The sequence below is a fragment of the Umezawaea sp. genome (assembly GCF_057122925.1).
Genome location: NZ_DBNGPQ010000126.1, coordinates 57,672 through 113,903 on the forward strand (window position 1 = coordinate 57,672; position 56,232 = coordinate 113,903).

Consider the following 56,232-nt stretch of genomic DNA (forward strand, 5'->3'; position numbering starts at 1 on the left):
CCAAGTGGATCGACTACAACAAGTACGTCGACGAGCTGTCCTACGCGCAGGCGTTCCGCCAGCGGGCCGTGCAGGCGGGCTTCGACTCGGGCGTCGGCATGCTGATCGACACCTCGCGCAACGGCTGGGGCGGCACCGCCCGTCCGACGGGCCCCGGCCCCACGACGAGCCCCGACGCCTACGTCGACGGTGGTCGCATCGACCGCCGCATCCACCTCGGCAACTGGTGCAACCAGAAGGGTGCGGGCCTCGGCGCGCGTCCGACGGCGGCTCCGGCCAGCGGGATCGACGCCTACGTGTGGGTCAAGCCTCCGGGCGAGTCCGACGGCGCGAGCAAGGAGATCCCGAACGAGGAGGGCAAGGGCTTCGACCGCATGTGCGACCCGACCTACGAGGGCAACGCCCGCAACGGCAACAGCATGTCCGGTGCACTGCCGGACGCGCCCCTCTCGGGCCACTGGTTCTCCGCCCAGTTCCAGGAGCTCATGAAGAACGCCTACCCGGCGCTGTAGTGACCTGAACGACCAGCGGATGCCGTCCTCGTCCCACGCGAGGGCGGCATCCGCCGCTTCACCTCGATCCGGTGGTCGACCCGCGCCACGTCAGGCGACCGCGCCCCTGGCGACGGGCCCGCACCCCCTGACCGACAGCACGACGATCAGCACGCCGCTCAGGGCCGTGCGGGCGTAGACGAGCGTGACCGGTTCCAGCGTGGCCGGTGCGGTGAACTGGGAGAGGACCAGCCCGCCGTAGCCGAGCACCAGCGCGACGCCGAACCGGCGCGCGTTCTTCCACCGGCGCGCCATGACCACCCCGAGCACGCCGGTGCAGATCCGCAGCAGCGGGTCCGTGGTGTCGAACGGGAAGATCGGGTGGAACGCCGTCACCAGGTGGAAGAGCCCGACCGCCAGCGCGATCCACTGCAACCTCCCGAACGGGACGGCCTTCCGCGTCTTCCGCAGGTTGGACCTCGCCACGACGCCTCCTCGCGGATCGTTCGAAGAGTCGCAGCGCACCACCTTTCGCCGCTCCCGTCCTGGGATACCCGCCCGGACGGGCGCGAGTCCACCCGGCAGGGCGAACTCCGAGCGGGTTCCGTCACTGTCCGCTCAGGACGAACAGCGGAACCCCCGGTCGTGCACGGGTCGTTGAGGGGTCGATGACCACTTCGGACCCGACCGTCCTGCGCTTCCACGTCCTCGGCGACTCGCTCGCCGCGGGCGTCGGCTGCACGCGCGCCGAGGAGACCCTCGGCCACCGGCTGGCCCGCGCCCTGCGCGCGGCCGGGCACGGGGTCGACCTCCGTGTGCTCGCCGTGTCCGGCGCCCGTTCCGCCGACCTCGCCGCCCAGGTCCGCACCTCGCTGTCCGCGGGCGTCGACCTCGCCCTGGTCGTGATCGGCGCCAACGACCTCACGTCGTTCGTGCCGAGCGCGGTCGGCGCGGGCCTGGTGCACGACGCCGTGGCCGCGCTCCGCCGGGCGGACGCGCGGGTCGTCGTCGCCACCGCTCCCGACCTGGGCGTCGTCTCCCACGTGCCGCCCGCCTACCGCGGCCTGGTGTCGTCCATCAGCGGTCAGTACGCCGGTGCCCAGGGCGACGCCGTGCGGCGCGCGGGCGGCGTCGTGGCCCCGGTCGGCGCCCAGCTCTCCGCCCGCTTCGCGGCCGACCGCTCGCTGTTCTCCGCCGACCGCTTCCACCCGTCCCCCGCCGGCTACGCCGTGATCGCGTCCGCGTTGGAACCCACCGTGACGGCGGCGGCGGAGCACCGCCTCCCGGCGCGGTGAGCCCCCGGCGACGGGCGGTGACGGAGATAGCACCGATCGGCGCGGAAGGGAACAAGCGGCCAGGGTAGATTTCCGGTGACCCCTGTCAGCGACAGATCGGATGGACCACGCATGACCGCCGCCACTCCGGTGGACACCTCGCCGTCGGCCGCTTTCCGCGAAGCGAGCAGGCGCCGGACGTTCGCGGTCATCAGCCACCCCGACGCGGGCAAGAGCACGCTCACCGAGGCGCTCGCGCTGCACGCGAGGGTGATCTCCGAGGCCGGTGCCGTGCACGGCAAGGCCGGCAGGCGCGGGGTCGTCTCCGACTGGATGGAGATGGAGCAGGCCCGAGGCATCTCGATCACCTCGGCGGCCCTCCAGTTCTCCTACGGCGACGCGGTCATCAACCTGCTCGACACCCCCGGCCACGCCGACTTCTCCGAGGACACCTACCGCGTCCTGTCGGCCGTGGACTGCGCCGTCATGCTGCTCGACGCCGCGAAGGGCCTGGAGCCGCAGACGTTGAAGCTGTTCGACGTCTGCCGCCACCGCGGCATCCCGGTGATCACGTTCATCAACAAGTGGGACCGGCCGGGCCGCGACGCGCTCGACCTCTGCGAGGAGATCAAGCAGCGGATCGACCTGGAGCCCATGCCCCTGACCTGGCCCGTGGGCGAAGCGGGCCGGTTCCGCGGCGTCCTCGACCGCGCCGACGGCAGCTTCATCCGCTACACCAGGACCGCGGGCGGCGCCACCGCCGCGCCCGAGGAGCGGATCGAGCCGTCCCGCGCCCTCCAGGAGGAGGGCGAGGACTGGACCCACGCCGTCGAGAGCGCCGAACTGGTCGACATCTCCGGCGGCGAGTTCGACGTGGCCAAGTTCTTCGACGCCACCGCCACCCCGGTCCTGTTCGGCTCGGGTGTGCTGAACTTCGGCGTGCGCCACCTGCTGGACCTGATCGTGTCCCTGGCGCCCCGCCCCACCCCCAGGCACGACGTGAACGGCGAATCCCGCCCGCTGAACTCCCCGTTCTCGGCGTTCGTGTTCAAGGTGCAGACCGGCATGGACAAGTCCCACCGCGACCAGGTCGCCTTCGCACGAGTCTGCTCGGGCGTCTTCGAACGCGGAATGGTCGTCACCAACGCCACCACCGGAAAACCGTTCGCCACCAAGTACGCCCAACAGGTCTTCGGCCGGGAACGCACCACCTTGGACGTCGCCTACCCCGGCGACGTCATCGGCCTCATCAACGCCTCAGCCCTCCGGGTGGGCGACACCCTCCACGCCGGAAAACCGGCCGTGCGCTTCCCCGGCCTCCCCAGCTTCGCCCCGGAACACTTCGCGGTAGGCCGCCTCACCGACCTGAGCAGGGCCAAGCAGTTCCGCAAGGGCGTGGACCAACTGGCGCAGGAGGGCGTGGTCCAGGTCCTCACGTCAGACCGCCGAGGCGACGGCGTCCCGGTATTCGGCGCAGTGGGCCCCATGCAGTTCGAGGTAGCGGTACACCGCCTACTGGCAGAATTCGGCTGCGTGGTCAAAATGGACCACCTCCCGTACACGATGGTACGACGAATGCCAGACCCAAAACTGCGCTCCACGATCAACCTGGGCAACCGAGGCGAATTCCTCACCAGGGCAGACGGCGCAGAACTGGTGGTGTTCAACGACCAAACAGCACTGAACGTAACCCTGCGGCTCAACGAGGGCTTGGTCCTGGAACCACTGGTAGCCGGCACCACCTGACCAACCAGGCCGAGGGCGGGGCCGGGCCCGGGCCGGAGGGGGCTGGGGCTGAGGGCCAGGCTGGGGCTGGGGCTGGGGGCCAGGCTGGGGCTGGGGGCCAGGCTGGGGCTGGGGCTGGGGGCCAGGCTGGGGCTGGGGCTGGGGCTGGGGGCCAGGCTGGGCTGGGACCGGGCTGGAACTGGAGCTTGGCCTGGGACCGGGCTGGGCGGCGGCCAGGCCGGAGCTGGAACCGAGGCCGGGGCCGGGGCCGGACTGCGACTGGAACTGGAACTGGAACTGGAACTGGAACTGGGACCGGTCAACAAACGGGACCGCAACCAGGAACGGGACCGCAATCGGGAACGGGACCGCAATCGGGTCAGCAGTCGGGACCAACCAAGGCGAGCCGCTGCCTTCCCTAAACCAGTGGCCGATTTTACTTGGGGGATTTGACCCTTACCCTGGTAGATCGGGCAGGTTGACACCACCTGCCCTTTAGCCCGATCAAAGGGTCAAATCGAGGGGCCCCAAGTCAAATCGGCCACCCCCGCCGGGACTTGCAGCCACCCCAATCCCCGCTGAACCAGCAGCCACCCCATTCCCCCACTAAAACCAGCAACCACCCCGCCAAAACCAGCAACCACCCCGCTGAAACCAGCACCCACCCCGCCCCCTCGGAACCAACACCCCCAGACCCACCCGAAAACCAGTTGCCCATCCCCACCAGCCACACCACCATGACGCCCATGGATCAGTAAGTGGCACCACGTGGAACCAGCCGGGTCAGAGGCAACTCCCCGTCTCCTCCACGCACCTCCCCCACCCCGCGACGAGATCACCCGTCGCGCGACCAGGCGTGCCCGTTTCCGCCTACCCCTGAGCCACCTGATCCGACGGGGACCCATGTCCAGCACCCGACCCACCGACCGCAAATCCCTCTGGACCGTCAGGCGACAAGCCCTGCCCACCATCCTCAAACCCTGCCCGGCGTGCGACTCCACCCGCCACCACCCCACGGGCAAGTTCCGCGTCAACGCCAACGGCAAGCTCCTGGACGTCTGGCTGCTGGTCAACTGCGACCGCTGCGGCCGGACCTCCAAGGTCCCCGTCCACGAGCGCGCCCACGTCCACTCCCTCAACCCCACCCACCTGAGGGCGTTCGAGACCAACGACAGGTCCGCGGTCGACCGCCTGGCCGCGGACCCGACCCTGGCGACCAGGAACCAGTACCGCCTCGACTGGACCGACACCTGGTACCTGGACACGGACACGCAGTTCTACGACGTCACCGACGGCACCCCGCTGGAGGTGGTGGTCCGGTTCGAACTCCCCGCCCCCATCCGGGTGGAGAAGCTGGTCACCGCCGGGCTCAACACCACCAGACCCACAGCCAGGAACCTGGTCGCGGAAGGCCACCTCCACCTCCCGCTGCCCCTCCGCTCCAAGGCCCGAACGGACTTCACGTTCCACCTCACCCCACCGAACACCCCACCGAACACCCGACCGAACACCCCGCCAACAACTCCACCGAACACCCCGCCAGACACTCCACCGAACACCCCGAACAGGGGCCGCTAGGGGTCGATCCCGCACCCACCGGGCACGGACCATGGACCACGACGGAGGTGATCCCCTTGACCGCTCAACCACACACGGTGCTCCCGGCCCACCTGGGCCTGCCGGAACTCCGGATCGGCGCGGCCAAGGTGGACGAGGCCGCGCGCCAGCTCTTCGGCGTGGTCACCCGGACCCCCTTGCAGCACAACGCCCGCCTCTCCGCCAAGACCCCCGGCCAGGTCTGGATCAAGCGCGAGGACGCGCAGCCCGTCCGCTCCTACAAGCTGCGCGGCGCCTACCGGCTGCTCGCGTCGCTGGAGGACACGGCCACCGGCGTCGTGTGCGCCAGCGCGGGCAACCACGCGCAGGGCGTGGCCTACGCGTGCGCCGCGCTGGGGGTCCGGGGAACCGTGTTCCTCCCCGGCACCACACCGGCCCAGAAGCGGACCCGGATCGCCGCCATCGGCGGCGAGTGGATCACCATCGCCATCGCGGGCGACACCTACGACGACGCCCGGGCGGCGGCGGAGCGGCACGCGAGGGACACCGGGGCCGTGGTGGTCCCGGCGTTCGACGACCTGCGGACGCTCGTGGGGCAGGGCACCGTCGCCGTCGAGATCATGGCCCAGCTGGGCCGGGTCCCGGACCGCATCGTGGTCCCCGTCGGCGGCGGCGGGCTGCTGGCGGGCATGGCCACGTGGCTGCGGGCCCGGCACAGCGAGGTGGAGCTGATCGGCGTGGAACCGGCGGGCGCGGCGAGCATGGCCGCCGCGCTCGACGCCGGACGTCCGGTGACGCTGCGCGACCTGGACACGTTCGTGGACGGCGCCGCCGTCCGGCGGGCCGGTGACGTGACGTTCCCGATCGTGCGGGACAGCGGCGCGCGGCTGGTGTCGGTGTCCACGGCCGCCGTGTGCGTCGAGATGCTCGACCTCTACCAGGTCGACGGCATCATCGCGGAACCCGCGGGCGCACTGGCGACCAGCGCGATCGGGCGGGCGCTGGACGGCGACACGGGCGGGCTGACCGTGTGCGTCGTGTCCGGCGGCAACAACGACGTGACCCGCTACCCCGACGTGATGGAGCGGGCCTCGCTGGAGGCGCCCTACTTCTCCAGGTAGCCCTTGCTGGAGTTGCTGTACGTCATGCCGCTGGACTCGCCGGAGCACAGGCAGCGGCGGAGGTTGCCGCTCGCGGCCATCGCGGTGCAGTAGCGCAGCGCGACGGGGTCGTGCGTGGCCACCGGGTGGGGGCACACGGCGCACGCCGCGTCGGTCGTGGAGTCGGAAGGGGTCGCGTGCACGTCGGCCGTTGGCATCTGCCCGGTCCTCTGCGTCGTCTTACCTGGTCCGGCGGCCGGGTCGGTGCGACCACGGCGCGGAAGGGTCGCGGTCCCCGGCGGACCGGGGTGGTCAGGGGCGACGGCCCTACGCTACCCCGCCCGCCGGGAACGGACACGATGTGGTCCCGGTCACAGTGAGAACCCGTGAGCGCGTCGTCACCGTCTGGCCCGGCATGACCATCACGAGCACCTCGATCGGAGCCGTCGCGGCACTGGCGGCGGGCCTCCTCACGGCGGTCGCGCCCACGGCGTCGGCCGCTCCCCCATGGCTGACCTGGTCGTCCTGCCCGGACGCCACCGAGGCCGACTGCGCGACCCTGACCGTTCCCGTGGACTGGAGCAGGGAGGGCGGCCCGACCGTCGACCTCGCCGTGGCGCGCCGCCCGGCCACCGATCCCGCCCGCCGCATCGGCGTGCTGGTGGTGAACCCCGGCGGTCCCGGCGGGTCGGCGGCCGAGTTCGCCAAGGAGGCGCCCTCGACGTTCAGCCCCGAGGTCCTGGCCCGCTTCGACGTCGTCGGCGTCGACCCGCGCGGTGTCGGCGACAGCAACCCGATCCTCTGCGACACCTCCGCCACCGGCGTGCCCTACCCGACCGGCAGGCCGGACACGCCGGAGCGCTTCGCGGGGCTGGCCGCGTTCAACCGCGCCGTGGCCGCCGACTGCCGGGCCAGGACCGGGCCCGTCTTCGACCGGGCCGACGCGCGGAGCGCCGTGCGCGACGTCGACGCCCTGCGCGCCGCGCTCGGCGAGCGGAGGATCAGCTACTTCGGCGTCTCCTACGGCACGCTGTACGGGCAGGAGTACGCCGAGCGCTTCGGCCACCGGCTGCGCGCGATGGTGGTCGACAGCGTCGTGGACGGCAGCGCCGACCTGTCCGGCCTGATGCTCCAGGGCGCGCGGGCCGCCGAGGACGTCTTCGCCGAGTTCGCCCGCTGGTGCGGCGCCACGCCGACGTGCGCGCAGCACGGCCGGGACGTCCCTGCGCTGTTCGACGCGCTGCGGGGCAGGGCGGAGCGCGGTGAGCTGCACGAGCCCGGCGCGCCCGACGAGCCGCTGGAGGTCGACCAGCTCGTCGAGCGGACCGTGCGCGCGGGCTACGGCCCGAACTGGGACCTGCTCTCCGCCTACCTCGCGGACCTGGAGGCCCAGACCGGCGCACGGACCTCGCCCGCGACCGACGGCGTCGGCGCGTCCGCGGTCTCGCGCAGGCCGCACCTCGCGGTGCTGTGCGAGGACTTCACCGGCCACCCCACGTCGGCGGACGACGTCGTGAGGATCGACCGCGAGGTGCGCGGGGCGGCGCCGGTGGTGCGGGCCGCGCCGATCTGGAACCGCGCGCTGACGTCGTGCGTCGGCTGGACGGGTCCGGTGCTCAACCCGCCGGGACCGTGGACGCCCCGGCACGCGCCCCCGGTGCTGATGCTCAACTCCCTGCACGACCCGTCCACCGGCCACGAGGGCGCGGTGACCGCGTGGCGGCAGTCGCGCGGTGCCGCCACGCTGGTGACCTACGAGGGCACGGGCCACGGGGTGTACACCCGCACCGACTGCACCCGCGCCACGGCCGACGCCTACCTGCTGGACCTGGTGGTGCCCGCCGACGGCACGCGCTGCCCCGCCGCCGGGTGAGCCCCGCGCCGCGCCGCGACGCGGGGCGACCGGCGGATCACCCACTCGGCGACGACCACGTTGACCACCCAGCCCGCGGCCATCAGCAGCGTCCTGGTGTCCTCGCCCGGCACCACGCCCGCGACCACCCAGGGCAGGTGCGTGAACACCTGCGTGCCCGCGCCGAGGCCGATGGCGTAGCCGCGGACCATCCACGCGCGGTGCGCGGGGAAGTCCCGCCGCCGCACCGCGAGGAAGCCGAGGACGATCGCCGCGGCCATGGCCGTGCCGAACACGAGCCGCAGCGGGGTGAGGAGCGCGCCGTCGCCGGGCGGCTGCGGGTAGACCAGCGCCATCCACAGGCCGGTGAGCGCCGCGACGAGTCCGGCCGGGACCAGGACCCGGCCGGACCGGCGGTGCCAGGCCCGGTGGCGGGCGCGGAAGCCGGGCGCGAACTGGAAGGCGCCCAGCACGCAGAACAGCGTCGCGCCGACGATGTGCAGCACGACGGGCAGCGGCATCGCGACGAAGCGCTCGTTGGCGGACGTGACCTCCGCGCCGCGCGCCAGTTCGGTCACCCGCACGGCACCCGCCACCGAGGGCACCAGGGAGAGGAGGATCAGGGACGCGGGGACGAGCCTGTCGGCCCTCGTGGTCGTCATGGGTGAATCCTGACGACGGCGGGCGCGCCGATCATCGGTGGAAAGGCCGGAGCAGACCTGGTCCGGAGTACCGGGCGGCGCTAGTACTTTCGGTCGGGACCGCCCCGGACGCGGTTCGTCTCGTAGGCCCAGATGGCGATCTCGACCCGGTTGCGGACCCCCAGCTTCGCCATCAGGCTGGCGACGTGGGTCTTGACGGTGCTCAGCGTGATGAACAGCTCGTCGGCGATCTCGCCGTTCGTCCGTCCGCTCGCGACGGTCGCGAGCACCTGCTCCTCCCGCTCCGTCAACGGTTCCACGGGCTGCACCGGCGGCGCGGACGGCCCGCCGTCGGCGAAGGCGCTCAGCAGCCGCGCGGTGACGCTCGGCGCGATCAGCGCGTCGCCCTCGGCCGCGGCGTGCACGGCCTGCGCGAGCAGCGCGGGCCCGGCGTCCTTGAGCAGGAACCCGCGGGCACCCGCCCGCAGCGCCGCGTAGACGTACTCGTCGAGGTCGAAGGTCGTGATGACGACGACCGCCAGCGGTTCGGCGACGGTCGGCCCGGCCAGCAGCCGGGTGGCCTCGATGCCGTCCAGGTCGGGCATCCGGATGTCGAACAGGCACACGTCGGGGCGGAGCCGCCGGGCGAGGTCCACGGCCCGCCGCCCGTCGGCGGCCTCGCCGACGACCTCGATGCCGGGCTGCACGTCGAGGATCATCCTCAGCCCGGTGCGGACGATCTCCTGGTCGTCGGCCACGACCACGCGGACGGTCACGCCGGGACCCCGGTGCGCGGGAGCACTGCGGTGACGGTCCAGCCCCGGCCGGGGTTCGGGCCCGCCTCGCAGGTGCCGCCGAGCAGCCCGGCGCGCTCGGCCATGCCGATCAGCCCGTAGCCCGGCGCAGGGGACGCGGGGCCGGTGTCGCCGTCGTCGCTGACGCGCAGCCGCACGGACGTCGCGTCGGCGGCGACGCGGACCTCGATGCGGGTCGCGTGCCGGGCGTGCCGCCGGGCGTTGGTCACGGATTCCTGGGCCAGGCGGTAGATCGCGGTGCCGACCGACGGCGGGAGGTCGTCGACGTCCCCGACGATCCCCACGTCGACCGCGGGACCGGAGCGCGGTCGGCCCGCGAGCCGTTCGAGGTCGGCGACGCGGGGGTTGGGCGTCCGTTCGGCGGGCAGGTCGCGGCGCAGGACCCGGACCATGGCGCGCATCTCCACCAGCGCGGTGGACGCCTCGGACTCGATCAGCCTGAGCGCGTCGACCGCCGCGTCCGGGCTCAGCGCGGCCGTGGCGATCCCGGCCTGGGCGCGGATCGCGATGGCGGAGACGTGGTGCGCCACGGTGTCGTGCAGGTCGCGCGCCAGCCGTTCGCGCTCCACCAGCTTCACCTGGTCGAGCATCCGCGCCCGCGCCCCGGCCCGGTACCGCACCGCCGTGCCGAGCGACCCGGCCGTGAACGTCACGAGCAGCCCGGCCACGCCGTCACCGGGGCTGGTGTGCCCCAGCGACACCGCGAAGGCCACGTGCGCGAGGATCACCGCCAGTCCGATCACGGCCTCCCGCCCCGACCCCCAGCGGAACAGGGCGTAGACCAGGATGAGCAGGAACGCCATCGTGTAGGACTCGGGCGGGTGCCCGTCGGTGAACAGCGGTGCCAGCCCCGTGACGACGAAGGCGACCGCGAACACCGGCAGCGGGCTGGTCCGCCGCCACAGCAGCGTCGGCACCAGCGCGACGGCGAGCGCGACCGCCACCACCCGCCACGGCGAGTCCGGGCGCAGGAACCCCTCCGCGACGGCGAGCGGTACGAGCACGCCCACGAGCGCCCAGTCCCGCCACACCCTCCCTGGGGCGTCGGACGGACGGGGTTCGCCCCACAGGGAGCGCAGGAGTTCCACCACGCGCCGATCGTAGAAGGGCGGCGACCGTTCCGGATCAGTCCGAAGTACGGTTCACGGTCTCGCGGGCCTCCTCGATCCACGCGAGGTCGGCCTCGGCGCGGTTGATCGCGAAGTGCGCGGTGAGCGCGCGGACGGACCGCTCGACGCCGCCCGCGAGCAGGTCGCGGCAGAAGTCGAGCGTGTGCCGGACCTCGGCCTCCCACCGGTCGAGCTGCGCCAGCAGGTGGTCGCGGCTGGTGTGGTGGCCGAAGTAGAGCTGGATCTGCAACGGCTGCCTGCCGTGCTCGGTCACCGCGTCGAAGCCGTCCAGCCAGGCGCGGAACGCGAGCCGCCCCGCCTCGGTGGCCGTGTAGACGCTCTTGTCCGGCGCTCCCGCCTGGGGCACCACCACGACCGTGGCGTGGCCCCGTTCGACGAGCTTGGGCAGCTCGGCGTAGATGTGCGAGCGGGTGATCGGCCAGAAGTACGCGACCGCCCTGGACGCGCGGGCCCCCAGCTCGTAGCCCGAGGCCGGGCCGTCGAGCAGGAGTCCGAGAACGAGGTGACCACCGGTGGACATGGAGCGAGTATAGTCCAGACTTGACTAGTGAGGAGTTGACTATGGATCCCCAGGACGCCGTCAAGCAGTACGTCCACGCGTGGACCCTGACCGACGAGGCCGACATCCGGTCCGCGCTGGCCGGGTGCTGGGCCGACGACGCGAGCTACACCGACCCGAGCACCGACCCCGTCGTGGGGGTCGAGGGGCTCACCCGGCACATCCTCGGCTTCGCCGAGCAGTTCCCCGACGCCACCATGGCGCCGACGAGCGGCCTGGACGCGCACCACGGCGTCGGCCGGTTCACCTGGCTGCTGTCGTCGCCGACGTCCCTCGTCGCGGACGGGGTCGACCTCGGCCCCGCGCTGCCCGGCCTCGACTTCGTCGAGTTCGCCGAGGACGGCCGGATCCAGCGGGTCGTCGGCTTCTTCGGCTGACACCGGCCGGGGGCGCGGTGCTCCCCGGCGGCACCGCGCCCCGGACCCGCCGCCGCACCACTCCCCTGCGCCGTACAGCCGATTGATCGCCCCGTGGCGGGTGCGCGACCCTGCTGTCATGTCGGACCACAACGGGTGTCGGCGAGCCCTCGCCGCCGACGAGGACCGGGACGGCGACCGGTGACCGGCGGGTACGAGGTCGTCGACGACGACCTGACCGGACACGCCCGCACGCTCGACGGCGTCGGGGACGACCTGGAGGCGGCGCTGAGCGCCGTGGAGCGGGTGAACCTGACCGCCGACGCCTACGGGGCCGTCGGCAGGCGGTTCGTCCCGGTGGCCGAGCAGGTCGCCGCGGCCTGGTGCGACGCCGTGCGCACGAGCGTCGTCGAACTCCTCCAGGCCGCGAAGGACGTGCGCGGCACGGTGACGACGCACCAGCGGGACGACGGTTCCGGTGCGGCCCGCTTCGGCGACGACCCACCGGCGGTCACGTCGTGACCAGCGCCGGGCTGAACGGGCTGGACGCGACCATCCGGCCGGTCGAGGACCTCGCGGCGGCGGGGCTCGGCCGGCTCACCGGGTACGTCCAGCCGTTGCAGGACGCCGTGGACCGCATGAGGGGCAACGCCGCCGTGGTGCGGACCTTCACCGACGCCTGGACGACGGCCGCCGAGAGCGTCCTGGGGACGGCGGAGCGGCTCACCACCGCGGTGGGCCGGGAGACCGCGCGCTGGCACGGGGACTCCGCCGACGGCTACCGGGGCAGGAGCGCCTCCACCGCCGCCGCGCTCCAGGACGCGGCGACGCTCGCGGCCGGGCTGGGCGAGGTGTGCCTCTCGGCGGCGGAGGCCGTCGCCGGGGCGAGGAGGGACGCGGGCGGCCTGCTCGCGGACCTGGTGCGGCGGCTGATCGACTTCGCCAGACCGGCGGTCGCGGCGGAGGGCGTCACGACGGCCGTGCTCGCCACGGCCACCTCGATGGTCGACGCCTGCGCGGGTCCGATCGCCGAGCACGAGGAGCGCGCGGGAACCGCGCTGGCGCGGGCCGAGTCCGCGCTCCTGGCGCTGGTGACGCAACCGAGGACGCGACTGGCCACCCGGCCCGACCACGACCCCGAGCGGGAGACGCCCCCGCGGACCCGGATCAGGCCCGCACCGTGGGAGCGCCACCCCTCCTACGACGAGATGGCCCCGGACCAGCGCCACCGGCTCCAGGAGGCGATGAGGGACCGGACCGCGCACGTCGGCAGGGCCGAGCCGCTGAGCACCGTCAACATCGAGCAGTCCCTGCGCGGCGGGCCGCCGGGCACCAGCCCCGGCGTCGCCCCGGACCCGTCTGAGGTCGCGGTGACGTTCGCGGACGACCGCGTGCGCGCGGCGCGCGACGTCCTGAGCATCGACCCGACCGCGGCGACCGCGGCCCAGGACGTCGACAACGCGCTGCTCAGGCTGTCGCCGTTCACCCGGCTCGGCGACTCCACCACCGCCGAGCTGTGGATCCAGGTCCCCAACGGCACCGGCACCGACGACCTCGGGGCCCTGCACGGAAGGTTGACCGTGCCCCAGGAGGGCATCAGGGCCCACTTCCGCGACCAGACCGGCAGGGTCCTCGGGACGTTCGGCGCCCCCTGACGACCGGTGCGGGCGCCGGGCGCCCGCACCGGTCGGCGCTCAGCGGCGGTACACGCCGAACTCGTAGAGCGCGTAGCCCCACGCGGTGCCGCGCTGCGTGGCGTTGACGCGGACGTACCGGGCGGACGTGGCGACGGGCACGTCGTCCGCTCCCCCGTCACCGGTCGTGGTCGCGAAGACCGACCTCCAGGTGTTCCCGTCGTCGGAGACCTGGACCTCGTAGGCCTTGCCGTACGCGGCCTCCCAGATGAGCTGGACGTGGTTGATCGCGGTGACCGAACCGAGGTCGACCCTGATCCACTGCGGGTCGCTCCAGTCGCTGGCCCACCGGGTGGTGGCGTTGCCGTCGGTGGCCCGCTCCGGCGGGTACGGCGCTCCGTCGCCCACCTGCTGGTAGGACGACGCCGTGGTCGGCTTGCCCTGCGCGACGTTCGTGCCCTGCACCGGCGGGGCGACGACGCGGAACGACTTCGTCTCGATGCCGATGTTGCCCTTGCCGTCCCTGGCGTACAGGTACACCTTCCACACGCCGAGCATCTGCGGCGCGGTCACCGTGAACGGGCCGTTGCCGGTGAACGCCGCGGAGATGATGCCGCCCGCACCGTTGATGTACTTGCTGTTCAGGCCGATCGTGTAGCTGATCGGGTCGCCGTTGGGGTCGCTGACGCTCGCGGACAGCGTGAACGTGCCGCCCGCGGGGACGTCGGTGGTGCGGCTGAGCGCCATGTTCGAGATGACCGGCGGGGTGTTGGCCGCCGCCGCGCCGCCGTACATCTGCCGGACCGCGTAGTAGGACAGGCGCTTCTCGCCGTTGGGGATCAGGTTGAACCACACGCCGCCGAAGTCGCCCTCGGTGCCGTAGTGGAACAGCGTGGCGCCCAGCGCGACACCGGTGTGCCCGGTGACGCAGTTCCACGCGCGGGTGTAGCCGTCGCGCTTCTGCACGTCGGTCGGCTCGGTCGCCACGCCGTTGGCGTCGTTGGGGACCTCCCACTCACCGGCCGGTCCGCCCTCGGTGACGATGTAGGGCTTGGTGTAGCCGCCGCTGATCCAGTCCTGCCGGACGTTGCACACGGCGTTGTAGGCGTTGACCGAGTACAGGTCCAGGTCCGGGGCGTTGGCCTTGAGGTAGGGCCACGCGCCGGTCCAGGCGTCGGTGTTGGTGACGGGGTGGTTCGCGTCGATCGCGTGGATGGCGCGCGCCGCGTCGTTGACGAACCGGGCGTAGGCGTTGCGCTGGTTCTCCAGCTCGGTGCCGGAGAAGCAGTTCCCCATGCCGAGGATGGACTCGTTGCCGACGTTCCACATCAGGACGCCCTGGTGGCCCCTGTACTCGGTGACCCACCGCTGGATCTCCGAGAGCATGGTGGCCTTGTAGGCCGAGTCGGTGACGTAGTTGACGCAGCCGCCGCTGCCGGGGCCGCCGCCGGGCTGGAGCCAGAAGCCCGCCATCACCTTGATGCCGTTCGCGGCGGCGGCGTCGAACAGGGCCCGGCTGGTGGCGTCGGTGCCCCAGGTGCGGATCGTGTTGGCGCCCATGGCCTTCAGGTCGGGCATCCGGGCCGCGGCCTCGGAGACCGGCGGCCCCCAGGTGAGGCCCTTGACCACGTACGGGGCGCCGTCCACGGAGAGCTGCCAGTTGCCCTGCGAGCCGGTCACCCGCGTGACGCCGGGTCCGCCGGGGTTGGGACCGGTCGTGCCGGGCGTGCCGCTGACCTGGAACTCCCACAGGGAGTAGCCGTAGCCGCCGACGCGCTGGGTGCCGAGCACCCGCACGTACCGGCCGGTGCCGGTGACGGCCAGCGTCTGGTTGCCGCCGCTGCCGGTCGTGGTGCTGTAGACCGACCGCCAGTCGGTGTCGTTGTCGGAGACCTGGATCTGGAACGCCGTGGCGTAGGCCGACTCCCAGCGGAGCACGACCTCGCTGATCGTGGCGGTGGACCCGAGGTCGACCCGCAGCCACTGCGGGTCGCTGAACGCGCTGCCCCAGCGGGTGCCGGGATCACCGTCGACGGCGGCGGAGGCGGGCGTGCCCGCTCCCTCGCTCGACGACGCCGTCACGGGTTTGCCCTGCGACAGCAGGGTCGCCGCCTGGGCCGGGTTCGCCGTGACCACCAGGAAGCCCAGGAACAGGGCGACCAGTGCGGCCAGTGCGACGGGACGGGTTCGCCTGCGCTGCGGGGACGCGTCGGGCGGGTGGGTGCGCATGACATCTCCTACCTCGGTGGGGACCGCGCCGGGATGAGCCGCCCCCTACCCGCCGTGGCGGGCAGCAGTGGGAGAGCGCTCTCCGGTGAAGCACGAGTGTTACGAGTAGATGTCGACGCTGTCAAGCTCGCGACCTGCGAAATTGTGTTCCGGTACGACGAATGGCCTGCAACGGACCCTTGACAGCGGATGATCGGGGTCACATCCTACGGGAGAGCGCTCTCCAAGATTGGCGCTCATGCTTCGCGCCGCGACCCTGCGGCGTTCCTCTCCCTGCTGGAGGACCCGTGCTCCGCAAGCTCTCGCTCCTCGTGGCCGGCGCGCTCGCCGCGGCCACCCTGACCACGGCCGGATCGGCGGCCCAAGCCGACGAGCTCGTGACCCACCACGAGTTCCAGACCAACTGCTCGGTGACCAAGCGGGCGCCGGACGACCCGATCATCTTCCCCAACCTGCCGGGGGCGTCGCACGACCACTCGTTCGTCGGCAACAAGACGGTGAGCGCGAGCACCACTCTCGCCTCGCTGGTCGCGGCGGGCCCCTACAACACGTCGTGCGTCAACCCCGACGACCTGTCCGCGTACTGGTTCCCGACGGTCTTCAAGAACAACCAGGCCGTGCTGCCGATCGGCAAGCAGGTCATCTACTACAAGAGCGGCATCCTCGACTACCGCGCCGTCCGGCCGTTCCCGCCGGGCCTGCGGTACGTGGTGGGCAACGCGAACGCGTCCCAGGAGGAGTTCCGCACCGCCCCCGGCGCCGTCGAGGGCTGGGAGTGCGGCAACAGCTTCCACAACTGGGACTTCCCGGCCAACTGCATGGTCGGCAGCCAGGCCAACATCCGCTACCAGGCCCCGAGCTGCTGGAACGGCCGCGACCTCGACACGGCCGACCACAAGAGCCACATGGCGTACCCGGTCAACGGCGCGTGCCCGGCCGGCCACCCCAACCCCGTGCCGATGCTGGAGTTCAAGATCGCCTTCCCGGTGGACGGCGACATGTCGACGGTCCGGCTGGCCAGCGGTCGCGGCTACACCTGGCACTACGACTTCTTCAACGCCTGGGACGCGCCCACGCTGGCCGCGCTGGTGAGCCACTGCATCAACGGCGGTCTCCAGTGCGACCCGAAGGGCTACGACCTCTACAAGCCGAACCGCGGGCAGGCGCTCGGCGACGACTACCGCCTGCCCGGCAGGCCCTGACCGTCCCTTGTGGACGAATGAGGACCGGCGGGAGAGTGCCCCGCCGGTCCTCGGCCACGACGGTGGCGGTCTGGTCCGCGGAAGCGGAGTATCGGGGTGACACCCCCGACGCAGAGGCGGCTCGCACATGGCTGACGACTGGATCGGCTCGCTGGACGACCTGGTCGGCAAGCTGTTCGGCGGTCTGGGCGGCGGCGAGCAGTCCGGCCCGTCGACGCGGCGGACCGACCACTTCGGCCGCGACCTCACCGCCGCGGCCAGGGACGGGCAGCTCGACCCGGTGGTCGGCCGCGACGACGTGATCGACGAGGTGCTGGAGGTCCTGTCCCGGCGGACCAAGAACAACCCCGTGCTGATCGGCGATCCGGGGGTCGGCAAGACCGCGATCGTCGAGGGCATCGCCCAGCGCTTGGCGGGCGGCGAGGTGCCCGCCACCCTGGAGGGAAGGCGGCTGGTCTCGCTGGACCTCGCGGGCATGGTGGCCGGGTCGAAGTACCGGGGCGAGTTCGAGGAACGGCTCCAGGGCGTGATCGACGAGGTGTCGGCGGCCAACCGGATGGTGGTGCTGTTCCTCGACGAGCTGCACACCGTCGTCGGCGCGGGCAGCGCGGAGGGCGCGCCGATGGACGCCGCGAACATGCTCAAACCGGCGCTGAGCAGCGGCAGGCTCCAGGTGGTCGGCGCGACCACGGTCGAGGACTACCGGCGGCACATCGCGAAGGACCCGGCGCTGGAGCGGCGCTTCCAGCCCATCCTGGTCAACGAGCCGTCGCGGGACGAGGCCGTCGCCATCCTGCGCGGACTGCGGGCCCGCTACGAGAGCCACCACGGCGTGCGCGTGACCGACGAGGCCCTCGTCGCCGCCGTGGAGCTGTCCACCCGCTACATCGCCGACCGCTTCCTGCCGGACAAGGCCGTCGACCTCCTCGACCGCGCGGGCGCGCGGGTCCGGCTGCGGGAGAAGTCCGCCGCGCCCGACCCGCTGGGCGTGCAGCGGCGGATCGACCACCTGGAGCGGGAGGTCGAGGCGGCCGGGGACGACCACGGCCGGGTCCTGTTCCTGGAGGACGAGCTGGCCCGCGCGACCGCCGACCTGGAGACCGCGCGCGCCGCGATGGCCGACGCCCCGAGCGTCGACGCCGACGACGTGGCCGAGGTGGTGTCGCGCAGCACCGGCATCCCGGTCTCCCGGCTCACCGAGGCCGAGCGGCACCGGCTGCTGCACCTGGAGGAGCACCTGCACCAGCGGATCGTCGGCCAGGACGAGGCGGTGGAGGCCGTCTCCGACGCCGTCCGCCAGGGCCGCGCGGGCCTCAAGCACCCGGACCGCCCCGTCGGCTCGTTCCTGTTCCTGGGCCCGACCGGCGTCGGCAAGACCGAGGTCGCGCGGGCGCTCGCCGAGGCGCTGTTCGGCTCGCGGGACCGGCTGATCCGCTTCGACATGAGCGAGTTCTCCCAGCAGCACACGGTGACCCGGCTGACCGGCGCGCCGCCCGGCTACGTCGGCTACGACGACGCGGGCCAGCTCACCGGGGCGGTCCGGCGCACCCCGTACTCGGTGCTGCTGCTCGACGAGGTCGAGAAGGCCCACCCGGACGTCTTCAACACCCTGCTCCAGGTGCTGGACGCGGGCCGGTTGACCGACGCGCAGGGCCGGACGGCCGACTTCGCCAACACCGCGATCATCATGACCAGCAACATCGGCGCCGAGCAGCTGCTGGCCGCGGCCTCGTCCGGCCGTCCGGCGGAGGACCTGCGCGAGCCGCTGATGGCGGCGGTCCGCCGCTACTTCCGGCCGGAGTTCCTCAACCGCCTGGACGAGGTGATCCTGTTCCGCGGCCTGGACGCCGACCAGCTGCGGCAGATCACCGGGCTGCTGCTGGAGGAGACCCGCCTGCGCCTGCGCGAGCAGGACATCACCATCGAGGTGGACGAGCAGGCCGTCGACTGGCTCGCCGCCCGCGGCTACGACCCCGAGCACGGGGCCCGTCCGCTGCGCCGCACCATCGGCCGCGAGCTGGACCGGCGGCTGTCCCGCGCCCTGCTCGGCGGTGAGCTGCGCGGCGGCCAGCACGTCGTCGTCAGCGTGGTGGACGGCGCGCCGACCCTGACCGTCACCGATCGGGGGGACCCGACGCCGTCGTGATCACCGGCCGGGTCCGGGAGCTCGGGGTAGCCTCGGGTCCTCGACGTCGACCGCGCAAAGGTGGCCGCCCGTGCTGGAGCGCCTCATCGACAAGGTTCTCGGTCTGCCCGCGGCGCGGGTGCCGAAGCCCGTGGTCACGAGGGATCTGGTGATCCCGATGCCGGACGGTGTCCGGCTGCTGGCCGACCGGTACCGGCCACCGGGCTCCGACCCGCTGCCCGTGGTGCTGGTCCGCTCGCCCTACGGCCGCCGGGGGGTGATGGGGGCGCTGTTCGGCGCGGCGTTCGCCCGCCGCGGCTTCCAGGTCGTGGTGCAGAGCGTGCGCGGCACGTTCGGCTCCGGCGGCGAGTTCCGGGCGTTCCGGCAGGAGGGGGAGGACGGTCTGGCGACCGCGGCGTGGCTCCGGGAGCAGCCGTGGTGCGACGGCAGGCTGGCGATGGCGGGCGCGAGCTACCTCGGGCACACGCAGTGGGCGGTCGCGCCGTACCTCGACCCGCCGCTGGAGGCGATGTGCCTCGGCGTGACCGCGTCGGAGTTCACCACGGCGTTCTACCCCGGCGGGGTGCTGGCGCTGGACAACATGCTGTCGTGGTCGGCCACGATCGGCAGGCAGGAGGAGCGCTTCGCCGCCCTGCCGAACCCGGTGCGGGCCAGGCGCACGCGCGCGGCGATGGCGCACCTGCCGCTGCGCACGGCGGACGTGGCCGCGATCGGCAAGCCGGTGCCGTTCCTGCGGGACGTCACGACGCACGCCGAGTCGCCACTGGACTGGGCCGAGACCGACCACAGTGGACGGCTGGCCGAGCTGGGCACGCCGACGAGCATGGTCACCGGCTGGTACGACCTGTTCGTCGCCCGGCAGCTCACCGACTTCACGGCCCTCCAGGCGGCCGGGGCCCGCACCAGGCTGACCGTCGGCCCGTGGAAGCACGGTGAGCCCGCGAGCGTCCGGCCGATGATCGCCGACCAGACGTCGTGGCTCGCGGCGCACCTGCTCGACGACCGCGCCCAGCTCCACCGCGCGCCCGTGCGGATCTTCCTCCAGCGGGCGGGCACGTGGCTGGACCTCGATCGGTGGCCACCCGCCGAGTCGAAGCCGAAGACCCTCTACCTCCAGTCGGTCGGCGGGCTGTCCGACGACGAGCCGGGTGACTCGCCGCCGGACTCCTTCACCTACGACCCGGCCGACCCGACGCCGACGGTCGGCGGCCCGATGCTCAGCGGTGAGGCCAAGCAGCACGACAACCGGGCCGTCGAGGCGCGCGCCGACGTGCTGGTCCACACCGGACCCCCGCTGGAGCGGGACCTGGACGTGATCGGCGAGGTGACGGCGACCATCCACGTCCGCACCTCCACGCCGCACGCCGACGTGTTCGTGCGGCTGTGCGACGTGGACCCGCGCGGCGTCTCGCTCAACGTCTGCGACGGCGTGCGGCGGGTGTCCGGTGGCGAGGGCGTCCAGGAGGTCGAGGTCGCCCTCGACCCCACCGCCTACCGCTTCCGCCGCGGCCACCGGGCGCGGGTCCAGGTCGCGGGCGGCGCCTTCCCGCGCTTCGCCCGCAACCACGGCACCACCGACCCCACCGCCGACGCCGTCACCACCGAGCCCTGCCGGTTCGAGGTCTTCCACGACCCCGAACGCCCGTCGAGCATCACGCTGTCGGTGTTCGGCTGACGCCACGCGCCCGTCACCCCGGCGTCGTGCCCGGACGCCGGCGAGCGCTCCTGGACGCCGAGCGCGCTACCGGACCACGCGGTGGCGGAGGTGGACGACCCCCGAGGCGAACGTGCGGGTCTCGACGAGTTCGAGGTCGACCTTGCGCCCGTGCGGGGCGAAGTACGGGGTGCCGCCGCCGATCAGCACCGGGTGGACCCTGGCCCGGTACTCGTCGATCAGGCCCAGCTCCTCCGCCTGCGAGGCGAGGGTGGGGCCGCCGATCCCGATGGGGCCCTCCCCCGGCTCGGCCCGCAGCCGCTCGACCTCCTCCGCCAGGCTGCCGGTGGCCAGGCGGGCGTTGCCCCGCACCTCGGACAGCGTCCTGGAGAACACCACCTTGGGCAGCGCGTTCCAGAGTTCGGCGAACTCCAGTTCCGCGGCGTCGAACGCGGGTTCCCGGTCGGTGTCCTCCCAGTAGAGCATCGTCTCGTAGAGCCGCCGTCCCATCAGGTGCACGCCGAGCGCCCGCACCTCGTCGGTGGCGAAGCGGAAGACCTCCTCGTCGGGCACCGCCCAGTCGATACCGCCGTCGGGTCCGATGACGAAGCCGTCGAGCGACAGGGCCAGCGAATAGGTCACGTCACGCATGGGAAATCCTCCTCAAGGGGTTCGACAGTATGACCCGCGACCCCGGAGGAACTCATCGTCGCCGCGTCACACCGGTCGCGCGCTCGGGCTGACCAGTCCGGTCTCGTACGCCACGATGACGGCCTGGACGCGGTCGCGGAGGCCCAGCTTGGCGAGGATGCGGGCCACGTGCGTCTTCACGGTGGCCTCCGAGAGGTGCAGGCGGGTGGCGAGTTCGGCGTTGCTCAGGCCCTCGGCGAGGTGCCGCAGCACCTCCAGCTCGCGCGGGGTGAGGGTGGACAGGTCTCGGTGCGGTGCGGCGGTGCCCGCGTCGCGGCCCGCGAACCGCTCGACCAGGCGGCGGGTGATGGCGGGGGCGAGCAGGGCGTCGCCGGAGCGGACCAGGCGGACCGCGGCGACCAGGTGTTCGGGCGTGACGTCCTTGAGCAGGAAGCCGCCCGCGCCCGCGGACAGCGCCGCGTACACGTAGTGGTCGAGGTCGAACGTGGTCAGGATGATCACCCGCGGTTCGCCCTCCGCGCCGGTCAGGATGCGCCGGGTGGCCTCCAGGCCGTCCATCTCGGGCATCCGCACGTCCATCAGCACGACGTCCGGCCGGGTGCGGCGGACCGCGTCGACGGCCTCGGCGCCGGTCGTCGCCTCGGCGACCACGTCGATCCCGTCGGCGGTGAGGATCATCCGGAAACCGGTGCGGACCAGCGTCTGGTCGTCGGCGACGACGACGCGCAGGGGGGTGGTCACGTCGACTCCAGGGGGATCAGGGCGGTCACGCGGTACCCGCCGAGCAGGCGCGGTCCGCTCCGCAGGGTGGCACCGTAGACCGCGAGGCGTTCCCGCAGGCCGATCAGGCCCCGCCCGTTGCCGGTGGCCGCCGCGGCGGACGGGGTGCCGCCGGTGTCGGTGACCTCCACGCTCAGGGTGTCGGCGCCGTAGTCGACCGCGACCGAGGCGGACGCGCCCGAGGCGTGCTTCACCGTGTTGGTCAGGGCTTCCTGCACCACCCGGTACGCGGCCAGCTCGACGCCCGGCGGCAGCGACCGCCGCTCCCCCGAGACCGCCAGCTCGACGGGCAGGCCCGCGTCCCGGACGCGCGCGACCAGCGCCTCCAGCTCACCGAGGCCCGGCTGGGGTGCCAGCTCGCCCGGCGCGTCGGCGTCCGGTGTGAGCAGCCCCATCACGTGGCGCAGCTCGGACATCGTCGCCCGGCCGCTCGCCTCCACGGCCAGCAGCGCCTCGCGGGCCTGGTCGGGCGCGGCGTCCATGACCTTGCGTGCCGCGCCCGCCTGGATGACCATCACGCTCACGTTGTGCGTCACCACGTCGTGCAGCTCGCGGGCGATCCGGGCGCGTTCGGCCTCGACCGCGCGGCGCTCCGCCTCCGCCCGGTCGCGCTCCAGCGCCAGGACCCGCGCCTGCCCCTCCTCGGTGCGCAGCTTCCACGTGCGCATCCCGTTGGCCGCCACGACGATCGGCACGAGGATCAGGAACGGCGCGTACTCGTTCGGCACGACCGGCAGGTCCGTGTCGGTGAAGGCGCCGACCACCAGCACCGACACCAGCACGCCCGCCAGCGTCGGGACCCGGTAGGGGCTGTAGGCGGCGGCGGTGTACGCGGCGATGACGCAGGCGTAGAAGACGACGCGCGGCGTGCCCTCGGGGGTCAGCACGGCGGCGAACAGCACGGCCCACAGCACGGCCAGCGGGTACCCGCGGCGGTGGACGAGGGCCAGCGCCGCCAGCGCGGCCAGCACCGCCGCCCAGATCCTGCCGTCCGACGGCGTGTCGCGCACCAGCACCGCGCTGCCGAGGAGGGAGGGGTGGGGCTTCGGCGCGTCGCCGCGGTTGAGGGCGTACTCCACCGTGACGACGCCGACCACCAGCGCCAGGCCGACGTCGAACACCCGGCCGCGCGTCGTGGGCGCGGGCGGCGGCCCGCTCGGCCGGGTCCACGCCCGCAGCAGGTCCACCGCCCTCGTCCTCACCGGACCATTCTGGCCGACCGGCCGAGGCCGGGGCATCCTCCGCCGGACCCGCCCCGCCGCACCGCCGGACTACGCCTCGGGGATGACGCGCGACCGGCTCGTCCCAGCTCGGTACCGGAAATGGCCCGCTGTGCGGACTCGCCGCGACCCGCCGCGCTCCTAGCGTCCTCCGGGCCCGGTACGACACCTCCTGGGGAGCCACCGATGACCACACCGCTGATCGACCTGCACGACGTGAGCCGCGAGTACGGCGACGGGCCGCCCGCCCTCGACGGGGTGTCGTTCTCCGTGCGGGCGGGCGAGGCCGTTGCGGTCCTCGGCCCGTCCGGCAGCGGGAAGTCCACGCTGCTCAGCCTGATCGCGGGCCTGGACCGGCCGAACACGGGCACGGTGACCGTGGCAGGCGTGCGGGTGGACCGGCTGGGCGAGGCCGCGTCGGCCCGCTACCGGCGGGCCGCGGTCGGCATGGTCTTCCAGTTCTTCAACCTGCTCGACGACCTGACCGTCGCCGACAACGTCGCCCTGCCCGCCCAGCTCGCGGGGACGGACCGCGCCGAGGCGTCGAGGAGGGCGGTCGAACTGCTCGGGAAGCTCGGCGTCGACGGGTACGCCCGCGCCTACCCCGGCAGGCTGTCGGGCGGGGAGCGGCAGCGCGTGGCGGTGGCCAGGGCGCTGGTGAACCGCCCAGCCCTGCTGCTGGCCGACGAGCCGACCGGGGCGCTGGACACGGCGTCCGGCGAGGACGTCGGCGCGCTGCTGTCCGAGCTGAACGCCGACGGCCAGACCCTCGTCGTGGTCACCCACGACCTCGCGCTGGCCCGCTCGTGCACGACCCGCACGATCAGCCTGGTCGACGGCCGCGTCGCCGAGGACGTCACCGCCGGGCCAGCCCGATGAGCGCCCTGGGGAGGGTGGTCCGCTCCGGGGTGGGCCGCGGGCGCGTGCGCACGGTCGTGGTCGGCCTCGCCGCGGCGGTGGCGGTGACCGCCTCCGTGCTCGCCGGGTCGCTGCTGGTGGCCTCCAGCGCGCCGTTCGACCGGGCGTTCGCGCAGCAGAACGGTCCGCACCTGGCCGTCCAGTTCGACGCGGGGGCGACCACGGCGGCGGCCCTGGAGGCGTCCAGGACCGCGGCGGGCGTCACGGCGGCGGCCGGACCGTTCCCGGTCGTCCCGGTCTCCCCGCGGCTCGACAGCGGACCGAGGGTCCCGCCCATGACGGCGGTCGGCCGGGCCGAGCCCGGCGGGCCGGTCGACGCCGTGGCGCTCGTCGAGGGCACCTGGGTCACCGGTCCCGGCCAGGTCGTGCTGTCGGCCGACTTCCGCACACCGGACGTCCTGGACCGCACGCTGCGGTTCCCCGACCTCCCCGGCGCGCCGGAACTGGAGGTCGTCGGCGTGGCCCGGTCGATCAGCCGCACCGCCGACCTGTGGGTGTGGCCGGACCAGGTCGCCGCCCTGACCCCGCCCGGCACGGCGGGCGGCTTCCAGGTGCTCTACCGGTTCGCCGACGCCGCGACGGCCGAGCAGGTCGACGCGAGCAGCGCCGCGGCCGTCCCCGCGCAGGGGCGGACCGGGTCGCGGTCGTGGCTCGCCGCGCGGCGGGACGCGGTGAAGGAGGTCGCGCTGTTCGTCCCGTTCCTCGTGGCGTTCGGCGCGCTGGGGCTGGTCATGTCCGTGCTCGTCGTCGGCAACGTGGTCGCGGGGGCCGTGGCGTCCGGTCTGCGGCGCGTCGGCGTCCTCAAGGCGCTCGGCTTCACGCCGGGCCAGGTCGTGCGGGCGCACGTGGCGCAGGCGTTGGTCCCGGCGGCCGTCGGGGCGGCGTTCGGCGTGGTGGCGGGGAACCTGCTGGCCGTGCCCGTGCTGGCGGAGACGAGCGAGGTCTACGGCACCACCGTGTCGCCCGTCGCGCCGTGGGTCGACGTCGCCGTGGTCGCCGGAGCGCTGGGCGTGGTGGCGGTGACCGCGTGGACGAGCGCGTGGCGCGCCGGACGGCTGCGCGCGGTCGACGCGCTCGCGGTCGGTCGCACGCCCGGCGTCCGCCGCGGCCTGTGGGCGGCCCGGACGACCGCGCGGCTCCCGCTGCCGCGCGCGATCAGCCTCGGCCTCGCCCACCCCTCCACCCGGCCCGCCCGCGCGCTGGCGATGCTCGCGGCGATCGTGTTCGGCACCACCGCCGTCACGTTCGCCATCGGCCTGGGGGCGTCGCTGACCGACGTGCAGGAGGCCAGGGACCACACCACCGACGTCGTCATCGGCACCGACCGGCCGTCCCCGACCGGCGCGCTGCCCGCGACCCTCGACGCGGACGCGGTCCGCGCCGCCATCGCCGCCCAGCCGGGCACGCTGGCGCACTTCAGCACGGCCCGGCGCGAGGTGGGCATCGCCGCGTTCTCCGGGTCCACCACGCTCCTCGCGTTCGAGGGCGACACCTCCCCCGGCGACTACCGGATGATCGCGGGCGAGTGGTTCGACGCGCCCGGCGAGGCCGTCGTGCCGTCGCCGTTCCTGAGGGCCACGGGCACGGGGATCGGCGACGCGGTCACCCTCGACGACCGGGGCGAGCCGCTGGTGGTGCGGATCGTCGGCGAGGTGTTCGACCTCCAGAACGACGGGATGCGGGTGTTCACCGACGCCGCGACGATCACCGACCCGGTGGTCACGAGCTTCGACGTCGGGCTGCGGCCCGGCACGGACGTCACCGCCTACCTCGACGGCCTGAACGCCGCGCTGCGCCCGCTGGGCGTCACCGCGCGGGCGGGCGAGGAGGGGTCGAGCGACGTGCTCGTCACGATCGTCGCGCTCACGGCGTTCCTCACGCTGCTGCTCATCGCCGTGGCGGGGCTCGGGGTCCTCAACGGCGTCGTGCTCGACACCCGCGACCGCGTCCACGACCTCGGTGTGCACCGGGCGCTGGGGATGACGCCGGGGCAGACGGTCGCGATGGTGCTCGCGTCGGTGGCGGTCGTCGGCGTGGTCGGCGGCGTCGTCGGGGTGCCGCTGGGCGTCGTGCTGCACGACGCGGTGCTGCCCGCGATGGGGCGGGGCGCGGGGACCGACCTGCCCGCCTCGTCGTTCGCCGTGCTCGGACCGGTCGACCTGGTCCTGCTCGGACTCGGCGGACCGGTCGTCGCCGTGCTCGGCGCACTGCTGCCCGCGGTCCGGGCCGCGCGCACCCGCACCGCGACGGCGTTGCGGACCGAGTAGCGGTCGTCCGTTCCACGTCAGCGGGAAAACCGGTTCCCAGCACGGTACTGGCGGCAATTTCTACCACGTGGTAGAGATTGTGGGAGCGCTTCCACACTGCCTCCACCGGAGAAGTCAGGAGTTGGAGATGACCGAACCCTCCGTGCAGCTGTACTCGGTCCGCGACGCGTTCGCGGTCGATCCGAACGACACCCTGCGGCGGCTGGCCGCCATCGGCTTCACCCTGGTCGAGCCCTACGGGGTCCTGGAGAACGCCGAGGTCCTGCGGACCCGGCTCCCCGAGCACGGGCTGAGCGCTCCCACCGCGCACGCGCGGCTCGTGGGCGTCGAGCAGGCCCCGGTGTTCGCCGTCGCGGCCGAGTGCGGCATCGGGGTCGTCATCGACCCGTACATCGACGAGGAGAGGTGGCAGGACGCCTCGGACGTCGCGGCCACGGCCAAGGCGCTCAACGAGGCGGCGGCCGTGGCCGCCGAGCACGGCGTGCGGGTCGGCTACCACAACCACTGGTGGGAGCTGGAGTCGCGGATCGACGGCCGCAGCGCGTTCGAGGTGCTCGCCGACCAGCTCGACCCCGCGGTCGTGCTGGAGGTCGACACCTACTGGGCCACGGCGGGCGGTGAGGACGCCGCGGCGCTGCTGCGGCGCCTCGGCGACCGGGTGGTGGCGATCCACGTGAAGGACGGCGGCCTGAACACCGACGGGACCGGCCAGGTGCCCGCGGGCCAGGGACGGGTCCCGGTCGGCGAGGTGCTCGCGGCGGCCCCGAACGCGCTGCGCGTGGTCGAGTTCGACGCCTACGACGGCGACGTGTTCGCCGGGATCGCCGCCAGCCGCGCCTACCTAGCGGACGCCGACCGGTGAGCGCGCGGGTGGGTCCGGTCGGTGTCGGGGTCATCGGCGCGGGCGTCATCAGCGACGCGTACCTGAAGAACCTCACCTCGTTCCCGGACGTGCGGGTGCTGGCCGTGGCCGACCTCGACCTCGAACGGGCCGCCGAACGGGCGGAGCTGCACGGCGTCCCCCGCTCCGGCGGGGTGGCCGCGGTGCTCGACGACGCGGAGGTCGAGATCGTGGTGAACCTGACGATCCCGGCCGCGCACGTGGAGGTCGGGCTCGCCGCGCTGGCCGCGGGCAAGCACGTGTGGACCGAGAAACCCCTCGCCCTGGACCGGGAATCGGCGCGCAAGCTGCTGGACCTCGCCCAGGAGAAGGGTTTGCGGGTCGCGAGCGCACCGGACACCGTGCTGGGCGCGGGTTTGCAGACCGCGCGGCGGGCGGTCGACGCGGGCCGGATCGGCGAACCGCGCACGGCGCTGGCGATCTTCCAGACGCCGGGCCCCGAGTCGTGGCACCCGGCACCGGAGTTCCTGTTCCAGGCGGGCGGCGGACCGCTGCTGGACATGGGCCCGTACTACCTGACCACGCTGGTGCAGCTCTTCGGGGCGGTCCGGCGGGTCACGGCCACCGCGAGCCGGGCGCGCGACACCAGGGTGATCGCGTCGGGTCCGCGCGAGGGCGTCGAGTTCGCGGTGACGGTGCCGACGTCGGTCCTCGCGCTGGTCGAGTTCGAGCGCGGCGGTTCGGCGCAGGTGGTGCTGAGCTTCGACGCCGCCGTGCCGCGCACCGGTTTCGTCGAGGTGACGGGCACGCGCGGCACCGTCGTGCTGCCGGACCCGAACCGGTTCGACGGGTCCTCCACGCTGCACCTGCCGGGCGTGGAGGACCCGGAAACCCTGGTGGCGGAGGGACATTCCGCGACCAGGGGCACCGGGGTGCTGGAGCTGGCGCGCGCGATCCGGGCCGGTGTCCCGGAACGGGCGTCCGGTGCGCTGGCGCACCACGTGCTCGACGCGATGCTGTCGATCGACGAGTCGGCGGCGCTCGGGCGGTCGGTGGACGTGACGAGCACCGTCGAGGTGCCGCCGGCGCTGCCAGACGGCTGGGACCCGCACACCGCCACCCTCGGGTAGCGGCGCACCGGCCCACCAGCGCGGGTGGGCCGGTGCGCGACCTCCGTCAGTACCGCCGGGACCACGCGCTCCACAGGTCGGCGTACCGACCGCCCAGCGCGACCAGCTCGTCGTGCGTGCCGAGTTCCACCACGAGCCCGTCCGCGACGACCGCGATCCGGTCGCACGCCCGCGCCTGGGTGAGCCGGTGCGCCACGACCACCGCGGTCCGGCCCTCGACCAGCGCCGCGGCGGCCCGTTCCAGGTCGCGGGCGCCGGAGCTGCCCGCCTCGGCGGTGGCCTCGTCGAGGACGACCACGGGCGGGTCGCGCAGCAGCAGGCGGGCCAGGGCGAGCTGCTGGACCCTGGCGGCGGTCAGCGGGTGCTCCCCCGCCCCGACCGCGGTGTCCAGGCCCGCGGGCAGCGCCGCCACCCACGCCCCGGCCCCGACGGCGCGCAGCGCCGCGTGGACCTGCTCGTCGGTGCTGCGCGGGGCGGCGAACAGCACGTCGTCGCGCAGCGAGCCTGCGAACACGTGCGTCTCCTGCGACACCACGCCGATCCAGTCGCGCACCTGGCCGGGGTCGAGGTCGCCGACGTCGACGCTCCCCCGCGCGTCCACCAGCAGCGTGCGCCCCGCCGACGGCGGGAACACCCCGGCCAGGACGCCCGCCAGGGTCGTCTTGCCCGCCCCGCTCGCGCCGACCACGGCCAGCGACGTCCCGGCGGGCACCTCGACGTCGATCCCGCGCACCACCTCGTGGCCCTCCTCGTAGGAGTGCCGGAGCCCGCGCGCCACGACCCCGACCGGTCCGGCGTGCGGCCGGTCCGGCTTCGACGCGGGCGGCGGGACGAGGGTGACGCCGACGATCCTGGCCAGCGCCGCGCCCGCGCGCTGCACGTCGTCGAACGACAGCAGCACCGTGCCGAGCGGGTCGAACAGGCGGTGGAACAGCAGGGCCGCCGCGGTCACCTCGCCGACCGTGACCGCGCCCGCGTCGACCAGCCAGTAGCCGGTGAGCAGGATCGCCGACAGGCCGAGGGCCTCCGCGGCGTTCATCGACTTCATGAACAGGACGAACAGCCGCAGCGCCCGCGTCGCGGCGGTGAGCGTCCGCTCGGACGCGACCGCGACCCGCCGGGTCTGCGGCTCGGCCACGTCGTAGGCGTGCACGGTGGCCAGGCCGTGCAACGACTCCAGCACCACCTGGCCTCGCTCGGCCGCCGCCCGCCGTTCCGCCGCGTACAGCGGACCCGCCTTGGGCAGGTAGGCGCGCAGGCTGACCCAGTGCACCGGGAACACGACGGTGAACGCGAGCGCCAGCCGCCAGTCCACGGTCGCGAACCCGGCCGCCGACACCACGATCGTCGTGCAGGCGCTGAACACCGTGGCGGCCAGGGGGACCGCGGCGACGAAGTTCTCCACGTCCTCGGTGACCCGCGAGGCGACGTCGCCGCTGCCGACGCGTTCCAGCACCCGCGACTCGATGCCCAGCGCCCGCTCCAGCACCCGCTCGCGCAGGTCGGCCGCGACGCGCGCCCCCAGCCGTTCGGCCGCCCGCCGGGCCAGCGCGGCGAGGACGGCTCCGACCACGACGCCCGCCGCCGTGAGGAGCAGCAGCGGCACCAGGTCCTGGCGGGCTCCCGCGCGGACCGCGTCCACCAGCTCGCCGAGGAACAGCGGCACCGCGACGAGCCCGACCCCGGCGAGCAGCGTCAGCAGCAGCGCCGCGACGCACTCCCCCGCGTGGTCCCGCAGCGCCGCGCCCAGTCCGGCCAGGCTCTGCCGGGCGGTGGCGACGGGCAGGGTGGGCGACGCACCGTCCGTCCACACCGGGCGGTCGATCAGGACGGTGCTCACCGCAGCACCGCCTCGGCGTACGCGGGGACCTCGACGAGCCGTTCGTGCGTCGAGACCACGGGTGGTCCCCCACCGTCGAGGAACACGACGCGGTCGCACCGGGACAGCAGGGGCGGCGACGTCGTGACGACCACCGTGCCCCGGTCGCCGGTGCCCCGCAGCGCCCGCAACCCCTCGGCCACCGCGTCCTCGGTGACGGCGTCGACGGCGGTCAGCGGGTCGCGGAGCACGAGCACCGGCGGTTCCGCCGCCAGCGCCCTGGCCAGCGCCACGCGCTGCCGCTGCCCGCCGGACAGGTTCGCGCCGCCTTCGAGCAGCACTCCTCCCTGCCGGGCGAGGGAATCGCGCACCTCCACGGCACAGGCGGCGACCAGCGCCCGGTCGACGGCGGCACCGCCCCGACCCGTGTCGAGGGCGGCGGCGAGCGTTCCGCCGAGCAGGTAGGCGGCGTGCGGCTCGACCAGCACGTGCCTGCGCGCGTCCACGGCGTCCGCCGGGACACCGCCGAAGCTCACGTCGCCCGCCGACGGGGGCACGCGGCGGGCCAGCAGTCCGACGACGGCGTCCGCGGCGGCCGGATCGGTCGTCGCGACGCCGAGCAGCTCGCCCGGCGCGAGGGTGAAGTCGAGCCCGGTCACCGGCCCGACCGACACGGCCCGCACGGACAGCGGCCCGAGGTCGGTCCCAGGGGCCCGCGGTCGCACCGGGACGGTCAGCAGGGCGGCGACGCGGGCCGCGCCCGCGCGGGCGCCCGCGACCTGCTCCACGCTGGAGGCGATGCGCCGCACCGGTTCCGCGACGAACGACGCCATCACGACGACGGTCACGAACTCGCCGACCGTGATGCGGCCGGACAGCGCCATCACCCCGGCCGCGGCGGCCGTGCCGACCAGCACGGCGCCGGTGGCGAGCTGCCCGACCACCGTCACGACGGCCGACGCGGACGCCGTGTCGAGCACGGTCTCCAGCGAGCGCCCGCTGGTGCGGCGGTACCGCCGGACCGCCTCGGGCACGCCGCCGAAGCTGCGCAGCGGGCGGAGGGCGTGGACGAGTTCGGCGGCCAGCGCGGCGGCCAGACCGCTCGCCTGCTGCCGGGCGCGGACCTTGCGCTCGACCCACGGGCCGAGCCGGTCGACGCCCAGCACCAGCAGGGGCGGCACGAGCACGATGCCGAGGCCCAGCCACAGGTCGACGCGCAGCAGCACGACGACCGCGACGGCCAGGCCCGCGCAGCCGGAGGCCAGGTGGGCGAGGACCCGCACGATCTCCGCGGTCGCCCTGGTGTCGGAGGTCAGGATGCTCGCCAGCTCCCCCGGCCTGCGGTCGCGGCCCGCGTCCGGGTCGGCGAGGACGTGGCCGATCGCGCGGACCCGCAGCTCGTGGGCTTCGCGCAGGGCGGTGGAGGCGAGCAGCCACGACGCGACGCCGCCGCCGGTCGCGAGCACGGTGAACAGCAGCAGGACGGCGGCGACGGCGATCAGGACCGCGATCGGCGGGGCGCCGTCGACGGCGTGGTCGACCGCGAGGCCGATGGCGAGCGGCACCAGCGCCTCGCAGGCCTGGTGGACGACCGAGGCCGCGCACCCGGCGGCGGCCGGGCGGGCCCGGCGGCGCAGGACGTCGGCCAACAGGGAGTTCTCTGGACGCAAGGGGCACCTCGGACCGTGGGGACGGGCCGCACCGCGAGGTGGGTGGCGTGGTCGCCAACGGGGCGGCGGACTTTCGAGTCACGCTGACTCGAAAGTCACGCTAACACATGCGTGACACGCTGTCTCGGTACAGTTCGCCCGATGGCTACCGAAGCGACCGCGCGGATGGGCCGCCCGCGCAGCGAGCGCGCACGGCGGGCGGTCCTGCACGCGGTGGACGACCTGCTCGTCGACGTCGGCTACGCGGCGATGACGATGAAGGGCATCGCCGAACGCGCGGGCGTCGGTCGCCAGACGCTGTACCGGTGGTGGACGACGAAGGCCGAGATCCTCCTGGAGGCGATCGTCGACGACGTCGAGGAGGAGCTGACCACACCCGCGCACCCGGACGCCGCCGACGACCTGCTGGCCTACGTGCGGGCGTTGAGCGGGTTCCTGCTCACCTCACCCTCGGGGCTGGCCTACCGCGCGCTGGTCGGCGAGGCGCAGCACGACCCGGCGGTCCGGGACCTCGTGCACGCGGCCGACCTGCTGGGCACGAGCGCGCGCACGGTGCTCGACCGGGTCCGCCCGGCCGCCCCCGCCATGCCACCACCGGGCCTGTGCGCGGCGCAGTTCGTCGGGCCGGTGGTGTACCAGGTGCTCACCGCGCAGGCGGCGTTCACCGACGAGGACCTGCGCGACCACGTCCGCACCCTGCTGGCGTCGTGGTCGGGCGGGCGGACGGCGAACCACCAGCACCGCGAGGGCGGTGGCACCGCGGCCCGGAGTTCGCGGCGGTGACGCTCCGGCAACCCCCGGATCGCGGCACCGCGACGGGCAGGCCGGCATCCCGCTCCCCTGGCGACCCGCGCTGACCGGCGAAGGCACCGGATGTCCCCACCGCTGGTGGCCCGCATCGCTGGTGGCCCGCATCGCGACCTCGCCGCCGTAGAGCCGGACGCCGCCCGCGAACCCGTCGCGGAACGCATCCCCGAGCCGGAACGGCAGCGGCTCCTCGACCTGCCGCACGGGGACGCGGAAGCCGCCCAGGACGACACCGACCGACCAGGCGTCCGCGCTACGGGCGGTAGGCGGGCCACGGTCCCAGCGGGGGCAGCGGCACGGCGCACGTCGGAGGTGCGTCGGGCACGCGGCCCGCGAGCCACGCGGCCAGGTCGTGGGCCGCGGCCGTGATCTCCGCGCCCGTCCCCCACGTCCGGTCCACGTCCGTCGCCCGCACGCCGAACCCCTCGGGCAGCCGCGGGTGCAGGAAGTCGACGGCGTGGCAGGAGAAGTCGACCGTCCACGCGCTCGGCCGGACGCCCACGTCGAGGTCGACCAGGTGGATCCACACCTCGCGCCACCGGATCTCCACGGCGGAGTCGAACCCCGTCCAGTCCACGACGCCCGCCCACGCCCGCTCCAGCCCGGCGGAGTGCTCGGCGACGGCCGCGCGGTGCTCCGCCGCGCCCCGGGTCGCGGTGGCCTCGATGATCGCGTCGCGCTCACCCGGCTCCCACAGCGCGACGACCTCGCCGCGCAGCGCGTGCTCGACCACCCGCGCACGGGCTCGGGCGGCGTCCGCGAGGTGGGCGAGGACGTGGCCGCGCGTCCAGCCCGGCAGCAGCGACGGACCGGCGACGGCGGAGTCGGTGAGGTCGACGAGCGCGGTGTCCAGGCTCCGGTGCGCCGCCGCGACGGCGGCGAGGGGCGGGGTCGCGGTCACGCCTCCGGAGCCTAGTGCGGTGACCGCGCCTGCGGGCTCACGTGCGCAGCCCGGCGATCACCATGCGGATCAGCAGGTCGTAGCTCTCGTCCAGCTCCTCCGGCAGCTGGAAGCCGTTCTCCGCCTCCAGCACCGCGAAGCCGTGGGCTGCCGCGCGCAGGCAGCGGGCCGCGTGGATCGCGTCGGAGTCCTCCAGGCCGTACGCGCGCAGGGCGGCCAGCACGATGGCGACCAGCCTGTCCCCGGCCTGCGCCACCATCGGTTCGGCCGCCTGGACGACCGCGGAGTAGCGGTGCGGGTGGGCCACCACGTAGGCGCGCCAGGCCAGCATGAGCGCGCGGATCGCCTCGTCGGCGGAGCGGCCGAGCACCGCCCGGCCGGTCCGCTCGGCCAGCTCGTCCATCACCCGCACCGACACGAGCGCGCGCAGCTCCGCCAGGTTGCGGACGTGCTTGTAGAGCGACGGCGTGGCCACCCCCGCGCGGGACGCCACGGCGGCGAGGGTCAGGGCGGCGGGCCCCTCCTCGTCGACCAGGCGCAGCGCGACGTCGACCACGGCGTCCGCGGACAGCGCCGCCCTAGCCACGGGCGTGCGCCTTCAGGAACTCCAGGACCGACCCGGCGACCCTGTCCGGGAACTGCGCGTGCGGGTAGTGGCCCGCCCCCTCGACCACCTCGACCCGGCCCAGTCCGGACGGCATCTCCGCCACGACGCCCTCGCCCTCGGCGCGGGGGTCGACCCAGTCGGGGTCCAGCGAGCCCTCCAGGACCAGCACGGGGCACCGGACGTCGCCGAGCCGGGCGCCCGCGTCGGTGGGGGCGGACATGGCCATCCGGCCCAGCACGGCCATGCGGCCCGGCCTGCGCAGGTCGGCGTCGAGCGCGGCGAGGTGCCCGGCGAAGCCCGCGGGCTTGGCGCCGGGGTAGGCGTGGTCGAGGTAGCGCTTCCACAGGCCGACGCTGCGGAACACCCCGGCTCCCATGAGCAGCAGCATCCCCTTGCGGTAGCGGGCGTTGGAGAGCAGCCCACCGACGGCGACCTTCTGCGCACGGGTGAACGGGGCGATCTCGACGACGGCGGTGACCGACCCCGGCTCCTGGGCGGCGGCGATGGTGACGGAGCCGCCGGTGAACGAGTGGCCGACGAGCACGGCCGGGCCGCCGAGGTGGCGGACGACGGCGAGCAGGTCGCCCGCGGAGTCGGTGCGGGTGTAGGACGCCCAGTCGGCGCTCGACTCGCCGTGGCCGCGCTGGTCGACGGTCGCGACGCGGTACCCCGCGTCCGCCAGCAGCGCGGCCACCTCGCGGTAGACGGCCCGGTTGTCGCCCATGCCGTGCGCCAGCACGACCAGCGGCCCCTCGCCGACCACGTCGTAGGCGAGCCGTCCGCCGTCGTGCTCCAGGAACTCGGTCATGGCCATCTCCTCCGCTAGCTAATGCCTGTAGCCCGAAAGCTAATGGTATTAGCCGGAGGTGTCAAGCGGGTGGCTCAGACGCGGACCCCGATGGCCACGGTGAGCAGCACGACGGAGTCCGCGACGGCTTCCACGCGGTGCATCCGGTCCGGGACCGCGAGCAGGTCCCCCGGTGAGCCGTCCCACGAGTCGGGCCCCGCCACCAGGCGCACGTGCCCCTGGAGGACCTGGAGGGTGGCCTCACCGCCGCTCTCGTGGTCGTGCAGGTGCTGGCCGCCGAGCAGCGCGATCACGGTCTGGCGCAGCGCGTGCTCGTGCCCGCCGTTCACGGTGTGCGCGCTGCGCCCGCTCGACGCGTCGCGGGCGATCTCCAACTGCTGGTGGGCCAGCGAGGTCAGCGAGGTCTTCGACATGCGGTTCCCCTCGTTCGTGGGCGCGGTCCGCGTCCCGTGGCACTACGACCGGACGGCCGCCCGGTCCGTGACACGACGGGTACCCCGCTCACCCGCCGTTCACGACAGGCGCGGGGCGGACCGTCACGGCGCCCGGCCCGCCTCGGTGTCCAGACCGGGTTCGTCCGGGGCGGACTCCTCCGGCTCGCTCGCGTGCACGTCCGCCGGGTCCACGTGCTCGTCGGCCTCGCTGAGCAGCGACCGGATCCCGGAGTTCAGCACCGCCAGCAGCGGGACGGACAGCAGCGCGCCCGCGATGCCGCCGACGAGCAGGCCGCCCGCGATGGCCAGCACGACCGCCAGCGGGTGCAGCTTCACCGCGCGGCCGAGCAGGAGCGGTTGCAGCACGTGGCTCTCGAGCTGCATCACGGCGATCACGATGCCCGCCACCACGAGCCCCGCGACCACACCGTTCGCGACCAGCGCGATGAGGATCGCGATGCTGCCCGCGACGACGGCTCCGATGATCGGGATGAAGGCGCCGAGGAACACCAGCGCCGCCAGGGGGATCGCGAGCGGGACGCCGAGCACCGCGAGCCCGATGCCGATGCCCACGGCGTCCACGACCGCGACCGCGGACGTGGCGCGCACGTAGCTCACCAGCGCCGCCAGCCCGCGCCTGCCCGCCACGTCCACCCTGGTGCGCACGCGGTCCGGGGCGGCGCGGATGAGGAACTGCCAGATGCGCGGGCCGTCGTAGAGGAAGAAGATGAGGGTGAACAGCACCAGCAGCGCCTGGGTGAGGATCTCGCCGACCGTGGCGGCCGTGGTCAGCGCTCCCGTGGTGATGTCGGCCTGGTTCTCCGTCAGCGTCGCCATGAACCGGGAGGACGCCTCGCGGATCTGGCTGTCGCTCAGGTGCAGCGGCCCCTCGGTCAGCCACCTCGTCGCCGTGTCGACGCTCTGCGACAGCTGCGAGACCAGACCGGGGACGCCGTTGACGAAGGTGACGACGACGAACGTCAGCACCCCGCCGAGGATCACCAGGCCGCCGATCAGGACCAGCGCGGTCGAGATGCCCCTCGGCACGCCGAGCCCGGTGAACAGGTCCACGCCGGGCGCCAGCAGCGCGGCCAGCAGCAGCGCGATGGCCACCGGCACCACGATCCCCGCGAGGTACCCGGTCACGGTGCCGACCACGTAGAGCGCGGCCACCACGACGAGGAACCGCCAGCCGATCGCCGCGGTCACCCGCAGGATCCGGGGCACGACGTCCTTGACGTCGCCCTCGGGGGATCTCCCGCTTCCGTTCATGCCGTCACCGCTCCGCCGTGGTCCACCGAGAAGTCCCCAGGACATGACGAACCCCGGCGACAGGGGGGTGGGTCGCCGGGGTTCGTTCCGCACACCTCGGTGGTCTAGGCGTGCGCGCGCCTGCCCGTCACCAATCGGTAGATGCCGAGCAGGATGAGCGAGCCGAGGATGGCGAGCAGCCAGGTGCTCAGGTCGAAGAAGCTGTTGATGTCGCTGTTGAACAGCGCCCGGCCGACGAAGCCGCCGAGGATCGCACCGACGATGCCGATCAGCATCGTGACGATGATGCCGCCGGGGTCCTTGCCCGGCATGATCGCCTTCGCGATGGCTCCGGCGATGAGACCCAGGACGATCCAGCCCAACACACCCACGGTAGTTCTCCTTCATCCGACGGCGGCAACGGGTTCCGCCGCCGCTCAGGTCCTGCTTGGTGGAGGAGTGCCCTCCGCACACCGGCTTCAAACAACATTCGCGGGCGGATCCTCGCCGTGGCCGACCGGCCCCGGTGGCGCGGCGGCCGTTCGGTCGCCCGGACTGGTCCACCCGCTTCACCCGGCTGAGTAGTCCTGCTCTGGCGGGTGACGCCGAGGTGGCGCACAGTGAAGGCATGAGTACCGAACGGACACCTGCCAGGTCGCTCCTCTTCGCACTCGGTCTCGGCGTGCTCTCCGTCGGCACGTGGTGGGCCTTCCTCGGCACGGACGGCACCCGCGACGTCGACCCCGTGACCGGCTCCACCACCGGCCCCTACGAGGCGCCACAGGTCATCGCGTGCTGCCTCGTCCTCATCGGACTGGTCGCCGCGGGGGCGGTCGTCGCCCCGCCGTGGCTGGCCGTCGTCTCGGTCGCCGTGCCGTTCACCGTCGCCTGGAGCCTGCACGCGGCGGCCCAGGACGACTCCGGCCTGTGGGCGGTCGGCGGCGTGCTGGTCCTGCTGGGGACCGTCGGCGGCGGTGCGCTGGTCGCCGCCGGGACCGGGTTCCTGCGGCGCCGGGTCAGCTCCTCCCGCTGACCGTCCCGCGGCGCGGGCGGGCCTCCGCCGGGCCCGGCCGCGCGTCCACCGTAGGCTGGGCGGCATGACGTTCTCCCTGCCCGGTCTGGGCGAGCTGGCGCCGGTCGACGGCGCGCCGGACGGCGTGACGTGCTGGACGACGACGAGCGGCGGCGAGACGGTGGCCGTCCTGGTCGAGGAGCCGTCCACAGTGGACGACCTGGACCCCGCCTTCATCACCGGCGTGCTGGCCGACCGCGAACGCCTCCTGGCCGTCGCCCGCGCCGCCGTGGCGGACGCGCTGGGCGCCGCCGTGGCCGAGTCGGCCGACGAGCCGGAGTTCACCTTCCACACCGGACAGGACTGGGTGCTCCGCTTCGCCGAGTGCGCCGAGCCCGGCCTCACCGAACTGGGCGTCCTGGTCGTCTTCGAGGGCCACGAGGTGACCGAGGTCGACGACTTGGCGGAATCGGAGTAGCCCTCCGCGCCGGTGCGGTCACAACGTCCAGGGCGTGCACCGAAGTCGATCAGAGCCACTCGTTGACCGCGGCGACGTGCACGGTGGTCACACTCCACCGCGTGACGTTGTTCGCAGTCCTCGGGGAGCAAGGCCCTCGCACCCCTTGGCCTTGCGATGCGCGTCCTGGTCGGCCTCGCTCGGGATGGTCGTCTTGATCCCGCGACGACGCAGATGCTCCCGGTTGGCCTTGGACGTGTACGCCTTGTCGTCCGGGCCGACCACCGGCCACCCGAGGCACCCGGATCCCGCGCGACACCGGGACGAACTGCGGGCTGCCACCACGCTGACCGCGCACCGACGCCTACTCGCCGGCGGATCCCGTCGATCAACTGCCGCGTGCTCCACGAGGACCGGACCGGGACGGCGTGGGCAGCAACGGTTGCGGCGTCGCCCATCGCGCGTCGGTCAGGTCGAACCGCCCCGCCACCGCCAGGACGTTCACGAGGTCTCCGGTGTTCAGGTTCTTCATGGTCGACGAACCGATCGCCGGAGACCTCGCTCATCTTCGATCACCAACACGCTGAACAGCGCCAACCTCGATCGACGTCACCTCAGCCGACTTCGATGCAGGCCCTAGTCTGCGGACTTGACCTCGCGCATCGTGAGGTGCGAGTCGACGCGGGCCATCGCCGGGAGGCTCATCACCTTCTCCACCAAGAACTTCTCGTACGCCTGCGCGTCCTCCACGAGCACCCGCATCAGGTAGTCGGGCCTGCCGAAGAGCCTCCGGCACTCGACGACCTCCTCGTAGGAGCGCAGCAGCGCCTCCAGCTCGTCCACCGTCGCGCGGTCGTTCACCCGGATCTCGGCGGTCACGACGACCTCGAACCCCCGACCGGTCGCCGCGAGGTCCACGCGCGCCCGGTAGCCGGTGATGATCCCGGCGTCCTCCAACCGCTTCACCCGCCGCAGGCACGGCGGTGGCGTCAGCCCGATCCGCCTGGCCAGTTCGACGTTGGTCAGACGACCGTCCTGGCTCAGGTGGAACAATATTTCCCGATCGACCGAGTCCAGTGACAGTTTGTTGCTCACAAGGCCAGTCTACGGGCAGAAGACGACACCACATCACGTCCGTTTCGAAATATGGTTTCCCCATGTCCCGCATCGCACCCCTGGCCCGCCGAGCGCTCCGCGACACCCGGTCCGTGAGCGTCGCCTTCCTCGCCCTCGGCGCGACGCTCGGCGTCCTGGTCGTCCACTCCGGACTGGAGTGGTGGTGGGCCACCGCGTTCACCTCGCTCGTCTACGCGGGCTCGCTGGAGTTCCTGCTCGTCGGCATGGTGGTCGCCGCCGCCCCGCTGGCGACCGTCGCGGTGACCGCCTTCCTGGTCAACCTGCGGCACGTCTTCTACGCCGTCTCCTTCCCGCTGCACCGGATCCGGGGCGCGGCGGGCAAGGCGCTCGGCACGTTCGGCCTGACCGACGAGGCGTTCGCACTCGTCACGGCCGCACCGCCGCACGAGTGGACGGGCGCGCGAATCCTGTGGCTGCAAGGCTTCTGCCAGCTCTGCTGGGTCGGCGGCGCGACCGCGGGCGCGCTGCCGGGCCCACTGGTCCCCTCCTCCGTCGCGGGCCTGGAGTTCACCCTGACCGCGCTGTTCGTCGTGCTGGCCCTGGACGCCCACCACACCCGGCGGGACGTGCCGACGGCGGTCACCGCCGCGCTGAGCGCCGTCGGCGCGCTGCTGCTGTTCCCCGAGCGGATGCCGCTCGTGGCGATGGCGCTGTTCACCGCGGGCCTGCTCGTGCGGCGAGCGGCGTCGACCAGGAGGCGCGCCGATGCCTGACCACGCCTACGTCTGGGCCGCCGTCGGCGTCAGCGCCGCGGTCACGTGGCTGCTGCGCGCGCTGCCGTTCGCGGTCCTCGTGCCGCTGCGCGACTCCGCGGTCCTCGCCTACCTCGGCCCGCGGATGCCCGCGGGCGCGATGCTGGTGCTCGCCGTCCACACCCTGCGCGACACGCACCAGTCCTCCGCGCCGGCGGTCGTCGTCGGGCTCGCGGTGACCGCCGGCCTGCACCTGTGGCGGCGCAACGCGGTGCTCAGCGTCCTGGGCGGCACGGCGGTCCACGTGGTGCTCCTCACCGCACTGGAGTTGTCAGTCCGGTGACCGGTGGTTAGCGTCGGGATCATGACCAGGACGTTGACGGCCAAGGGCGCGGCGACCAGGGCGCGCATCGTCGAGGGCGCGGCGGAGCTGTTCCGCACCGGCAACGTCGTGACCACGACGCTGGACGACGTCCGGCTCCGCACCGGCACCAGCAAGAGCCAGCTCTTCCACTACTTCCCCGACGGCAAGGAGCAGCTGCTGCTCGCCGTGGCCGAGCTGGAGGCCGAGCGCGCCGTGGAGGACGGCACGTTCTGCCTCTCTCACCTCACGACGTGGGCCGCCTGGCACGAGTGGCGCGCGACCGTGGTCGACCGCTACCGCTCCGAGCGCGACGGCTGCGCCCTGAGCGCCCTGTACCTCCAGCTCGGGCACGGCACCCCGGCGGCCAAGGCGGTCCTGCGGCTGCTGCTGGGCCGCTGGGGCGACCAGCTCGCGGCGGGGATGCGCGCGATGCAGGCCTCGGGCGAGCTGTCGCCGTCGTTCGAGGTCGACCGCGCCGCCCCCGCCCTCCTGTCGGCGTTGCAGGGCGGCGTGACGATCCTGATGGCGACCGGCGACAGCTCCCACCTGGAGGCGGCGCTGGACGAGGCCATCGAGCGGATGCGCGCCGCCTGAGCGGTCACGCCGCCGCCGAGTACCAGTTCCCGTCGAACCGCAGCGTGATCCCGGTCAGGAAGTCCGCCACCGGGCTGGCCAGGTACGCCACGGCCGAGGCGATCTCCTCCGGCCGCGCGATCCGGCCGATGTCGTTGGGCGCCACCGCCCGCACGACCTCGGACTCCATCTCCTCCCACGTGCCGGTCAGGCCACGGGCGCGGCCGACCTCGGTGAGCCGCGTCCTCGACGCGGGGGTGAGGATGCCGCCGGGCGCGACCACGTTCGAGGTCACCCCGGACTCGCGCAGGTCACGGGCGAGCGACAGGGACAGGTTGTCCCGCGCCGCGTTGGTCGCGTTGTAGTGCGGCTGCACGGCCAGCGGCATCACCGACATCACGCTGCCGATCTGGACCACCCTCCCCCACCGGCGCTCGCGCATGGACGGCACCAGCCGCTGGACCATCCGCACGCTGGAGATCACGTTGGTGTTGTAGATGTCCGCCCAGTCGGCGGACGTCGCGGTCGTCCAGCTCTTCGACATGTCGAAGACGCCGACGTTGTTGACCAGGACGTCGATCCGGCCAGCCGCCCGCGCGACCTCGTCGGCCCCGGCGTCGGTCCCGACGTCGCCGATCGCGGTGGTCGCCGTCCCGCCGTCGGCCTCGATCTCCTCCACCACGGCGGCGGCGCGCGCCGCGTCCCGCCCGTGCACCACCACCTCGGCGCCCTCCGCCGCCAGTGCCTTCGCGATGGCCGAACCGAGTCCGGAGCTCGACCCGGTCACCAGCGCCCGCTTGCCCGTCATCCGCAGATCCACCGTGCGTTCCACCTTCCTGGGTTGTGGAACCCACGGTGCCCCGCAAAAAATGGACCGGCAAGTCCAGTCTTGGGGTCCTCCGCGGATGGACACGCCGAACGCCGCGACGACTGAGGGATCGTCGCGGCGCCGGGCAGGGAGCGGCGGGTCAGGAGTTGGGGCAGGTGTTGCGGTATTCCTGCACCAGGGTCCCGCTGGACGGTCCGGGGCAGAGGAACTGCTCGTAGCGGGTGTCGTTGTCGATGAAGCGCTTGAGCCAGGAGATGCTGTACTTCGCGACCGTGACGTTGGCGCTGGTGGGCGCGCCGTGGCTCGCGTTGTTCAGCTCCAGGTACGCCTTGTCCGGGGCCGAGCTGAGGCTGGTGTAGAACGGCTCGGCGTGCTGGGCGACCGGGGCGGTGGTGTCGTTCTCCGCGCCGATCACCATCGTCGGGACGCGGACCGTGGTCCAGCTCTTGGTCGTGTGCCACGGGGCCAGCGGGATGGCCGCCTGCAACGCCGGTCGGGTGCGGGACGCGGCCAGGGAACCGCCACCGCCCATCGAGTGGCCCATGACACCCAGGCGGGTGCCGTCGACGCGGGTGCGGGCCGCGCTGGAACCGGTGAGGTAGTCGAGCGCCGCCAGGAGCTGCGCGCCGCGGCTGTCGGGCTGGTCCAGCGTCGAACTGGTGTCGATGGTGAACACGACGAAGCCCTGGGACGCCAGGCGCGGACCCAGCCAGCTCACGCTGGACTGGGAGGCGGTGAAGCCGGGCGAGATGGCGATGCCGCCGAACGTGCCGTCGGCGGTGCTGGTCGGGTAGTAGATCGTGCCGCCGCCGAAGCCGGAGACCGAGGACCGCGAGACGGTGGTCGTCGTGACGGCGTACGGGCCGCGCGCCGCCTCGACGCTGGCGGTGGTGGGGGCCGGTCCGCGTTCGTAGGGGTTCGCGGCGGCCGTCGCGGGCACGGCTGTGACGCCTGCCAGCAGCACGGCCAGCGCGGGGATCAGGTTGCGGAGTCGCACAGGGAAGCTCCTCGTTCACGCAGGGGATGAACACCGCTGACCTAACGGCAGCGCCGCGCCCGCGCGCATCGGCGGATGTGCCGGTCCACCGCAACCCCGACCGCAACCCCCGCGCGCCGGGGCATCGGTGGGAACACCCGACTCGCGGCGGTTCCCACGGCCGCCGGGATGTGGCAGAACTGGGACCATGCTGCTTGGACGTGACCGGCAGCGCGTCGCCGTGGACGCGGTGCTCGATCGCGCCCGTGCGGGCCGCGGCGGTGCGCTGGTGCTGCGGGGCGAGGCAGGCTCCGGCAAGACGTCCCTGCTGCGGGCCGCGCGACAGGCGGGCGCCGACTTCGACGCCGACGGCGACCGGCGGGTGCTGCTGTGCGTGGACGACGCGCACCTGCTGGACGCGGCGCACCTGCTCGACCTGGTGGCCGCCGTCGAGGCCGAGCCGGTGGCCGTGCTGATCGCGACCGAGGGGTCGACGCACGGGCTGCCGTGCGTGGAACTGGAGCCGCTGGACCACGCCACGAGCATCCGGGTGCTGCGGGACCTGCGGCCCGGCCTGTCACCGGACCTGGCCGACGACCTGGCGCACACCGCGTGCGGCAACCCGCTGGCGCTGGTGGAGCTGTCCCGTTCGCTGACCAGCGAGCAGCTCGGCGGCGCCGCGCCCGCTCCCGCAGGCCTGCCGGGCGACAGCTCGCTGCGCAGGCGGCTGCGGGCCCGGCTGGAGGCGCTCTCCCCCGCCGCGCACCGGGCCCTCGCGATGGTGGTCGTGGACGGCGACGTCGACGTCGACACGCTCGTGCGTCTGCCGGACCTCGGTGTCGCCGCCGTCGAGGAGGCCGCCGCGCTGATGGACCCCAGGCCGCTGGTCCGGGAGACCCTGCGCACGGAACTGACCCTGTCGTCCCGCTACGCCGCCCACGCCGCGCTGGCGGAGGTCCTGCCACCGGGTCCGCGCCGCACGTGGCACGAGGCCGCGCTGGCACCCGGCGCGCGGGACGCGCAGGCGGACGCCCTGGCGCACGCGGCGGCGCTGGCCCGCGGCCGGGGCGACTACGCCGCGGCGGCCCGCGACCACGGCCGCGCCGCCGTGCTGACCACGGGGTCCGACGAGCGGGCGCGCAGGCTGGTGGCGTCGGCGGCCGACCACTGGAAGCGCGGGGTGCCCCACCGGGCCCGAGCGCTGCTGCGCGAGGCCACGCCCCTGTCGGACCGGGTCGAGCTGCGGGCGCTGGCCGACGTCGTGCGCGGTGGCCTCGACCTGGGCAACGGCCTGCCCGACACGGCCGCGCGCAGGCTCATGGGGGCGGCGGGTGAGCTGCTCGGCAGCCGCAGGGCGCTCGCCATCACCGCGCTCGGGTTCGCGGGCGAGGCGGCGGCCATCGCGGGCGACCACCGCCTGCACGGTCAGGTGGCCGACTTCGCCGCCTCGCTGCGGTCGGCCGACGACCCGCCGGGGACGGCGCTGACGCTGGACCACCTGACGGGCACCGCCGCGAGCTACGCGGGCAGGCACGCCGAGGCGTTGCCCGCGCTGCGGTCCGTGGTCGCGCTGGCCGACCTCGACCCGGCCCCGCAGTCGAAGGTCTGGGGCGGTCACGCCGCCTACATCCTGGGCGACGCCGCCAAGGCCCACGAGCTGGCGGGGCGCGGGGTGACCGCCGCGCGGGAGAGCGGCCTGACCACGCTCGTGCCGTGGGCGCTGACGTGCCGCGCCCTGTCCGCGCTGATGGTGGACCAGCACGCCGCCGCCCACACGTCCGCGTTCGAGGGCGTGCACGCCGCCACGGCGGCGGGCCAGCACAACGCGGTGGTCGACCACCTGGCCGTCCTCGCGCTGCTGGCCGCGCTGCGCGGCGACGCGGACACCGCCGCGCACCGGATCGACACGGCGGGCGAGCAGATCGACCAGCGCGGCCTCGGGCGGTGCGGCACGATCGGCGCCTGGGCGAACGTGTGCGTCGACCTGGCCCGCGACCGGCCGTCCGACGCGCTGCGCCGCATCCCCCCGATCGCCGCGGGCGGCGTGCACGCGGGCATCAAGGCGATGGCCGCGCCGCACCTGGTGGAGGCCGCCGTGGCGTGCGGTCGCCCGTCCACCGCCGACCGCGCGCTGCGCCGCTTCGACGACTGGGCGCACAGCACCGGCAGCCCCGGCAGGCTGGCGCTCGCCCACCGCTGCCACGCGCTGGTCTCCACCGGAGGGGAGGCCGACGAGCACTTCGACGAGGCGATCCACCTGCACCAGGTCAGCGGTACGACGATGGAGCTGGCCAAGACCGAGCTGTTCCACGCGACCCGGCTGCGCCGCAACCGCAAGCCCAAGCGGGCGCGGGAACTGCTCCGCGACGCCGTGCGCCACTTCGAGCACCACGAGGCCGACTACTGGTCGGACCGGGCCCGCGCGGAGCTGCGCCTCGCGGGTGAGCCCAGCACCGAGCCGAAGGCGGGGCGGGCCGCCGAGCTGACGCCCCAGCAGTCGCAGATCGCCAGGCTGGTGGCCGAGGGCGCGACCAACCGCGAGGCCGCCGCGAGGCTGTTCCTCAGCCAGCGCACCGTGGAGCACCACCTCCGCAACATCTTCACCAAGCTCGGCATCCGCTCCCGCGTCGAGCTGACCAAGGTCTTCAGCTGAGCGGGCGCTACTTGGCGAGCTTCGTCGCGCCCTCCACGGCCTGGCGCCACGCCTCGTCGACCTCGGTGCCGTTCTCCACGGCCTGGAGGGCGTCGGCGAACACCTTGTCCTGGATCTGGCCCGCGGCGGGACCCTTGTGCTGCGCGGTGGAGACCTTGTTGGCCTGCTCCGCGAACAGCGCGCCGACCTTCGCGTTGCCGAAGTACGGGTTGGTCTGGTTGAGCAGCGCGGGTGAGAGCAGCGCCTCGTTCTGGCTCGGGAAGGCGCCCTTGGCGGTGAACGCCTTGATCTGCTGCTCCGGCGCGGTCAGCCACGCGGCCAGCTCCGCGGCCTCCTTCGGGTGCTTGCCCTGCTTCGGCACGGTCAGGAACGAGCCGCCCCAGTTGCCCGCGCCTCCGGGGAACGAGGCCGTGACGGCCCACTTGTCCTCGTTCTCGGGGCCGGACTGGGCCTCGATGACGCCGAGCATCCACGACGGGCAGGTCTTCGTGGCGAAGGCGGCGGTCTTGAACGCGGTGTTCCACTCGTTGCCGAACGCCACGAGCTTGGCGGACTGGCCGCCCTCGACCGCGGCGGTCACCTGGTCCCAGTCCTTCTTCACGGCCTCGTTGGTCTCCACGACCAGGTTGTCGTCCAGGTCGTAGTAGCCGACCTTGTTCTGGTTGACCATCGCGTTGAACACCTGGGAGGCGCTGTCGAACCAGGCCTTGTCGGACTTCGCGACGAACTGGGCGCCCGTGGCGAAGTAGCTCTCCCAGGTGGCGAACAGCTCGCCGACGGCCTCGGGGTCCGACGGCAGGCCGACGTCCTCGAACAGGTCGCGGCGGTAGCACATCGCCATCGGTCCGATGTCGGTCCCGTAGCCGATCAGCTCGCCGTCGCGGTTGCTGGCGGTGTCGGACTTCCACTGGAGCCAGCGTTCGGCCGTGACGTCGGGCGGCCCGATCTGGTTCAGGTCGTTGAACTGGTCGGACTTGGCCATGACCTGGTTGATCCAGCCCTCTTCGACGGCTTCGACGTCGGCCAGCCCGGACCCGGCCGCCAGCTTGGTGAACAGGGTCTGGTGGTGGTCGTCGGCCTTGCCGGTCTTGCGGTGCGTGATCCGCACGTGGGGGTGGGTGTCCTGGTACTGCTTGATCAGGTCCTCGTAGCCGAACTCGTTGAACGTCGCGATGGTCAGTTCGACGTCGTCGACAGCGGTCGAGGCGTCCTCACCCCCGCACGCGGCGGTGAGGGAGAGCAGCGCGGCGCAGGTCAGCGCCGTGACCCGTCTGTGGGCACGGTGGGGCACGTGTCGACTCCTCTGGCTGGGGGCAGGGGGAACTGGGAGCGCTCCCAGACAGGGAGTGTGCGCAGCGCCACACGACAGTGTCAAGGTTTGGTGTCCAGCCCGTTACCGTTGATCACAATCCCGCTGATCTGCGGAAACGCTGGGTATCGCCACCAATCCCGTCCGTTACCGGGCCCGTCACACCCGAGGGCCGCGCGCCGTCCGGATGACATGACCACCAACGCTCGACGGATCGTCCTGCTCCTCCTCGCGCTCACGGCCGCCGTCGTCGGCTCGTGGGCCTACCTCGCCCCCGTGCACTGGTACTCGACCTTCCCCGGCTTCGGCAGGCGGTGGCTGCCGGTGCTCGGCCCGTACAGCGAGCACCTGGTCAAGGACGTCGGCGCGATGTACCTCGGGCTGCTGGGACTGAGCCTCGCCGCCGCGTGGCGCGCGACCGACACGTTCACCGTCCGCGTGGCGGGCGTCGGGTGGACCGTGTTCAACGTCCTGCACCTCGCCTACCACCTCCAGCACCTGGGCATGTACCAGCCGATCGACCAGGTGCTGAACGCCGTGGCCCTGTCGTCGTTCGCGGTCGCGGGCGCGGTCCTGCTGCTGCCCGCGAGGGCGACGCGACCGGCCGCGGTCGCGGAGGCGCGCACCTGAGCACGCCTCCGAGGTCTCACCGGCGCGGCGCCCGGCTCCGGGGTGCCCGCCGGGTGTGATCACTGTTCTCCTGCCGCGTCCCGCGCATTCATCGGACGTCCCACCCACCGCCACTTGACTTCGATCTCATATTCGCAACACTTCTTCATGTTTGGCCCTGGTGACGGGCCTCACACCGGTAGCGCACACCGAGCCGCCGCGGTGGTCGCGGGTCGTTTGGACGAGGAGCACCATGCGAGCAGTGAGTTCACGGACGTCGGAGCGTCCACCGGTACGGCGGCGGGCCGGGAGGGTGTCGTTCGTCCTGGGCACCGTGGCGGCGGTGCTGTTCGCGAGCGCGGGGGTCGCGCTCGCGGACCCGCCGCAGGCGCTCGACTGGTCAGCCCCCTGGGAGGACCGCACCTACGAGCCCGCCTTCGACTACGACGGCGACGGCTGCTACCCCACCCCCGCCATCGGCCGGGACGGCACCATCGCCCCCGGCCTCAAGACCACCGGCGCGGTCAACGGCAGCTGCCACGACTCGTGGGACCTGGACAACACCAACGCGTACTCGCGGGTGAAGTGCAACAACGGGTGGTGCGGCTACATCTACGGCCTGTACTTCGAGAAGGACCAGGCCGTCGCGGGCTCGGGACTCGGCGGGCACCGGCACGACTGGGAGCACGTCGTGGTCTGGGTGCAGAACGGCACCGCGCAGTTCGTCTCGACCTCCGCGCACGGCAAGTACAACACCTACGCCCGCAACCAGGTGGCGTGGGACGAGACGGGCAACCACCCCAAGGTGGTCTACCACAAGGACGGCCTGTCCACGCACTGCTTCCGGCTCGCGGGCTTCGGCGAGCAGCCGGAGAACCACAAGGGCACGTGGCAGTACCCGCCGCTGGTCGGCTGGGACGGCTACCCCGCGGGCCTGCGGGACCGGCTGACGTCGGCCGACTTCGGCTCGGCCCAGTTCGGCCTCCGCGAGGGCTCGTTCTCGGGGGAGCTGTCGAAGGCCAAGCCCGCGAGCATCCCGTTCAACCCGAACGGCTGACCTGACGAGGGCCGGGGAGGCGCGGCCTCCCCGGTCTCAGGACACCAGCGAGTCCAGCAGCCGCAGGCGCTCCGCCGAGTCGGACCCCGGCGCGGCACCGCTGAAGATGACCCGCTGGCCGGGGTCGTCGGGCAACCGGAGGCTCTCCTCGTTCAACGTCATCCGCCCCACGAGCGGGTGGTCGTACTGGCGCACCGAGTGCAGGCACTCCGCCACCGGGTGCGTCGCCCAGATCCGGGCGAACTCCGCGCTCCTGATGCTCAGGTCGCCGATCAGCTCGGCCAGCAGCCGGTCGTCGGGCTGGTCGCTCGACGCCATCCGCAGGTACGACGCCGCGTTGCGGGCCTCGGCCTCCCAGTTCACGACCAGGTCCCGCATCGCGGGCTCCAGGAACACCTGCCTCGCCAGGTTCGGTCGCTCGTCGGGCCTGAGCCCGAGCAGCGCGAACCCCAGCCGGTTGCCGCCGAGCAGGTCGGTGCGGCGGCCGACGATGATCACGGCCTGCTCGGTGGTGCCCTCGGCCAGCGCCAGCACCGGGTCCCGCACCACCTCGGGCCCGGTCTCGCGGCGGGTGACCTGCGCGGGCCACGCCAGGCGCAGCAGGTGCAGCCGCTCGCCCTCGTCCAGGCGCAGCGCGTTCGCGAGGGCCTCCATGACGGAGTCGGACATCTGGTGGCTCTCGCCCTGCTCGATGCGGGTGTAGTAGTTCACGCTCACGCCCGCGAGCCGCGCGACCTCCTCGCGCCTGAGCCCCGGCACCCGGCGCGGCGTGCCGTAGGTCGGCACACCGGTCTCCGCGGGCGACAGCGCCGCCCGCCTGGACCGCAGGAACTCGCCCAACTGCTCGCTCATGCCCCCATCGTCCTTCCCCGTCCCGGCCCGTGCCCTCCCCTGTCGTGGGTACCCACGAGGTGGTGGGGCGCGGGCACCCGCACCCGGTTCAACATCGGGGCATGACGACGTATTCGAGCGGCACCACGCTCGGTCTGGACACCTTCGGCGACGTCCTCACCGACGACGCGGGAGCGCCGATGTCCCACGCCGAGACCCACCGAGGCCTGGTCGACCACGGTGTGCTCGCCGACCAGGTCGGACTCGACTTCTTCGGCATCGGCGAGCACCACACGGAGGAGATGCCCCTGTCGGCGCCGGACCTCGTGCTGGCCGCCGTCGCGGCCCGCACCTCCCGGATCCACCTCGGCTCCGCGGTCACGGTGCTCAGCTCCGACGACCCGGTGCGGGTGTTCCAGCGGTGCTCGACGCTGCACGCGCTCTCCGACGGCCGCGCGGAGGTGGTCCTGGGACGCGGGTCGAGCACCGAGTCGTTCCCGCTGTTCGGCTACGACCTCGCCGACTACGACGAGCTGTTCGAGGAGAAGGTGGACCTGTTCGCCCGGCTGCTGGAGGAGGAGCCGGTGCACTGGTCCGGCCGGACCCGGCCGCCGCTGACCGGGCAGCGGGTCGTGCCGCGCACCGAGTCCGGCCCGATCCCGACGTGGATCGGCGTGGGCGGCAGCCCTGAGTCGGTGCTGCGCACGGCGCGGCACGGGATGTCGCTGATGCTCGCGGTCATCGGCGGCCCGGCGGCGCGGTTCCGGCCGTTCGCCGACCTGTTCCGCGAGGCCCAGCGGCGGCTGGACCGGCAGGCGAGGCCGATCGGCGTGCACTCGCCCGGCCACGTCGCCGACACCGACGCCGCCGCGCGGGAGCAGCTGTTCCCGCACTACCTGGAGGTGCTCACGCGGATGTCGCGGCAGCGCGGGTTCCGGCCGCCCAGCAGGGAGGTGTTCGAGCAGGAGGTCTCCGAGAACGGCTCCTGGTACGTCGGCTCGCCCGAGACCGTCGCCCGCAAGATCGCCGCCACGCTGCGGACGCTCGGCGCGACCCGCTTCGACCTCAAGTACGGCATCGCGGGCCTCCCGGCCGGTGCGGTGCTGCGCAACATCGAGCTGTACGGGACGAAGGTCGCGCCGATGGTGCGCGACCTGATGGCCTCCTGACCGGTCAGAGCCGCCGCAGCAGGTCCTGGTGCGGCGGCAGCGCACCGGTCAGCGTGATGCACTGCTGGGCGATCCGCGTGGCCAGGGCGGGCACGAACGGAGTCAGCTCGCGGGCCAGCACGCGGCAGGCCGACAGCTGGGCCGCGAGCACGACGTCGAGCCTCCTGCCCGCCGCGGCGTCGCCGCCGCGGTCGGCGCGGGCCAGGTCCCACGGGCGGGCGAGGCGGGCGAACGCCCGCGCCTCCTCCACGATCCGCCACACGGCCGTGGTCGCCCGCTCGAAGTCGACCGAGGCGAGCGCGTCGCGCACCCGTTCGGGGGCCTCGCGGCACACCGCGTCCAGCGCCTCGGCGCCCTCGACGGGCCCGGTGGCGACCGGCGGCTTCCCGACGCGGTAGCGGTGGACCATCACGGTGACCTGGTCGACCAGGTCCGCCAGGCCCTTCAGCAGGTCGCCGTTGCCCCGCGAGACGACCCGCGACGCGGCGGAGGCCGTCGTGCGGGGCGCGTCGCGCAGCAGCCACCACCGCACCGCGTCCGAGCCGTACCGCCGGGCCAGGTCACCGGGCCAGGCGGACTCGTCCTCCCGGCTCTCGACGTCGTCGAGCACCAGGACGTCGGTGGGCAGCGGCAGGCCGGCGGACAGCAGCACCGCGGGCCAGTGCACGGCGTGCGAGCGCAGCAGGCGGTGGGCCACCACGTGCGCGCGGCGGTCGCCGCCGGTCCACCAGCGCCGCACGTTCGGGCCGTCGACGCCGTGGCCGAGGCTGGTCACGTACGTGGCGACCTCGTCCCACCACGGGGCGACGAACCGGCCGGGGTCGCCCGGCACCGGGATGGTGCCGGGCCCGGAGGCCGCGACGTCCGGGAGCCCCCGACCGAGCAGGTCGAGCACCTCGTCGCGGTGGACGGCCGGTTCGACCCCGACCTTGCCGCCGCCGATCAGGTCGCGGAGCCGGTCGACGTGGCGGGACAGCCGGAAGTACCAGGTCCCCGCCTCGACGTGGAGGTCACCGGCCTCGGCGCACGCCAGCCAGAGCCGCTCGACCCCGGCGGAGTGCCTGCCGTCGCGGCCGGGGCCCGCGAACTCGGTGTAGGACAGGGCCAGCGGCTCCCGCAGCTCGGCGAACGCGTCGGACGCCGCGCCGGTCAGGAACCGCACCCGGTCGCCGAGCAGCCTGCGGTGCCTGGCGAGCACGTCGGCCCGCACGACCTCCAGCGCGTACCCGAGGTCGGGCCGCTCGCCGCGGTGGGCGACGGCGGTGGTCAGGTAGCACCGCGACATCGGGCACCTCCAGGTCTCGGGGCTCCGGCCGGACCGTAGCAGCGGAGCAGGCGCCGGTCCCCCGGTTTTCACCGTCCACAGAGGACTCACGGGCTTTGGTCGCGGTTCGATCACGAAACGCATCCAGGGCCCGCGCCGGGCCTCCTCACGGGAAAGGCCCGCCGCCTGGAAGGACCCGACCGATGAACCGCGGACCCCACTCCTACCAGCACCGCGAAGGCGACGACCAGCAGTGGTTGTCGTGCTTCGGCGTCGACACCACGCACACGGTGGTCGGCAGCAGCACCAGGACCGTCGTGGTGTCGCGCGACGGCTGGCGCCGCAACCGGACCGGCACGCCCGTGTCGCTGAGCTGGTCGACCACCGACCCGTTCGCCGTCGTGCTGCTGCTGCACGACGACGAGATCACGAGCTGGACGTTCTCCCGCGAACTGCTCGCCGAGGGCGGCGGGATCGGGGACGTGCGCGTGCGCCACGGCCTGGTGACCAGCGTCGAGCTGGACTCGCGGACGCTGCGGATCACCCTGCGGCTGTCGGTGACGTGGGTCGAGGACTTCCTCCGCCACACCCAGGACGTGATGCCGCTGGGCACCGAACCGAGCCTGGCCGACGCGGGCGAACCCGCGTGGTCGACCGAACTGGCCCGGCTGTCGGACTGGCCGGGGTGATCCACTCCTAGACTGCCGCGCATGGGACCGCTCGCCGACGCCTACCTGGACCGGATCGGGTACCGCGGCGACGTGGCGCCGAGCGCGGAGGTGCTGGGGGCACTGCACCGGGCGCACCTGGCGACCGTGCCGTTCGAGAACTTCGACGTGCACCTGGACGCCGTCGTGCCGCTGGACCGCGCCACGATCCTGGACAAGGTGGTCGTGCGCCGCCGCGGCGGCTACTGCTACGAGCTGAACACCGCGTTCGCCGAGCTGCTGGGGGCCCTGGGGTTCGACGTGACGCTCGCGTGCGCGGCGATCTGCGACCGCGACGAGGCCGACCCGCACTGGGGCAACCACCTGGCGCTGCTGGTGCGCGTCGGCGGTGGCACGTGGGTCGCCGACGTGGGGATGGGCCAGGGTTTCCTCGACCCGCTGCCCCTGCGCGCGGGCCGCCACGACCGCGGCGGGTTCGACTTCGAGGTCGCCCCCGACGACGACTGGTGGATCGGGATGCACCGGCACGGGCGGCTGCCCGGCTACCGGCTGCGCGAGGAGCCCGTCGACCTGGCCTCGTTCCAGCCGCTGCACCGGTTCCAGACGACGGCGCCGGAGTCGCCGTTCGTGCGGCTGGTGATGGCGCAGCGACCGCACGACGACCACGTGCTGACGCTGGTCGGCACCCGCCTGACGTCGGACGGACCCGCGGGCCGGGTCGAGACGGCCCTGGACACCCACACCGAGTACGCCGCCGTGCTGGCCGAGCGGTTCGGCGTGCCGACCGCCGAGGTCGACACCGCGAGGCTGCACCGGATCGCGCACGCCTCGACCACCGCCCACGCCGGGTGAGCGGTGGTCGAGGCACGAGCGCCACGACCGGCGGCCGGAAGGGGTGCCCCGCGTCGAGGGGCCGAGGTCGCCGGACCTACGGCGACCCGGCCAGCACCGACCGGTCCCGGACCAGCTTCCCGTTCGGCGTCCTGGGCAGCTTGCGCAGCACCCGCACCGCGCTCGGCTGCTTGAAGTCCGCCAGCCGCGCCGCGCACCAGCCGACGACGGTGGCCTCGTCCAGCTCGTCCGACGTCGTCGCCACGTACGCCTCGACCGCGCCGTCGAACACCACGATCGCCTCGTCCACCAGGGGGTGGGTGCGCAGCACGTCCTCGATCTCCAGCAGGTCGATGTTGTTGCCGCCGAAGATGACCAGCGAGTCCGCGCGTCCGTGCAGGGTGAGCAGCCCGTCGTCGGTCAGCTCGCCCCGGTCGCTGGTGCGCCACCAGCCGTTCGAGTAGTTGGCCCCCTCCGGCTGGATGAGGTAGGGCGAGGCGTCCATCCCGACCTCCACCTGCCCGTCGCGCACCCGCAGCCGGATGCCGTCGCACACCGGGCCGACGGTCGGCCGGGTGAGGCCGGTGACGTCCATCGTGAGGATGCCGGTCTCCGTGGTGCCGTAGCCCTGGCCGATCGGCAGGCCGTACAGGGCGGCGAAGCGCTCCTCGACCTCCCGCGGGATCAGCTCGCCGCCGGAGAGCACCCAGCGCAGCGCGGGCAGCGCGGGCGGGTCCTCGACCTGGTTGAGCGCCGCGTAGTGGTGCGGCAGGCCGGTGATCCCCACGACGGCGTGCTCCGCGGCGGTCTCGGCGATGTCCCGCCCGGACTCCTGGGTGGAGAACACGAGGGTCACGCCTGCGTCCAGCGACCGCAGGATGCCGAACGCCAGGCCGAAGCTGTGCGACGTGGAGCTGAGCAGCAGCACCCCCTCCCCCGCCACCGGCATGTTCGGCAGCCGGTTGAACACCTCCACCTCCGTCCGCAGCGACCCCGCGGTGCGGGCGATGACCTTGGGCACGCCGGTGGAGCCGGAGCTGAACTGCACCAGGCAGTGGTCGGTCGACGCGGGCACGCCGTCGGCGTGCGCCTCGGTGACCAGCTCGAAGCGCTCGCGGAACCGCACGGGCGTCCGCCCGACGTCACCCGCGCGCACCACGAACTGGCCGCGGCACCGCGCCCGCAGCGCCTCCAGCTCGACCGGGGCGAGCCTCGGTTCGACCAGCATCACCTGCGCGCCCAGCGACCAGAGCGCCAGCAGCGCCTGGACCTGGGTGAAGCTCGCGGGCGACTGGAGCACCACGGTGCTGCCGCGCCGCACGCCCGCCGCGGCGAACCCGCGCGCGTCGGCCGCGACCGCGGCCCGCAGCCCCCCTCGGGTGACGGAGTCGCGGTGGGTCAGGAACGGGGCGTCGTCGGCGCCCTTCGCCAGCAGGTCGGCGATCAGGTCCTCGATGCGGAGCGTCATCAGCTCTCCCTGCAGAACTCGCCGATGGGGTAGCCCACGTGCCGCTGGTCGGTCGCCACGTAGCCGAGCAGCTCGTCGCCCCGCTGGAGTTCCGTGACGTTGCGGACCTTGCCGCCGGGTCCGAGGACCCGCACGTGCCAGTCGTCCTGCACGATGAGGGTCACCGCGACGCCCTCCGGCGAGTGGGCGGTGATGGTGAGCAGCGGCCGGGTCTCCAGCTTCGCCCTGCCCACCACGACCTTGCGCGTCCGGCCCTCGGCGTTGACCGCGAGCACGGACCCGCCGGACCGGAGTTCGCTCAGGTAGTTGGTGCGGTTGTCCGCGCCGAGCACGTAGGAGTGCAGCGCGCCCGCGTTGACCCGGAAGGGCCGGGTCGGCATGTAGGGCAGCGGGTGGGTCTCGCTGCAGCACAGGACGAACCCGGTGGAGAAGGAGCCGACGAGGATGCCCTCGTCCTCCTCGAAGTGCGTGCACGTGTCGACGCACACGCGGTCGCCGAGTCCGCTGTGCGCCACGGATTCCACGGTGAGGGTGGTGAGCTGGAGCGGGGGTGTGGCGGCCTCCAGGAGCCGCACGACCGCGAACACGTCGTCGGCGCCGCGCGGGGCCAGCATGACGCCGTCCGAGCCGTGCTCCAGGACGCCGAGGACGATCCCGGCCTCCTCCACGTCGGCGCACACGCAGATCAGCTCGCCGCTCGCGCGGTCCGCCGCCGCGATCACGATTTCGAGGGGGATCTTCGTGGGGTCGGTGAAGCTGACCACGGTGTGCGGCAGCTCCACGGCGGCGAGGCAGGCGAGCCGGAGCGTGCGGTCGTCCCGCACCTCCACGAACGCGGCCCGGCCCGTGCCGCGCAGCGCGTGCACGCCGTCCTCGTCGTGCACGACCTGCGCCACCACGTCGACGCCGTGCTCCCCCTCGGGCGGCGGGGTGCCGTCCGGGAGCAGGAGGACTCGCTTCACGGTCGGCGGGAGTGTCGCGAGCACGGCCGGGTCGGCCGCGACGACCGCGCGCGCACGGGCGTGCACGGCGGCGTCGACGACTCCTTCGAGCTGGTGTTCGGGTACTTGGCGGACATCGATCCAAGCGAATTTCACGCGGCACCTGTCGTGGTCGTGATGGGGTGATCGGCGTGGGCGCCCCGGCGGGCGCCCTGGTGGACAGCGGACGAGAGGCCCGCGACGAGGCTGCGGGGAGCCGGGTCGGTGAAGACGCGGCGGCCGATCGCGAGACCGGCGCACCCGGCGCGCATCGCCGCGGCGGCGTACCCGAGCGGGTCGACGTGGTCCACGGGCCCGCCCGCGGCGAGCACGGGGATCGGGCAGTGCGCGGTCACGTCGGCCATGCGGCTGATCGGCAGCGCCATGGAGGTCTTGACGATGTCCGCGCCGAGGTCGGCGGCGATGTTGACGACGTGCGACAGCAGCACCGGGTCGTGCGGATCGGCGATCCGAGGGCCGCGGGCGTAGGCCATCGCGATCAGCGGGACGTTCCACGCGTCGCACGCCGACGCGACGACGCCGAGGTCGGCGAGCTGCCGCTCCTCGGTGTCCGAGCCGATGTTGACGTGGACGCTGACCGCGTCGGCGCCCAGCCGCAGCGCCTCCTCCACGTCGCCGACGAGCACCTTGGCGTTGGTGTCGGCGGCGTGGGCGGTCCCGGCGCTGAGGTGGACCACCAGCGCGCAGTCGCCGAGCACGGCCGGGTCGATCAGGCGGACCCGGCCCTTGTGGACCACGATCGCGTCGGCCCCACCGGCCACCACGGCGGTGATGAGCCCGCCCCAACGGTGGTTGGGAACGACGGGTCCGTCCGAAACGCTGTGGTCGAGCGGGACGAAGAGGTACTTTCCATCGTGCGGCCG

At 73.6% G+C, this 56,232-nt stretch carries 54 protein-coding genes and 1 pseudogene (2 of these 55 running past the window's edge); 28 read left to right on the forward strand and 27 right to left on the reverse strand.

The genetic code is table 11. From position 1 onward, the window contains the following. Positions 1–512: the final stretch of a glycoside hydrolase family 6 protein gene (locus tag AC156L_RS28660; RefSeq protein ID WP_330876661.1), read on the forward strand. 1,249 nt of this gene lie to the left of the window's left edge; only the last 512 of its 1,761 coding nucleotides appear in the window; its start codon lies beyond the left edge, outside the window; it ends in the stop codon at positions 510–512. Positions 513–602: 90 nt separating this feature from the next. Here AC156L_RS28660 and AC156L_RS28665 read toward each other — a convergent pair whose 3' ends face one another. Then, positions 603–977: a hypothetical protein gene (locus tag AC156L_RS28665; protein ID WP_330876662.1), complete on the reverse strand. Its 375-nt coding sequence runs from the start codon at positions 975–977 to the stop codon at positions 603–605. 182 nt (positions 978–1,159) lie between these two features. On the opposite strand from AC156L_RS28665, the gene AC156L_RS28670 reads away from it, so the two are divergent. The 4 genes and pseudogenes from AC156L_RS28670 to ilvA all read left to right on the forward strand — a co-directional run. Further along, entirely contained in the window at positions 1,160–1,786 is a 627-nt protein-coding gene (locus AC156L_RS28670) for an SGNH/GDSL hydrolase family protein (RefSeq protein WP_330876663.1), read from the forward strand. A 111-nt stretch (positions 1,787–1,897) separates the two neighbouring features. Next, positions 1,898–3,511 carry a peptide chain release factor 3 gene (locus AC156L_RS28675; protein ID WP_330876664.1) on the forward strand — a complete coding sequence of 538 codons (1,614 nt, stop codon included), beginning with the start codon at positions 1,898–1,900 and terminating at the stop codon, positions 3,509–3,511. Between the two features lie 882 nt (positions 3,512–4,393). Next, positions 4,394–5,068: a DUF1062 domain-containing protein gene (locus AC156L_RS28680; protein ID WP_330876665.1), complete on the forward strand. Its 675-nt coding sequence runs from the start codon at positions 4,394–4,396 to the stop codon at positions 5,066–5,068. Between the two features lie 113 nt (positions 5,069–5,181). Further along, positions 5,182–6,138, forward strand: a pseudogene (ilvA, locus tag AC156L_RS28685) (threonine ammonia-lyase IlvA); the annotation flags it as partial. A gap of 14 nt (positions 6,139–6,152) precedes the next feature. Here ilvA and AC156L_RS28690 read toward each other — a convergent pair. Then, a complete protein-coding gene (locus tag AC156L_RS28690) occupies positions 6,153–6,365 on the reverse strand; it encodes an RGCVC family protein (protein WP_330876666.1) in 213 nt (70 codons plus the stop codon). A gap of 197 nt (positions 6,366–6,562) precedes the next feature. Here AC156L_RS28690 and AC156L_RS28695 point away from each other — a divergent pair, with 197 nt between their 5' ends. Then, on the forward strand, positions 6,563–8,020 hold the full coding sequence (locus AC156L_RS28695; RefSeq protein WP_330876667.1) for an alpha/beta hydrolase: 1,458 nt from the start codon (positions 6,563–6,565) through the stop codon (positions 8,018–8,020). Here AC156L_RS28695 and AC156L_RS28700 read toward each other — a convergent pair. The 4 genes from AC156L_RS28700 to AC156L_RS28715 form a co-directional block, all read right to left on the reverse strand. Beyond that, complete coding sequence (locus tag AC156L_RS28700) at positions 7,963–8,661, reverse strand: DUF2306 domain-containing protein (protein WP_330876668.1); 699 nt, start codon at positions 8,659–8,661, stop codon at positions 7,963–7,965. The two genes, AC156L_RS28695 and AC156L_RS28700, sit on opposite strands and share 58 nt — an antisense overlap. Before the next feature lie 80 nt (positions 8,662–8,741). After that, positions 8,742–9,416: a response regulator transcription factor gene (locus AC156L_RS28705; protein WP_330876669.1), complete on the reverse strand. Its 675-nt coding sequence runs from the start codon at positions 9,414–9,416 to the stop codon at positions 8,742–8,744. Continuing rightward, positions 9,413–10,546 carry a sensor histidine kinase gene (locus tag AC156L_RS28710; RefSeq protein ID WP_330876670.1) on the reverse strand — a complete coding sequence of 378 codons (1,134 nt, stop codon included), beginning with the start codon at positions 10,544–10,546 and terminating at the stop codon, positions 9,413–9,415. The genes AC156L_RS28705 and AC156L_RS28710 overlap by 4 nt, the downstream gene beginning before the upstream one ends. Positions 10,547–10,580: 34 nt before the next feature. Beyond that, complete coding sequence (locus tag AC156L_RS28715) at positions 10,581–11,105, reverse strand: PadR family transcriptional regulator (protein WP_330876671.1); 525 nt, start codon at positions 11,103–11,105, stop codon at positions 10,581–10,583. A gap of 41 nt (positions 11,106–11,146) precedes the next feature. Between AC156L_RS28715 and AC156L_RS28720 the strand changes: the two genes are divergently transcribed. The 3 genes from AC156L_RS28720 to AC156L_RS28730 all read left to right on the forward strand — a co-directional run bounded on the left by AC156L_RS28720 (position 11,147) and on the right by AC156L_RS28730 (position 13,155). Further along, positions 11,147–11,521 (forward strand): nuclear transport factor 2 family protein, encoded by a 375-nt coding sequence (locus AC156L_RS28720; protein ID WP_330876672.1) that lies wholly within the window; start codon positions 11,147–11,149, stop codon positions 11,519–11,521. A gap of 180 nt (positions 11,522–11,701) precedes the next feature. After that, positions 11,702–12,022 carry a hypothetical protein gene (locus AC156L_RS28725; protein WP_330876673.1) on the forward strand — a complete coding sequence of 107 codons (321 nt, stop codon included), beginning with the start codon at positions 11,702–11,704 and terminating at the stop codon, positions 12,020–12,022. After that, a complete protein-coding gene (locus AC156L_RS28730; RefSeq protein ID WP_330876674.1) occupies positions 12,019–13,155 on the forward strand; it encodes a WXG100 family type VII secretion target in 1,137 nt (378 codons plus the stop codon). The genes AC156L_RS28725 and AC156L_RS28730 overlap by 4 nt, the downstream gene beginning before the upstream one ends. A 39-nt stretch (positions 13,156–13,194) precedes the next feature. On the opposite strand, the gene AC156L_RS28735 is transcribed toward AC156L_RS28730, so the two are convergent. Beyond that, positions 13,195–15,363, reverse strand: coding sequence for a discoidin domain-containing protein (locus tag AC156L_RS28735; protein WP_330876675.1), 2,169 nt, complete (start codon positions 15,361–15,363; stop codon positions 13,195–13,197). A 287-nt stretch (positions 15,364–15,650) separates the two neighbouring features. On the opposite strand from AC156L_RS28735, the gene AC156L_RS28740 reads away from it, so the two are divergent. From AC156L_RS28740 to AC156L_RS28750, 3 genes are all read left to right on the forward strand, one after another. After that, positions 15,651–16,565: a DUF1996 domain-containing protein gene (locus tag AC156L_RS28740; RefSeq protein ID WP_330876676.1), complete on the forward strand. Its 915-nt coding sequence runs from the start codon at positions 15,651–15,653 to the stop codon at positions 16,563–16,565. Positions 16,566–16,692: 127 nt separating this feature from the next. After that, complete coding sequence (locus tag AC156L_RS28745; RefSeq protein WP_330876677.1) at positions 16,693–18,711, forward strand: ATP-dependent Clp protease ATP-binding subunit; 2,019 nt, start codon at positions 16,693–16,695, stop codon at positions 18,709–18,711. A 70-nt stretch (positions 18,712–18,781) separates the two neighbouring features. Continuing rightward, the gene (locus AC156L_RS28750; protein ID WP_330876678.1) at positions 18,782–20,386 is read left to right on the forward strand and encodes a CocE/NonD family hydrolase; all 1,605 of its coding nucleotides are present in this window, start codon (positions 18,782–18,784) and stop codon (positions 20,384–20,386) included. 66 nt (positions 20,387–20,452) lie between these two features. Here the strand turns inward: AC156L_RS28750 and AC156L_RS28755 are convergent, their stop codons facing one another. The 3 genes from AC156L_RS28755 to AC156L_RS28765 all read right to left on the reverse strand — a co-directional run bounded on the left by AC156L_RS28755 (position 20,453) and on the right by AC156L_RS28765 (position 22,998). Further along, positions 20,453–21,016 carry a dihydrofolate reductase family protein gene (locus AC156L_RS28755; protein WP_330876679.1) on the reverse strand — a complete coding sequence of 188 codons (564 nt, stop codon included), beginning with the start codon at positions 21,014–21,016 and terminating at the stop codon, positions 20,453–20,455. A 66-nt stretch (positions 21,017–21,082) separates the two neighbouring features. Then, the gene (locus AC156L_RS28760; RefSeq protein WP_330876680.1) at positions 21,083–21,757 is read right to left on the reverse strand and encodes a response regulator transcription factor; all 675 of its coding nucleotides are present in this window, start codon (positions 21,755–21,757) and stop codon (positions 21,083–21,085) included. Then, positions 21,754–22,998 (reverse strand): sensor histidine kinase, encoded by a 1,245-nt coding sequence (locus tag AC156L_RS28765; protein ID WP_330876681.1) that lies wholly within the window; start codon positions 22,996–22,998, stop codon positions 21,754–21,756. The genes AC156L_RS28760 and AC156L_RS28765 overlap by 4 nt, the downstream gene beginning before the upstream one ends. A gap of 204 nt (positions 22,999–23,202) precedes the next feature. Between AC156L_RS28765 and AC156L_RS28770 the strand changes: the two genes are divergently transcribed. From AC156L_RS28770 to AC156L_RS28785, 4 genes are all read left to right on the forward strand, one after another. After that, a complete protein-coding gene (locus AC156L_RS28770; protein WP_330876682.1) occupies positions 23,203–23,895 on the forward strand; it encodes an ABC transporter ATP-binding protein in 693 nt (230 codons plus the stop codon). A 44-nt stretch (positions 23,896–23,939) separates the two neighbouring features. Further along, positions 23,940–26,201: an FtsX-like permease family protein gene (locus tag AC156L_RS28775; RefSeq protein ID WP_330876683.1), complete on the forward strand. Its 2,262-nt coding sequence runs from the start codon at positions 23,940–23,942 to the stop codon at positions 26,199–26,201. Positions 26,202–26,328: 127 nt separating this feature from the next. Continuing rightward, complete coding sequence (locus AC156L_RS28780) at positions 26,329–27,063, forward strand: sugar phosphate isomerase/epimerase family protein (protein ID WP_330876684.1); 735 nt, start codon at positions 26,329–26,331, stop codon at positions 27,061–27,063. After that, a complete protein-coding gene (locus tag AC156L_RS28785) occupies positions 27,060–28,172 on the forward strand; it encodes a Gfo/Idh/MocA family protein (protein WP_330876685.1) in 1,113 nt (370 codons plus the stop codon). Before AC156L_RS28780 ends, AC156L_RS28785 begins: the two co-directional genes overlap by 4 nt. 46 nt (positions 28,173–28,218) lie before the next feature. On the opposite strand, the gene AC156L_RS28790 is transcribed toward AC156L_RS28785, so the two are convergent. Both AC156L_RS28790 and AC156L_RS28795 read right to left on the reverse strand, forming a co-directional pair. Further along, entirely contained in the window at positions 28,219–30,012 is a 1,794-nt protein-coding gene (locus AC156L_RS28790; RefSeq protein WP_330876686.1) for an ABC transporter ATP-binding protein, read from the reverse strand. Next, positions 30,009–31,661 (reverse strand): ABC transporter ATP-binding protein, encoded by a 1,653-nt coding sequence (locus tag AC156L_RS28795; protein WP_330876687.1) that lies wholly within the window; start codon positions 31,659–31,661, stop codon positions 30,009–30,011. The genes AC156L_RS28790 and AC156L_RS28795 overlap by 4 nt, the downstream gene beginning before the upstream one ends. A 141-nt stretch (positions 31,662–31,802) precedes the next feature. On the opposite strand from AC156L_RS28795, the gene AC156L_RS28800 reads away from it, so the two are divergent. After that, the gene (locus AC156L_RS28800) at positions 31,803–32,444 is read left to right on the forward strand and encodes a TetR/AcrR family transcriptional regulator (RefSeq protein ID WP_330876688.1); all 642 of its coding nucleotides are present in this window, start codon (positions 31,803–31,805) and stop codon (positions 32,442–32,444) included. A 277-nt stretch (positions 32,445–32,721) separates the two neighbouring features. Here AC156L_RS28800 and AC156L_RS28805 read toward each other — a convergent pair whose 3' ends face one another. The 6 genes from AC156L_RS28805 to AC156L_RS28830 form a co-directional block, all read right to left on the reverse strand. Next, positions 32,722–33,369, reverse strand: a complete 648-nt coding sequence (locus AC156L_RS28805) for a maleylpyruvate isomerase family mycothiol-dependent enzyme (protein ID WP_330876689.1) — start codon at positions 33,367–33,369, stop codon at positions 32,722–32,724. A gap of 37 nt (positions 33,370–33,406) precedes the next feature. After that, entirely contained in the window at positions 33,407–33,955 is a 549-nt protein-coding gene (locus tag AC156L_RS28810) for a TetR/AcrR family transcriptional regulator (protein ID WP_330876690.1), read from the reverse strand. Beyond that, the gene (locus AC156L_RS28815) at positions 33,948–34,784 is read right to left on the reverse strand and encodes an alpha/beta fold hydrolase (RefSeq protein WP_330876691.1); all 837 of its coding nucleotides are present in this window, start codon (positions 34,782–34,784) and stop codon (positions 33,948–33,950) included. Before AC156L_RS28815 ends, AC156L_RS28810 begins: the two co-directional genes overlap by 8 nt. Positions 34,785–34,858: 74 nt before the next feature. Beyond that, positions 34,859–35,197, reverse strand: a complete 339-nt coding sequence (locus AC156L_RS28820) for a cupin domain-containing protein (RefSeq protein ID WP_330876692.1) — start codon at positions 35,195–35,197, stop codon at positions 34,859–34,861. 123 nt (positions 35,198–35,320) lie between these two features. Next, complete coding sequence (locus AC156L_RS28825) at positions 35,321–36,490, reverse strand: AI-2E family transporter (protein ID WP_330876693.1); 1,170 nt, start codon at positions 36,488–36,490, stop codon at positions 35,321–35,323. A 104-nt stretch (positions 36,491–36,594) separates the two neighbouring features. After that, positions 36,595–36,861, reverse strand: a complete 267-nt coding sequence (locus tag AC156L_RS28830; RefSeq protein ID WP_330876694.1) for a GlsB/YeaQ/YmgE family stress response membrane protein — start codon at positions 36,859–36,861, stop codon at positions 36,595–36,597. Between the two features lie 236 nt (positions 36,862–37,097). On the opposite strand from AC156L_RS28830, the gene AC156L_RS28835 reads away from it, so the two are divergent. Both AC156L_RS28835 and AC156L_RS28840 read left to right on the forward strand, forming a co-directional pair. Then, a complete protein-coding gene (locus tag AC156L_RS28835; RefSeq protein WP_330876695.1) occupies positions 37,098–37,502 on the forward strand; it encodes a hypothetical protein in 405 nt (134 codons plus the stop codon). A 64-nt stretch (positions 37,503–37,566) separates the two neighbouring features. Continuing rightward, positions 37,567–37,959 (forward strand): hypothetical protein, encoded by a 393-nt coding sequence (locus tag AC156L_RS28840; RefSeq protein ID WP_330876696.1) that lies wholly within the window; start codon positions 37,567–37,569, stop codon positions 37,957–37,959. Positions 37,960–38,574: 615 nt separating this feature from the next. On the opposite strand, the gene AC156L_RS28845 is transcribed toward AC156L_RS28840, so the two are convergent. Then, positions 38,575–39,033 (reverse strand): Lrp/AsnC family transcriptional regulator, encoded by a 459-nt coding sequence (locus tag AC156L_RS28845; protein WP_330876697.1) that lies wholly within the window; start codon positions 39,031–39,033, stop codon positions 38,575–38,577. A 62-nt stretch (positions 39,034–39,095) separates the two neighbouring features. Between AC156L_RS28845 and AC156L_RS28850 the strand changes: the two genes are divergently transcribed. From AC156L_RS28850 to AC156L_RS28860, 3 genes are read left to right on the forward strand one after another with little or no spacing between them, the layout of a single operon-like run. After that, the gene (locus AC156L_RS28850) at positions 39,096–39,788 is read left to right on the forward strand and encodes an AzlC family ABC transporter permease (protein ID WP_330876698.1); all 693 of its coding nucleotides are present in this window, start codon (positions 39,096–39,098) and stop codon (positions 39,786–39,788) included. Beyond that, a complete protein-coding gene (locus tag AC156L_RS28855; RefSeq protein WP_330876699.1) occupies positions 39,781–40,110 on the forward strand; it encodes a branched-chain amino acid transporter permease in 330 nt (109 codons plus the stop codon). The genes AC156L_RS28850 and AC156L_RS28855 overlap by 8 nt, the downstream gene beginning before the upstream one ends. A 21-nt stretch (positions 40,111–40,131) precedes the next feature. Continuing rightward, positions 40,132–40,725 carry a TetR/AcrR family transcriptional regulator gene (locus AC156L_RS28860; RefSeq protein WP_330876700.1) on the forward strand — a complete coding sequence of 198 codons (594 nt, stop codon included), beginning with the start codon at positions 40,132–40,134 and terminating at the stop codon, positions 40,723–40,725. 4 nt (positions 40,726–40,729) lie between these two features. On the opposite strand, the gene AC156L_RS28865 is transcribed toward AC156L_RS28860, so the two are convergent. Together AC156L_RS28865 and AC156L_RS28870 are read right to left on the reverse strand one after the other, a co-directional pair. Next, the gene (locus AC156L_RS28865; protein WP_484407432.1) at positions 40,730–41,512 is read right to left on the reverse strand and encodes an SDR family NAD(P)-dependent oxidoreductase; all 783 of its coding nucleotides are present in this window, start codon (positions 41,510–41,512) and stop codon (positions 40,730–40,732) included. A 160-nt stretch (positions 41,513–41,672) separates the two neighbouring features. Beyond that, positions 41,673–42,530 (reverse strand): poly(ethylene terephthalate) hydrolase family protein, encoded by an 858-nt coding sequence (locus AC156L_RS28870; protein WP_330876702.1) that lies wholly within the window; start codon positions 42,528–42,530, stop codon positions 41,673–41,675. Between the two features lie 187 nt (positions 42,531–42,717). Here AC156L_RS28870 and AC156L_RS28875 point away from each other — a divergent pair, with 187 nt between their 5' ends. Further along, a complete protein-coding gene (locus AC156L_RS28875) occupies positions 42,718–45,162 on the forward strand; it encodes a LuxR family transcriptional regulator (RefSeq protein WP_330876703.1) in 2,445 nt (814 codons plus the stop codon). Positions 45,163–45,169: 7 nt separating this feature from the next. Here the strand turns inward: AC156L_RS28875 and AC156L_RS28880 are convergent, their stop codons facing one another. Further along, on the reverse strand, positions 45,170–46,420 hold the full coding sequence (locus AC156L_RS28880; RefSeq protein WP_414719908.1) for an ABC transporter substrate-binding protein: 1,251 nt from the start codon (positions 46,418–46,420) through the stop codon (positions 45,170–45,172). Positions 46,421–46,663: 243 nt separating this feature from the next. Here AC156L_RS28880 and AC156L_RS28885 point away from each other — a divergent pair, with 243 nt between their 5' ends. Together AC156L_RS28885 and AC156L_RS28890 are read left to right on the forward strand one after the other, a co-directional pair. Continuing rightward, the gene (locus AC156L_RS28885) at positions 46,664–47,101 is read left to right on the forward strand and encodes a hypothetical protein (protein ID WP_330876704.1); all 438 of its coding nucleotides are present in this window, start codon (positions 46,664–46,666) and stop codon (positions 47,099–47,101) included. A gap of 241 nt (positions 47,102–47,342) precedes the next feature. Then, entirely contained in the window at positions 47,343–48,137 is a 795-nt protein-coding gene (locus AC156L_RS28890; protein WP_414719906.1) for an NPP1 family protein, read from the forward strand. A gap of 36 nt (positions 48,138–48,173) precedes the next feature. On the opposite strand, the gene AC156L_RS28895 is transcribed toward AC156L_RS28890, so the two are convergent. After that, positions 48,174–48,989, reverse strand: a complete 816-nt coding sequence (locus tag AC156L_RS28895; protein WP_330876705.1) for a helix-turn-helix transcriptional regulator — start codon at positions 48,987–48,989, stop codon at positions 48,174–48,176. 101 nt (positions 48,990–49,090) lie between these two features. On the opposite strand from AC156L_RS28895, the gene AC156L_RS28900 reads away from it, so the two are divergent. Further along, a complete protein-coding gene (locus AC156L_RS28900) occupies positions 49,091–50,137 on the forward strand; it encodes an LLM class flavin-dependent oxidoreductase (RefSeq protein WP_330876706.1) in 1,047 nt (348 codons plus the stop codon). Between the two features lie 4 nt (positions 50,138–50,141). Here the strand turns inward: AC156L_RS28900 and AC156L_RS28905 are convergent, their stop codons facing one another. Further along, a complete protein-coding gene (locus tag AC156L_RS28905; RefSeq protein WP_484407434.1) occupies positions 50,142–51,422 on the reverse strand; it encodes a class I tRNA ligase family protein in 1,281 nt (426 codons plus the stop codon). A 182-nt stretch (positions 51,423–51,604) separates the two neighbouring features. Here AC156L_RS28905 and AC156L_RS28910 point away from each other — a divergent pair, with 182 nt between their 5' ends. Continuing rightward, positions 51,605–52,090, forward strand: a complete 486-nt coding sequence (locus AC156L_RS28910) for an SsgA family sporulation/cell division regulator (protein WP_330876708.1) — start codon at positions 51,605–51,607, stop codon at positions 52,088–52,090. Positions 52,091–52,111: 21 nt separating this feature from the next. Then, on the forward strand, positions 52,112–52,921 hold the full coding sequence (locus tag AC156L_RS28915) for an arylamine N-acetyltransferase family protein (RefSeq protein WP_330876709.1): 810 nt from the start codon (positions 52,112–52,114) through the stop codon (positions 52,919–52,921). 76 nt (positions 52,922–52,997) lie between these two features. Here AC156L_RS28915 and AC156L_RS28920 read toward each other — a convergent pair whose 3' ends face one another. The 3 genes in view from AC156L_RS28920 to AC156L_RS28930 are tightly spaced (each overlapping or abutting the next) and all read right to left on the reverse strand, a layout consistent with a single transcriptional unit that may run on beyond the window. Beyond that, the gene (locus AC156L_RS28920; protein ID WP_330876710.1) at positions 52,998–54,368 is read right to left on the reverse strand and encodes a class I adenylate-forming enzyme family protein; all 1,371 of its coding nucleotides are present in this window, start codon (positions 54,366–54,368) and stop codon (positions 52,998–53,000) included. Further along, a complete protein-coding gene (locus tag AC156L_RS28925; protein WP_330876711.1) occupies positions 54,368–55,465 on the reverse strand; it encodes a 3-dehydroquinate synthase II in 1,098 nt (365 codons plus the stop codon). Before AC156L_RS28925 ends, AC156L_RS28920 begins: the two co-directional genes overlap by 1 nt. After that, positions 55,462–56,232, reverse strand: partial view of a 2-amino-3,7-dideoxy-D-threo-hept-6-ulosonate synthase gene (locus AC156L_RS28930; protein ID WP_330876712.1) — the 3' portion only. 42 nt of this gene lie beyond the right edge of the window; only the last 771 of its 813 coding nucleotides appear in the window; the start codon falls outside the window, past its right edge; the stop codon is at positions 55,462–55,464. Before AC156L_RS28930 ends, AC156L_RS28925 begins: the two co-directional genes overlap by 4 nt.

Coding starts and splice junctions, on each gene's coding strand:
- AC156L_RS28670 (WP_330876663.1), top strand. CDS start 1,160: ATGACCACTTCGGACCCGACCGTCCTGCGCTTCCACGTCCTCGGCGAC.
- AC156L_RS28675 (WP_330876664.1), top strand. CDS start 1,898: ATGACCGCCGCCACTCCGGTGGACACCTCGCCGTCGGCCGCTTTCCGC.
- AC156L_RS28680 (WP_330876665.1), top strand. CDS start 4,394: ATGTCCAGCACCCGACCCACCGACCGCAAATCCCTCTGGACCGTCAGG.
- AC156L_RS28690 (WP_330876666.1), bottom strand. CDS start 6,365: ATGCCAACGGCCGACGTGCACGCGACCCCTTCCGACTCCACGACCGAC.
- AC156L_RS28695 (WP_330876667.1), top strand. CDS start 6,563: ATGACCATCACGAGCACCTCGATCGGAGCCGTCGCGGCACTGGCGGCG.
- AC156L_RS28700 (WP_330876668.1), bottom strand. CDS start 8,661: ATGACGACCACGAGGGCCGACAGGCTCGTCCCCGCGTCCCTGATCCTC.
- AC156L_RS28715 (WP_330876671.1), bottom strand. CDS start 11,105: ATGTCCACCGGTGGTCACCTCGTTCTCGGACTCCTGCTCGACGGCCCG.
- AC156L_RS28720 (WP_330876672.1), top strand. CDS start 11,147: ATGGATCCCCAGGACGCCGTCAAGCAGTACGTCCACGCGTGGACCCTG.
- AC156L_RS28735 (WP_330876675.1), bottom strand. CDS start 15,363: ATGCGCACCCACCCGCCCGACGCGTCCCCGCAGCGCAGGCGAACCCGT.
- AC156L_RS28745 (WP_330876677.1), top strand. CDS start 16,693: ATGGCTGACGACTGGATCGGCTCGCTGGACGACCTGGTCGGCAAGCTG.
- AC156L_RS28755 (WP_330876679.1), bottom strand. CDS start 21,016: ATGCGTGACGTGACCTATTCGCTGGCCCTGTCGCTCGACGGCTTCGTC.
- AC156L_RS28770 (WP_330876682.1), top strand. CDS start 23,203: ATGACCACACCGCTGATCGACCTGCACGACGTGAGCCGCGAGTACGGC.
- AC156L_RS28780 (WP_330876684.1), top strand. CDS start 26,329: ATGACCGAACCCTCCGTGCAGCTGTACTCGGTCCGCGACGCGTTCGCG.
- AC156L_RS28800 (WP_330876688.1), top strand. CDS start 31,803: ATGGCTACCGAAGCGACCGCGCGGATGGGCCGCCCGCGCAGCGAGCGC.
- AC156L_RS28815 (WP_330876691.1), bottom strand. CDS start 34,784: ATGACCGAGTTCCTGGAGCACGACGGCGGACGGCTCGCCTACGACGTG.
- AC156L_RS28820 (WP_330876692.1), bottom strand. CDS start 35,197: ATGTCGAAGACCTCGCTGACCTCGCTGGCCCACCAGCAGTTGGAGATC.
- AC156L_RS28825 (WP_330876693.1), bottom strand. CDS start 36,490: ATGAACGGAAGCGGGAGATCCCCCGAGGGCGACGTCAAGGACGTCGTG.
- AC156L_RS28835 (WP_330876695.1), top strand. CDS start 37,098: ATGAGTACCGAACGGACACCTGCCAGGTCGCTCCTCTTCGCACTCGGT.
- AC156L_RS28840 (WP_330876696.1), top strand. CDS start 37,567: ATGACGTTCTCCCTGCCCGGTCTGGGCGAGCTGGCGCCGGTCGACGGC.
- AC156L_RS28850 (WP_330876698.1), top strand. CDS start 39,096: ATGTCCCGCATCGCACCCCTGGCCCGCCGAGCGCTCCGCGACACCCGG.
- AC156L_RS28855 (WP_330876699.1), top strand. CDS start 39,781: ATGCCTGACCACGCCTACGTCTGGGCCGCCGTCGGCGTCAGCGCCGCG.
- AC156L_RS28860 (WP_330876700.1), top strand. CDS start 40,132: ATGACCAGGACGTTGACGGCCAAGGGCGCGGCGACCAGGGCGCGCATC.
- AC156L_RS28865 (WP_484407432.1), bottom strand. CDS start 41,512: ATGACGGGCAAGCGGGCGCTGGTGACCGGGTCGAGCTCCGGACTCGGT.
- AC156L_RS28875 (WP_330876703.1), top strand. CDS start 42,718: ATGCTGCTTGGACGTGACCGGCAGCGCGTCGCCGTGGACGCGGTGCTC.
- AC156L_RS28885 (WP_330876704.1), top strand. CDS start 46,664: ATGACCACCAACGCTCGACGGATCGTCCTGCTCCTCCTCGCGCTCACG.
- AC156L_RS28895 (WP_330876705.1), bottom strand. CDS start 48,989: ATGAGCGAGCAGTTGGGCGAGTTCCTGCGGTCCAGGCGGGCGGCGCTG.
- AC156L_RS28900 (WP_330876706.1), top strand. CDS start 49,091: ATGACGACGTATTCGAGCGGCACCACGCTCGGTCTGGACACCTTCGGC.
- AC156L_RS28905 (WP_484407434.1), bottom strand. CDS start 51,422: ATGTCGCGGTGCTACCTGACCACCGCCGTCGCCCACCGCGGCGAGCGG.
- AC156L_RS28910 (WP_330876708.1), top strand. CDS start 51,605: ATGAACCGCGGACCCCACTCCTACCAGCACCGCGAAGGCGACGACCAG.
- AC156L_RS28915 (WP_330876709.1), top strand. CDS start 52,112: ATGGGACCGCTCGCCGACGCCTACCTGGACCGGATCGGGTACCGCGGC.
- AC156L_RS28920 (WP_330876710.1), bottom strand. CDS start 54,368: ATGACGCTCCGCATCGAGGACCTGATCGCCGACCTGCTGGCGAAGGGC.